Origin of the sequence: Ruminococcus sp. 210702-SL.1.03 (assembly GCF_020559915.1) — a bacterium.
Lineage (GTDB): Bacteria > Bacillota > Clostridia > Oscillospirales > Ruminococcaceae > YE71.
The window spans coordinates 57,672-115,342 of record NZ_JAJCLZ010000003.1 but is presented as its reverse complement, the minus strand read 5'-3'; the positions used below and the strand labels follow the sequence as shown (position 1 = coordinate 115,342).

49 protein-coding genes (2 of these 49 cut by a window edge) are annotated in these 57,671 nt (G+C 51.9%); 15 read left to right on the top strand and 34 right to left on the bottom strand.

All coding sequences use genetic code 11. The features are described 5' to 3' along the window. The 7 genes from LI114_RS03245 to LI114_RS03215 all read right to left on the bottom strand — a co-directional run. Positions 1-1,592 carry the 5' portion of a sialidase family protein gene (locus tag LI114_RS03245; RefSeq protein ID WP_227219293.1) on the bottom strand. The gene continues 694 nt to the left of window position 1, outside the view, so 1,592 of the gene's 2,286 nt are visible here — the first part of the coding sequence; the start codon lies at positions 1,590-1,592; its stop codon lies beyond the left edge, outside the window. Positions 1,593-1,616: 24 nt separating this feature from the next. Continuing rightward, positions 1,617-1,988, bottom strand: a complete 372-nt coding sequence (locus LI114_RS03240; RefSeq protein ID WP_227219291.1) for a PAS domain-containing protein — start codon at positions 1,986-1,988, stop codon at positions 1,617-1,619. 104 nt (positions 1,989-2,092) lie between these two features. Further along, entirely contained in the window at positions 2,093-4,285 is a 2,193-nt protein-coding gene (locus LI114_RS03235; RefSeq protein ID WP_227219289.1) for an alpha-galactosidase, read from the bottom strand. A gap of 118 nt (positions 4,286-4,403) precedes the next feature. Next, positions 4,404-4,841: a ribonuclease HI gene (gene rnhA / locus LI114_RS03230; protein ID WP_022127640.1), complete on the bottom strand. Its 438-nt coding sequence runs from the start codon at positions 4,839-4,841 to the stop codon at positions 4,404-4,406. Positions 4,842-4,847: 6 nt separating this feature from the next. After that, entirely contained in the window at positions 4,848-5,282 is a 435-nt protein-coding gene (gene nifU, locus LI114_RS03225; protein WP_022127641.1) for a Fe-S cluster assembly scaffold protein NifU, read from the bottom strand. Between the two features lie 59 nt (positions 5,283-5,341). After that, positions 5,342-6,553: a cysteine desulfurase NifS gene (gene nifS / locus LI114_RS03220; RefSeq protein WP_227219288.1), complete on the bottom strand. Its 1,212-nt coding sequence runs from the start codon at positions 6,551-6,553 to the stop codon at positions 5,342-5,344. A gap of 170 nt (positions 6,554-6,723) precedes the next feature. Continuing rightward, entirely contained in the window at positions 6,724-7,302 is a 579-nt protein-coding gene (locus tag LI114_RS03215) for a VanZ family protein (RefSeq protein ID WP_227219286.1), read from the bottom strand. A 613-nt stretch (positions 7,303-7,915) separates the two neighbouring features. Here LI114_RS03215 and potA point away from each other — a divergent pair. The 6 genes from potA to LI114_RS03185 all read left to right on the top strand — a co-directional run bounded on the left by potA (position 7,916) and on the right by LI114_RS03185 (position 16,293). Further along, complete coding sequence (potA, locus tag LI114_RS03210) at positions 7,916-8,968, top strand: spermidine/putrescine ABC transporter ATP-binding protein (protein WP_227219284.1); 1,053 nt, start codon at positions 7,916-7,918, stop codon at positions 8,966-8,968. A 7-nt stretch (positions 8,969-8,975) separates the two neighbouring features. Beyond that, positions 8,976-9,782, top strand: coding sequence for an ABC transporter permease (locus tag LI114_RS03205; RefSeq protein WP_022127645.1), 807 nt, complete (start codon positions 8,976-8,978; stop codon positions 9,780-9,782). A 13-nt stretch (positions 9,783-9,795) separates the two neighbouring features. Then, positions 9,796-10,584, top strand: a complete 789-nt coding sequence (locus LI114_RS03200; protein ID WP_227219282.1) for an ABC transporter permease — start codon at positions 9,796-9,798, stop codon at positions 10,582-10,584. 20 nt (positions 10,585-10,604) lie between these two features. Further along, entirely contained in the window at positions 10,605-11,897 is a 1,293-nt protein-coding gene (locus LI114_RS03195) for an ABC transporter substrate-binding protein (RefSeq protein ID WP_227219280.1), read from the top strand. Between the two features lie 158 nt (positions 11,898-12,055). Beyond that, on the top strand, positions 12,056-15,022 hold the full coding sequence (locus LI114_RS03190) for an acyl-CoA dehydratase activase-related protein (protein WP_022127648.1): 2,967 nt from the start codon (positions 12,056-12,058) through the stop codon (positions 15,020-15,022). A 5-nt stretch (positions 15,023-15,027) separates the two neighbouring features. After that, positions 15,028-16,293 carry a 2-hydroxyacyl-CoA dehydratase gene (locus tag LI114_RS03185; RefSeq protein ID WP_227219278.1) on the top strand — a complete coding sequence of 422 codons (1,266 nt, stop codon included), beginning with the start codon at positions 15,028-15,030 and terminating at the stop codon, positions 16,291-16,293. Between the two features lie 118 nt (positions 16,294-16,411). On the opposite strand, the gene LI114_RS03180 is transcribed toward LI114_RS03185, so the two are convergent. From LI114_RS03180 to metF, 21 genes are all read right to left on the bottom strand, one after another. Then, on the bottom strand, positions 16,412-16,690 hold the full coding sequence (locus tag LI114_RS03180; RefSeq protein WP_022127650.1) for a zinc-ribbon domain containing protein: 279 nt from the start codon (positions 16,688-16,690) through the stop codon (positions 16,412-16,414). 136 nt (positions 16,691-16,826) lie between these two features. Next, entirely contained in the window at positions 16,827-17,387 is a 561-nt protein-coding gene (locus LI114_RS03175; protein WP_022127651.1) for an RNA polymerase sigma factor, read from the bottom strand. 203 nt (positions 17,388-17,590) lie between these two features. After that, positions 17,591-18,148 carry a Fe-S-containing hydro-lyase gene (locus LI114_RS03170; RefSeq protein WP_227219276.1) on the bottom strand — a complete coding sequence of 186 codons (558 nt, stop codon included), beginning with the start codon at positions 18,146-18,148 and terminating at the stop codon, positions 17,591-17,593. A 6-nt stretch (positions 18,149-18,154) separates the two neighbouring features. Further along, the gene (locus LI114_RS03165) at positions 18,155-19,147 is read right to left on the bottom strand and encodes a hypothetical protein (RefSeq protein WP_227219274.1); all 993 of its coding nucleotides are present in this window, start codon (positions 19,145-19,147) and stop codon (positions 18,155-18,157) included. A gap of 288 nt (positions 19,148-19,435) precedes the next feature. Continuing rightward, complete coding sequence (gene ftsZ / locus LI114_RS03160) at positions 19,436-20,560, bottom strand: cell division protein FtsZ (protein WP_227219272.1); 1,125 nt, start codon at positions 20,558-20,560, stop codon at positions 19,436-19,438. 233 nt (positions 20,561-20,793) lie between these two features. Next, on the bottom strand, positions 20,794-21,900 hold the full coding sequence (locus tag LI114_RS03155; protein WP_227219270.1) for a cell division protein FtsQ/DivIB: 1,107 nt from the start codon (positions 21,898-21,900) through the stop codon (positions 20,794-20,796). A gap of 16 nt (positions 21,901-21,916) precedes the next feature. Next, positions 21,917-23,179 carry a UDP-N-acetylglucosamine 1-carboxyvinyltransferase gene (gene murA, locus LI114_RS03150; RefSeq protein ID WP_227219267.1) on the bottom strand — a complete coding sequence of 421 codons (1,263 nt, stop codon included), beginning with the start codon at positions 23,177-23,179 and terminating at the stop codon, positions 21,917-21,919. 65 nt (positions 23,180-23,244) lie between these two features. Then, complete coding sequence (locus LI114_RS03145; protein WP_227219265.1) at positions 23,245-24,105, bottom strand: hypothetical protein; 861 nt, start codon at positions 24,103-24,105, stop codon at positions 23,245-23,247. A gap of 34 nt (positions 24,106-24,139) precedes the next feature. After that, on the bottom strand, positions 24,140-25,285 hold the full coding sequence (murG, locus tag LI114_RS03140) for an undecaprenyldiphospho-muramoylpentapeptide beta-N-acetylglucosaminyltransferase (RefSeq protein ID WP_227219263.1): 1,146 nt from the start codon (positions 25,283-25,285) through the stop codon (positions 24,140-24,142). Positions 25,286-25,311: 26 nt separating this feature from the next. Continuing rightward, a complete protein-coding gene (locus LI114_RS03135) occupies positions 25,312-26,586 on the bottom strand; it encodes an FtsW/RodA/SpoVE family cell cycle protein (protein WP_227219261.1) in 1,275 nt (424 codons plus the stop codon). A 22-nt stretch (positions 26,587-26,608) separates the two neighbouring features. Next, entirely contained in the window at positions 26,609-27,625 is a 1,017-nt protein-coding gene (locus LI114_RS03130; protein ID WP_227219259.1) for a hypothetical protein, read from the bottom strand. Continuing rightward, entirely contained in the window at positions 27,612-28,976 is a 1,365-nt protein-coding gene (locus LI114_RS03125) for a UDP-N-acetylmuramoyl-tripeptide--D-alanyl-D-alanine ligase (protein ID WP_227219257.1), read from the bottom strand. The genes LI114_RS03130 and LI114_RS03125 overlap by 14 nt, the downstream gene beginning before the upstream one ends. Before the next feature lie 45 nt (positions 28,977-29,021). Next, positions 29,022-30,476 carry a UDP-N-acetylmuramoyl-L-alanyl-D-glutamate--2,6-diaminopimelate ligase gene (locus tag LI114_RS03120; RefSeq protein WP_022128307.1) on the bottom strand — a complete coding sequence of 485 codons (1,455 nt, stop codon included), beginning with the start codon at positions 30,474-30,476 and terminating at the stop codon, positions 29,022-29,024. A 21-nt stretch (positions 30,477-30,497) separates the two neighbouring features. Beyond that, positions 30,498-32,825: a penicillin-binding transpeptidase domain-containing protein gene (locus LI114_RS03115; RefSeq protein ID WP_227219255.1), complete on the bottom strand. Its 2,328-nt coding sequence runs from the start codon at positions 32,823-32,825 to the stop codon at positions 30,498-30,500. A gap of 163 nt (positions 32,826-32,988) precedes the next feature. Further along, positions 32,989-33,471: a cell division protein FtsL gene (locus LI114_RS03110; RefSeq protein WP_022128305.1), complete on the bottom strand. Its 483-nt coding sequence runs from the start codon at positions 33,469-33,471 to the stop codon at positions 32,989-32,991. A gap of 43 nt (positions 33,472-33,514) precedes the next feature. Beyond that, positions 33,515-34,447, bottom strand: a complete 933-nt coding sequence (gene rsmH, locus LI114_RS03105) for a 16S rRNA (cytosine(1402)-N(4))-methyltransferase RsmH (RefSeq protein WP_227219253.1) — start codon at positions 34,445-34,447, stop codon at positions 33,515-33,517. Then, positions 34,447-34,878: a division/cell wall cluster transcriptional repressor MraZ gene (gene mraZ / locus LI114_RS03100; protein WP_022128303.1), complete on the bottom strand. Its 432-nt coding sequence runs from the start codon at positions 34,876-34,878 to the stop codon at positions 34,447-34,449. Before mraZ ends, rsmH begins: the two co-directional genes overlap by 1 nt. Before the next feature lie 588 nt (positions 34,879-35,466). Continuing rightward, entirely contained in the window at positions 35,467-35,997 is a 531-nt protein-coding gene (locus LI114_RS03095; protein WP_022128302.1) for an inorganic diphosphatase, read from the bottom strand. 51 nt (positions 35,998-36,048) lie between these two features. Continuing rightward, complete coding sequence (locus LI114_RS03090) at positions 36,049-36,639, bottom strand: hypothetical protein (RefSeq protein ID WP_227219251.1); 591 nt, start codon at positions 36,637-36,639, stop codon at positions 36,049-36,051. A gap of 19 nt (positions 36,640-36,658) precedes the next feature. Then, positions 36,659-37,741 carry a CPBP family intramembrane glutamic endopeptidase gene (locus LI114_RS03085; protein ID WP_227219249.1) on the bottom strand — a complete coding sequence of 361 codons (1,083 nt, stop codon included), beginning with the start codon at positions 37,739-37,741 and terminating at the stop codon, positions 36,659-36,661. 23 nt (positions 37,742-37,764) lie between these two features. Then, positions 37,765-38,628: a methylenetetrahydrofolate reductase [NAD(P)H] gene (metF, locus tag LI114_RS03080; RefSeq protein WP_227219247.1), complete on the bottom strand. Its 864-nt coding sequence runs from the start codon at positions 38,626-38,628 to the stop codon at positions 37,765-37,767. Between the two features lie 262 nt (positions 38,629-38,890). Between metF and htpG the strand changes: the two genes are divergently transcribed. Then, positions 38,891-40,780 carry a molecular chaperone HtpG gene (gene htpG, locus LI114_RS03075; RefSeq protein ID WP_227219245.1) on the top strand — a complete coding sequence of 630 codons (1,890 nt, stop codon included), beginning with the start codon at positions 38,891-38,893 and terminating at the stop codon, positions 40,778-40,780. A gap of 79 nt (positions 40,781-40,859) precedes the next feature. Here the strand turns inward: htpG and LI114_RS03070 are convergent, their stop codons facing one another. After that, positions 40,860-42,149 (bottom strand): transglutaminase-like domain-containing protein, encoded by a 1,290-nt coding sequence (locus LI114_RS03070; RefSeq protein ID WP_227219243.1) that lies wholly within the window; start codon positions 42,147-42,149, stop codon positions 40,860-40,862. Positions 42,150-42,316: 167 nt separating this feature from the next. Further along, positions 42,317-44,155: an asparagine synthase (glutamine-hydrolyzing) gene (asnB, locus tag LI114_RS03065; RefSeq protein ID WP_227219241.1), complete on the bottom strand. Its 1,839-nt coding sequence runs from the start codon at positions 44,153-44,155 to the stop codon at positions 42,317-42,319. Between the two features lie 477 nt (positions 44,156-44,632). Here asnB and yicI point away from each other — a divergent pair, with 477 nt between their 5' ends. From yicI to LI114_RS03025, 8 genes are all read left to right on the top strand, one after another. Next, positions 44,633-46,975, top strand: a complete 2,343-nt coding sequence (gene yicI / locus LI114_RS03060) for an alpha-xylosidase (protein ID WP_227219239.1) — start codon at positions 44,633-44,635, stop codon at positions 46,973-46,975. Between the two features lie 145 nt (positions 46,976-47,120). Next, on the top strand, positions 47,121-47,540 hold the full coding sequence (locus LI114_RS03055; RefSeq protein ID WP_022128294.1) for a hypothetical protein: 420 nt from the start codon (positions 47,121-47,123) through the stop codon (positions 47,538-47,540). A 14-nt stretch (positions 47,541-47,554) separates the two neighbouring features. After that, the gene (locus tag LI114_RS03050; protein ID WP_227219236.1) at positions 47,555-48,517 is read left to right on the top strand and encodes a D-2-hydroxyacid dehydrogenase; all 963 of its coding nucleotides are present in this window, start codon (positions 47,555-47,557) and stop codon (positions 48,515-48,517) included. A gap of 39 nt (positions 48,518-48,556) precedes the next feature. Beyond that, positions 48,557-49,078, top strand: coding sequence for an NUDIX hydrolase (locus LI114_RS03045; RefSeq protein WP_227219234.1), 522 nt, complete (start codon positions 48,557-48,559; stop codon positions 49,076-49,078). A 33-nt stretch (positions 49,079-49,111) separates the two neighbouring features. Further along, on the top strand, positions 49,112-49,885 hold the full coding sequence (gene proB, locus LI114_RS03040) for a glutamate 5-kinase (RefSeq protein WP_022128291.1): 774 nt from the start codon (positions 49,112-49,114) through the stop codon (positions 49,883-49,885). 36 nt (positions 49,886-49,921) lie between these two features. After that, positions 49,922-51,175: a glutamate-5-semialdehyde dehydrogenase gene (locus LI114_RS03035; RefSeq protein WP_227219232.1), complete on the top strand. Its 1,254-nt coding sequence runs from the start codon at positions 49,922-49,924 to the stop codon at positions 51,173-51,175. 267 nt (positions 51,176-51,442) lie between these two features. Further along, positions 51,443-52,441, top strand: coding sequence for a glycoside hydrolase family 130 protein (locus tag LI114_RS03030; protein ID WP_022128289.1), 999 nt, complete (start codon positions 51,443-51,445; stop codon positions 52,439-52,441). Between the two features lie 171 nt (positions 52,442-52,612). Then, positions 52,613-52,870 carry a heavy-metal-associated domain-containing protein gene (locus LI114_RS03025; RefSeq protein WP_227219230.1) on the top strand — a complete coding sequence of 86 codons (258 nt, stop codon included), beginning with the start codon at positions 52,613-52,615 and terminating at the stop codon, positions 52,868-52,870. A gap of 70 nt (positions 52,871-52,940) precedes the next feature. Here LI114_RS03025 and LI114_RS03020 read toward each other — a convergent pair whose 3' ends face one another. The 4 genes from LI114_RS03020 to LI114_RS03005 form a co-directional block, all read right to left on the bottom strand. Then, the gene (locus LI114_RS03020; protein WP_227219228.1) at positions 52,941-53,870 is read right to left on the bottom strand and encodes an acyl-CoA thioester hydrolase/BAAT C-terminal domain-containing protein; all 930 of its coding nucleotides are present in this window, start codon (positions 53,868-53,870) and stop codon (positions 52,941-52,943) included. A 183-nt stretch (positions 53,871-54,053) separates the two neighbouring features. Then, a complete protein-coding gene (locus LI114_RS03015) occupies positions 54,054-55,169 on the bottom strand; it encodes a 5-methyltetrahydropteroyltriglutamate--homocysteine S-methyltransferase (protein WP_227219226.1) in 1,116 nt (371 codons plus the stop codon). A gap of 108 nt (positions 55,170-55,277) precedes the next feature. After that, on the bottom strand, positions 55,278-56,183 hold the full coding sequence (locus LI114_RS03010; protein ID WP_227219224.1) for a LysR family transcriptional regulator: 906 nt from the start codon (positions 56,181-56,183) through the stop codon (positions 55,278-55,280). Positions 56,184-56,329: 146 nt separating this feature from the next. Further along, a protein-coding gene (locus tag LI114_RS03005) for a zinc ribbon domain-containing protein (RefSeq protein WP_227219223.1) crosses the window boundary here: on the bottom strand, positions 56,330-57,671 show its final stretch. The gene runs 1,511 nt beyond the window's last position; only the last 1,342 of its 2,853 coding nucleotides appear in the window; its start codon lies beyond the right edge, outside the window — the gene reads right to left on this strand; the stop codon is at positions 56,330-56,332.

Below are 57,671 nucleotides of genomic sequence, written 5' to 3'. Positions count from 1 at the left end.
TCGGTGGAGTAATAAAGCGTAGCGTCGCCCTCCTCTGTCGCGCGGACGACTATGTTGTAGTCCAGCATAGCGCAGTCGATGGAGGTGGACTTAAAGTCGCCGAAATGCTCTTCAGGCGCTTTGTTTACGTCCATGTGCTTGAAGCCGTAAAGGTCGCCGAGGATAGAGTAAAGCTCGGGGGCGTTCTCATCGTTGGCGTTTGGCGCTACTATGTCGAAAATCGCCGTCTGCTCTATGCCCTCAGCCGCCACGGAAATGTTTATCGGCTCGCTCTGGCACTTTGTGAGGTTATCCGTCTTGAATACCGTTGCGCCAGTGCCGTACATTATCTCGTCGGGATTGAAGGGGTTTATCGAAACGCCCGTCATCCACCAGCCCGGCTTTAGCTGACCCTGCCAGTCGAGCCATTTGCACTCTGATATGTCGAGGTTGTAATTGGTTTTCTGCGTTTCGGGGTCCCATATGCCCGTCCAAGTCTTGCCGCCGTCGAAGCTGGTGTAGATGTTGTCCACTACCGCCCAGAGGTCGAGGGTGGTCACTACTATCATGTTCGGGTCGTTGGGGTTTACGCTTAGTCCGCTGTAACCGCAGGTGTATTTGAGGTCGGGGGTTATCTCTTCCCAAGTTTTATCCTTGATGGAGTATTTCTGCACCGAGCCGCGCATTACGTTATTCGGACCGGCCTTGTCGCCGAACGTGCAGTAGAGGTAGCCGTCGGAGGAAACTTCGCCCTGTACAGGCTTCATGCCCTCGTTCTTTTTCAGCTTTTCGTAATAGGGGTTCTCTACCTCGCTCCAGCTCTCGCCGCCGTCGTCTGAGCGGAAGATGACGTTGCCCGTAGGTCTTGCCGCGCCAGCGAATATCGTCTGGCAGGCTTTGCCCTTGCTGCCCGAGCTTTTATCGAAAGCCACCCATGTTATGCCGATAGAGTAGCCTTCCTCGATGTAGCCGCCCGTGGTCGGGAAACTCTCAACTTTATTCCAGCTCCTGCCATAATCGGTGGATCTGAAAAGTCCGTCCGAGCGCGAGCCGTAGTAGAGAATGCTGTTGTCGCAGGGGTCTACCTGAAGTCTTTCGCCACAGCCTCTGCCGACCTCGTTCGCGCCCATGCGGAAATCTACGTCTACCTTCAGCCAGTTCTCGCCGTAGTCGTCGGAAACCATTATAGCGCCCGCCGAATTTGTGTATGTGCCCGCCGCCATATAAACGCGGTTAGGCTCTACGGGGTCGGTGGCGATGCTCTCGGCGCCGTTCAAGTTCCAGTCGTCGCCGCCGATGAAGTCGGTCATGCACTTCCACTTGCCCGTTTCCTTGTCGATCTTGTAAGCGCCGCCCATATCGGTACGCGCGTAAACTACGCCCTCTTCGGTGGGGTTGTAGATAATGTTCGGGATAAATCCGCCCGCCATTATCGTGGCGTTGCCCCACTCCCAGCCCGTATCTACGTGCTGAGCGTTGTAATATTCGTCGGCGCTTATGGTCTTAGCGTCGGCAGCCGAGTCGGTCTTTTTATCCTTGCCCGCGCAGCCGCCAAGCACGCCCGCCGCGAACACCGCAGCGCATACCAGCGCCGCAAGCTTTTTCATCTTCATATGCTAAAATTCTCCTTGTCCAGCTCAGTCAATATCGTAAAGCGCCATGCTCTCGATATTTCTGTACTCGTGCTTTTCGTAATAGCCTATCAGCTCACCGCCGTCGTTTCTTAGGGCTATCATGTACACGTCCTTGTTTTCCTTTTCATTGCGAAAAGTGTATACCTTGTTGTTGGCGGGGTCCTTTTTGAACCACGCTATCACGCGCTCTATCTTACTGTTAGAGTCGGCGTTGTGACAGCCCATCAGCGACCTGCCTATCAGCGCCGCGCCGCCGCGTTTTTCGTACCTCTTTACAGCCGTGGGGTTCATGTAGACCACCGTGTGGCTTAGATCGCAGATAACTACGGGCGCTTCGTCGGCGTCGATAACGCTTTTGAAGTAATTATTATCCATTTCCGTTACCCTCCTGTTTTAATGATAACGTTTACATTTTTATCCTTAAAATTCGCCGCAGCCCGCCCTTTCTGACAGATGCAGCGAAATTTTAATTCAGTATATCACGCCTTGATGAAGTGCAGTATCTTCGACTGATAATCGCCCCAAAGCGAGGTGATGTTTATACCGCACTGCATAAGAGCCGCGCCCGAAAGCTTAACTTCGGGGTTGGATTCCTCGTAGTAGTAAGCGTTCGGCTCTAAGCCCTTGAGCTTTATCCTGCGCGAGCGCTCGTTCGGACGGGAGAGCACCTGTACGAACTCGAAGAGCGCCTCGCCCTTGTCCTTAGCTACGAACATCCAAGCGTCCCAAGTGTTGTCCTCGAACATATTGCCTATGCGGTAATGGTCGCCGGTGCGCACCAGCTTGTTGTACTTGTTGAACTCGGCGATCTGACCGGGGATAGCGTTTCTGTCCTCTTCGGGTATCTTAGTAACGTCAAGCTCGTAGCCGAAAGTACCTACCATAGCTACATGGCCGCGGGTGGTGAAAGGCGTAGTTCTGCCAACGGTGTGGTTCGGGCAGTCGGAAACGTGCGCGCCCATAGCCGAGCAGGGGTAGCACATAGATGTGCCGTACTGTATTTTCAGTCTTTCGATGGCGTCGGTATCGTCCGAGCACCAGATCTGCGGCGAGTAGTAAAGCATACCCGCGTCAAATCTTGCGCCGCCGCCAGAGCAGTTCTCAAGCAGCAGGTGCGGATAATCGGCAGTAAGTCTGTTCATAAGGTCGTAAACTCCGAGAACGTATCTGTGCCAAAGCTCTCTCTGTCGCTCCTTAGGCAGGCTGTTTGAGGCCACTTCTGTAAGCTGGCGGTTCATATCCCACTTTATGTACTCGATGTTCGCGCTGTCGAGTATCTTCTTCATCATGCCGTAAACGTAGTCGCGAACGTCCTCACGCGAATAGTCGAGAACATACTGCTCGCGGCAGAGTGTAAGCTCTCTTCCCTTTACCTGTATAGCCCAATCGGGGTGGGCCTTGTAAAGCTCAGAGTCGGGCGAGATCATCTCAGGCTCGAACCAAATGCCGAACTTCATGCCCAGCGCGTTTACCTTGTCAACGAGCGCTTTCAGACCGCCCTCGAGCTTCTTTTCGTAAACGAACCAGTCGCCCAGCGAGGAGTTATCGGCGTCGCGGTGACCGAACCAGCCGTCGTCCATTACGAGCATCTCTATGCCCAGTTTAGAAGCCTGCTCAGCTATCTGCACCAGCTTTTCAGCGGTGAAGTTGAAGTAGGTGGCTTCCCAGTTGTTTATCAGTATCGGGCGGCGCTTATCCTTGTATTCGCCGCGGATAAGGTTGTTTCTGTAAAGATCGTGGAAGGTGCGGCTCATCTTGCCCAGACCTTCGTCGGAGTATACCATGATGACCTCGGGGGCGGTGAATTTCTCGCCCGGCTCGAGCAGCCATTCAAAGTCGCAGGAATTTATACCCATCAGGTAGCGGGTCTTTCTGTGCTGAGTAACTTCCGCTTCGGAAACGAAGTTGCCCGAGTATACGAAATTAAAGCCGTATACCTCGCCGCTGTCCTCATCGGCATTGTGTCTGCAAAGAGCGGTGAAGGGGTTGTTCTGGTGCGAAGATTCGCCGCGCATAGAGTCGATTATCTGCTTGCCGACGTGCAGGCGGCAGCGTTCCATAGCGCGCTCGCGTGCCCAAGAGCCGTTTAGGGTTATCATATCCATCTTCTCGTCGTCGAACTCTACGCAGGCGGAGTAAACGCGGGTAAGCTTTACGTTATCGCCGCCAACGTTGCGGATAACTACCGAGCGCGCGATGGCGTTCAGACCCGCAAACGCGGTGTAGATAAGGTCTGCTTCAAGACCCGCAGGCTTATCCTCCATAGTTATCTCGAGCGTTTCAGCCTCTTCGGGGGTGTTTGCGAAAGTAGCAGGCAGACCCTCCAGCGCGGGCTTGCCCTTATAGATCTTGTGCGACTTATAGCGCAGGTCGCAGGTAGAAGCGCCGTTCTTATCCATTATCGAGAAAGCGTGCTCGCGGTAATCGCCCAGCCCGAAGCAGGGGTACTCAAAGGGCAGAGTATCCATATAGCAAGCCTTATCGCGGTCGTTTGTTTCAGGCGTAAAAGGGTTCTCGTCCAGACGAAGCAGATAAGAAAGGTCTTCGTCGGGCAGGTCCTTGCCGTAATAAACGTGAGCCAGATAGCCGCCGGGAGCGACTTTGAGCATATAGCAGCTCTCGCCCGCAGTAAGCTTGAAGCTCATATTTTTTTCATCAAAAAAAACTGACATAGAGTATAATACCTCCGCTTAAAAATATCAGATACATTATAACACAAAGCGGCAAAAAAATCAATACAAATTTGTAAAAAAAGCCGTGCAGAAACTGAACATTCCCGCACGGCTGTCATTACTTGTATTTCATCGACTGTTCTACCGCCAGTCGGTCGCAGCGCTCGTTCTCGGGGTGGCCTGCGTGGCCTTTTACCCACACGAAACGCACATCGTGCTTTTCGAGCAGCGCCAGCAGCTTTTCCCAAAGATCAGCGTTCAGCGCAGGCTTTTTGTCAGACTTCACCCAGCCGTTCGCCTGCCACTTTTTTGCCCAGCCCTTAGTCACCGCGTCGATAACGTATTTGGAATCGCTGGTGAGGGTGACCTTACAAGGCTCTTTGAGCGCCGAAAGCGCGGCTATCACCGCCGAAAGCTCCATGCGGTTGTTGGTGGTATCCGCCGCCCCGCCCGAAAGCTCTTTTTCAGCGCTGCCGTAGCGCAGCACAGCGCCCCAGCCGCCTGGCCCGGGATTTCCCGAGCAAGCGCCGTCGGTGAATATCTCTACCTGCTTCATGCGCCCTTAAACTCCGCAGTTCTCGCAGTCTTCGCAGTCGGCAAATTTACCGAGTATAGGTTCGGGGTCGATGCCGTTCTTGCGGTAATAATCGGCAAGTGCAGCCTTGGTAGCCTGCTCAGCCAGCACCGAGCAGTGCAGCTTTGCAGGGGGAAGTCCGTCGAGGGCCTCTATAACCGCCTTGTTGGTAAGCTTTACCGCGTCCTCTACGGGCTTGCCCTTTATCAGCTCGGTAGCCATAGAGGAGGTAGCAACGGCAGCGCCGCAGCCAAAGGTTTTGAACTTAGCGTCGGTGATTATGCCGTTGTCTATTTTAAGGTACATCTTCATGATGTCGCCGCACTTAGCATTGCCTACTTCGCCAATGCCGTCGGCATTTTCGATCTCGCCAACGTTTCTCGGGTTGGCAAAGTGATCCATAACTTTTTCGCTGTAAATCATATTTCACGATCTCCTTACTTACGGATTTTTTATGGTTGCTTTATCCTGCGACAGCGCCGTTATGCCTTAGGCGTGCCGTCGGGGTTAAGATTTTCGTTCTTGCAAACTCTTTCCCAAAGGGGCGACATAGAGCGCAGACGGGCAACTATGCCGGGCAGCACCGAAAGGATATAGTCAACATCCTCTTCAGTAGCGTCCTCGCCGAGCGAAAGGCGCAGGCTGCCGTGAGCTATCTCGTGCGGCAGACCTATCGCGAGCAGAACGTGCGATGGGTCGAGCGAGCCGGAGGTGCAGGCAGAGCCGGAAGAAGCGCATATGCCGTTAAGGTCGAGCATGAGCAGCAGGCTCTCGCCCTCTATTCCGCGGATAGAAACGTTCACGTTTCCTGCAAGGCGCTGCTTAGCGTCGCCGTTCAGACGGGTCTGCGGTATCTTGAGTATGCCCTCTATCAGCTTGTCGCGCAGAGCGGAGATCCTAACGGTCTTTTCAGGAATATCGGCGCAGGCAGTTGTGATAGCCTCAGCCAGACCTACTATTCCGGGAACGTTCTCCGTGCCCGCTCTCTTGCCGCGCTCCTGTGCGCCGCCCGCGATGAGGTTAGGCAGAGCTATGCCGTTTCTCATATAAAGTGCGCCGATGCCCTTTGGTGCGTGGATCTTGTGACCCGAAAGTGAGAGCATATCTATATCCATAGCTTTTACGTCGATCTCTACATGACCTACCGCCTGTACTGCGTCGGTGTGGAACATTACCTTCTTTTCCTTGCACACAGCGCCGATCTCGGGGATAGGCATTATAGTACCGATCTCGTTGTTCGCGAACATTATAGTTACCAGGCAGGTATCCTCGCGGATAGCGTCAGCCACCTGCTGCGCGGTAACTCTGCCGTATTCGTCTACGGGCAGATATGTTACCTCAAAGCCGTGCTTTTCCAGGTACTCGCAGGTATGCAGCACAGCGTGGTGCTCTATCGCGGTGGTTATGATGTGCTTCTTGCCCTTTTTAGCGCCCAGCTCAGCCGCGCCCTTTATAGCCCAGTTGTCCGACTCAGAGCCGCCGGCCGTAAAGTATATCTCATTTACCTTAGCGCCCAGAGCGGCGGCTACTTTTTCTCTTGCAGCCAGCACAGCCTTAGCAGCGTCCATACCGAGCTGGTAAATGCTCGAAGCGTTGCCGTAGCCCTCTGTAAAGTAAGGCAGCATTACGTCAAGTACATTCTTGGTAACGCGGGTGGTAGCAGCGTTATCAGCATACACAAAACGTTTTTCCATAATTTATATCATTCCTTTCAGTTTTCTCTATGGCAACAGCGCTTTTTTCAAGCGCATCACCTTGTTACAGGTGAACAGATATTCATCTGTTTCTTCTGCACTCTTTATTATATACCATTTTTCTATAAAATGCAAGAGCAAATCTGAATATTTAATAAATTATTCCTATCTTATTGCTGTGTTTTATAACAATTGGTTTTTTCTGCTGTTCTTTTTTTCCTGCGGCGCTTGTATATAGCCGAGATCGCGGCATAGATGTACGCCCCTGCCATACAGCCCGCGTAGTTTAGTATAAGGTCGTCCGCCTGTAGCTCGCCCAGCCGCGCCGCGAGCTGAGTAACCTCTATGAAGACCGTCAGCCCGCCGCCTATCGCGCAGGTCTTTGCTACGGCGTATCGCCTGAAGAAAAACGGCAGCGCAAGCCCCAGCGGCAGCAGCATAAGGAAATTCAGCAAGCCCTCCGCCGCCGCGAAAGCACTGTGCTCCACGAATATCTGTCGAATAAAATCCACCCGCAGCGTATAGCGGTAGTATGGGTACTGCTCACGCATGAAAAGCGTTGTCACCAAGACGTTGTAGACGTATGTGTAAACGCCCACCGCCAGCGCCGAGCGCCGCAGGCTCAGCCGCCGCAGCGAGCAGACCATTATCAGCAGCACCGCCGTGAGGGCGAATATCAGGAATATCTCGCCGGTCCAACGCGGGGCACGGTCGCGTACCACCTGCCAAAACACTTCGCTGTTTATCATTTTCTGCTTTCCTTTCTTGTTTTTTACTATATCCCTATAAACATAAGTATATCATATTTTCGTCGATTTTTCAAGCGCAGAGCGAAAAATAGTTCAGATCTTTATATTTTATAATTTTCTATCATGCCGCCGATCATCAACGTTTTCCGCGCTTTTTCGGCTAATGGTTTAATATTTCGCTTATTTAAGTTATTTTTAATTTTATCGGTGAAATATCGCTAAACCGAAGCACACTCCAATTGTGCAAAACGCCAAAATGTATGAATAAAAAATATAAATTCTGTAATTTGCTTGACGAATCTTGTTTTTTGATATATAATATACATGATGTTAAGATAATCATACAGCAATGTTTGATACTAACATCCGTTTTGTTGTCTCCTTTCTTTTGTTCTACACATAGTTTTATTTTATTTCATTTTTCGCCTCACACCGTGTGAGGCTCTTTTTTTGCTCAAAAATGCCGTCGAAAAAGCCTTTTTTTAAAATTAGTGTGCATAATACATAATAATATATTACAAGGGCAAGTTCTATTGACTTTTTTGGATAGTTAATATATAATTGAAATGTCGGCGTTTTTTTGCCGAATTTTGTTGAAAGGTATGTATGCCTAATGGAGAATATTATCAGCTTAAAAAATATCGTGGTCGATTTTGAGGACGGCGAGCGGATACTCAAAAATATCAGCCTTGATATAAAGGACAAGGAATTCGTGACGCTGCTCGGCCCTTCGGGCTGCGGCAAGACCACTACCCTGCGCATAATCGCAGGATTTTTAGACCCCACCGAAGGCGACGTTTTGTTTGAGGGCAAGAGGATAAACGGCGTGCCGCCGCACAAGCGCAACGTAAACACCGTTTTCCAGAGGTACGCCCTCTTCCCGCACCTGAACGTTTACGAAAACATCGCTTTCGGTCTGCGAGTGAAAAAGCTGCCGCAGAAAGAGATAGTAAAGCGCGTGGGCGAAATGCTCGAGCTGGTGAACCTCAAGGGCTTTGAAAAGCGCTCTATAAACCGTCTTTCGGGCGGTCAGCAGCAGCGCGTGGCGATAGCGCGTGCGCTGGTAAATCACCCGAAGGTACTGCTGCTGGACGAGCCTCTCGGCGCGCTGGACTTAAAGCTGCGCAAGGGTATGCAGACCGAGCTTCGCCGTATACAGCAGGCGCTGGAGCTTACCTTCGTTTACGTTACCCACGATCAGGAAGAAGCGCTGACGATGAGCGACACGGTTGTTGTAATGAACAACGGCCATATTCAGCAAATAGGCTCGCCGACTGATATTTACAACGAGCCGATAAACGCTTTCGTAGCCGACTTCATCGGCGAGAGCAACATTATAAACGGCTGTATGCCGCGCGACTGCGAGGTAGAGTTTACCGGCAGGCGCTTTGAGTGCGTGGACAAGGGCTTTTCGCCGAACGAAACGGTAGACGTAGTTATCCGCCCCGAGGACGTGAAGATTATCCCCGCCGAGGGCGCGAAGCTAACGGGCATAGTAGAATCGGTAGTATTCAAGGGCGTGCACTACGAGATGATAGTAGACGGCGTAGACCACAAATGGATGATACACTCTACAAAAGCGGAGCAGGTAGGCACTATGGTCGGCATGACCTTCGACCCATTCGATATACACATAATGAAAAAAACTGCGGCGGAGGAAGATTGATAATATCATGAAGAAAAAAATACTCGCCGCGCCATACTTAGTATGGATGGCGGTTTTCATAGTAGTACCGCTTATAATGGTAGCCTACTTCGCACTTACCGACAACGCGGGCAAGTTTACTATAAAAAACATCTCAGACGTAGGACAGTACGCAAATATATTCGTGCGCTCGATATGGCTCTCGGTGATCGCGACGGCGATATGCTTAGTGGTGGCCTACCCTGTGTCTTTCCTGCTCTCGCGCATGGAAAAACACAAGCAGGGCACTATGCTGATGATAGTAATGCTGCCTATGTGGATGAACTTTCTGCTGAGAACATACGCATGGATGACCCTGCTGGGCAACAACGGCATAATCAACCACCTGCTGGGGCTTATCGGCTTAGGGCCTTACAAGCTCATAAACACCTCCGGCGCGGTGGTGCTGGGCATGGTGTACAACTACCTGCCTTTCATGATACTGCCGCTCTACTCGGTAATGGAGAAGATAGACAAAAGCGTGCTGGAAGCAGCCTCAGACCTCGGCTGCAGCTCTATGAACGTGCTTTTTAAAGTAATAGTTCCTCTGAGCCTGCCGGGAATAACCTCGGGCATAACTATGGTATTCGTACCCGCTATATCTACTTTCATAATCTCGCGTATGCTGGGCGGCGGCTCTAACCTGCTCATTGGCGACCTTATAGAGATGCAGTTTCTCGGAAACTCCTACAACCCCAACCTCGGCGCGGCTATCTCACTGGTGCTCATGGTCATAATACTTATGATAATGACGATAATGAACCAGTTCAGCCCTGACGATCAGGTGCTTATGTAAAGGCAGGCGGGATATGATGAAAAAACTTGGAAAAATTTACTTGGGCGCAGTGCTTATGTTCCTCTACGTTCCCATATTCGTGCTGATAGTTTTCTCTTTTAATGAAACTAAGAGCCGCTCGGTATTCAGCGGGTTCACGCTAGACTGGTACCGCAAGCTGATACACAACGACATTATAATCTCCTCGCTGATAAACACTATAATAATAGCCGTAATAGCGAGCATAGTTTCCACGATACTCGGCACACTCGCCGCCATCGGCATAAACAATATGCGCCGTGTGCCGAAAGCTATGGTGATGAACATCACAAATATGCCGATAATCAACCCAGAGATAGTTACGGGCGTATCGCTTATGCTGCTCTTCGTATTCTTCGCGGCGCGCATGAATTTAGAGTTCGGCTTTCAGACGCTGGTAATAGCGCACATCACATTCGACGTGCCCTACGTTATACTAAACATCATGCCGAAATTCCGCCAGATGGACCCCCACCTTTACGAAGCGGCGCAAGACCTCGGCTGCGGGCCTGCGAAAGCGTTCTTTAAAGTAGTGCTGCCCGAGATAATGCCGGGCGTAGTTAGCGGCTTTCTCATGGCTTTCACCTACTCGCTGGACGATTTCGTAATCAGCTACTTCACCAGCGGCTCTACCTCGCAGACGCTGCCCATAACCATCTACTCTATGACGCGGCGCAAGGTATCGCCCGAGATAAACGCGCTTTCGGCGATAATCTTCGCGGTAGTTGTGATAATCCTGCTCATCAAGAATTTCGTTGAGAATAAGCAGGCTAAAAAAGCGTGAGCGGGGGGAGTGACTTTTTTATGATACTTAAACGCATATCAAGATACGCGGCGCTGATAATGGCTGCCGCGCTGGCGGCGAGCGCATTTTCGGGCTGCGGCGGCAGCGCGGATACCTCTGCCGATACTGAGGAAGAAGAGAAAACTGCCGAAGCGCAGACGCTCACCGTTTCCGACCCCGAATATTACACAAAATTTAAAGACGCGGGCATTTCCATAAACGTTTACAACTGGGGAGAATACATCTCTACGGGCGCTGAGGCGGGCACGCTGGACGTAAACTCAGAGTTTACAAAGCTAACGGGCATAAAGGTTAATTACACCAACTACGCCACCAACGAAGAGCTTTACGCCAAGCTGAAAGGCGGCGGAGCTTCTTACGACGTGATAATCCCCTCAGACTACATGATAAGCAAGATGATAAAGGAAAACATGGTGCAGCCGCTTGATTTCGAGAATATCCCGAATTTCAAGTACATCATGGATAATTTCCGCAACATGGCTTACGACCCCGAAAACAGCTACTCTGTACCGTATACATGGGGAACGGTCGGCATAATCTACGACAAGACTATGATAGACCTGCCCAAGGACGAGATAGACTGGGATCTGCTTTGGAACAAAGACTACTCAGACCAAATACTGATGTTCGACAACCCGCGCGACGCTTTCGCGATAGCCGAGATAATGCAGGGCTACTCGATAAACACTGAGGACAGCGACGAGCTTGCCGACGCGGCGAGAAAGCTTACCGAGCAGAAAAACGTAGTGCAGGGCTATGTTATGGACGAGATATTCGACAAAATGGGCGCGGGCGACGCGCTGATAGCCCCCTACTACGCGGGCGACGCGCTGACCATACTCGACGAGAACGAGGACTTAGGCTTCGTGATACCGAAGAGCGGCACTAACCTTTTCATCGACGCTATGTGCATACCCGCGGGCGCGAAGCAGAAGGAAGCCGCCGAGATGTATATAAACTTCATGTGCGAACCGGACGTCGCCTACGCGAACATCGACTACATCTGCTACTCCACCCCGCACCAAGCGGCTTACGATATGCTGGACGAGGACGTGAAGAATAACCCCGTATCCTACCCCGACCAAGATTTTATCAGCGAGCACACCACCGTGTTCGTAAATCTTTCCGACAAAGCGAACAAGCAGATGCAAGACCTCTGGACAGAGATGAAATCGGCGCAGGCTGAAAACGAAAACACATGGCTCGTGCCTATATTCCTGATACTCTGCCTGGGCGTGACGATATTCGTGCTGATAAGACGGCAGATCAAAAAGAAAAAAGACATTTTCTGACAAGATGTTGTATAAATGTTTTTGCACACAATTCAAAATATGCGGCACTTTTTTCACAAAAAAGTGCTTTTCTTTTTGAGTGAAATATGCTATAATTATTGAGTATAAGTATGTGAATAAATGTTTTAAATACAGCGAAAGGATCGGTAGAAAAACAGATGAGCATTATATATGACCTCGGTATCGACGTAGGCTCTACTACGGTAAAGACCGTGATACTAAAAGAGGGCGAGATAATATATTCAAAATACGAACGCCACTTCTCTAAAGTGCGCGAAACAGTTGCCGAGCAGCTGCGTATAATAAACGAAAAGTACAAGGGCGAGCGCTTCCGCACAGCCATCACAGGCTCGGCAGGTCTGGGCATAGCGCAGGCAAGCGGAATAGAGTTCGTGCAGGAGGTATACTCCGCTTTCGTCGCCGTAAACAAGAGCTACCCGCTTACAGACGTAGTGGTAGAGCTGGGCGGCGAGGACGCTAAGATAATCTTCCTCACCGGCGGCGTGGAACAGCGCATGAACGGCTCTTGCGCGGGCGGTACGGGCGCTTTCATCGACCAGATGGCGCAGCTTTTAGGCGTTACCGCCGACGAACTGGATAGGCTCTCGCTGAAAAGCACACGCCTTTACCCGATAGCTTCGCGCTGCGGCGTTTTCGCGAAGAGCGATATTCAGCCGCTGCTCAATCAGGGCGCTAAGAAAGAGGACATAGCCGCTTCGATTTTCCAAGCGGTAGTAGACCAGACCGTTTCGGGACTGGCGCAGGGCAGAAAGATAGCAGGCAACGTGCTCTTCCTCGGCGGTCCTCTCTCGTTCTTAAAGGGTCTGAGAAAGGCGTTTACCGAAACACTGCACCTCGACGCTGAGCACGCGGTGTTCCCCGACCTCGCACCCTGCTTCATGGCTTACGGCTGCGCGCTTCAGGCGCACGACATTTCAGAAGCCATGACCATCGACGAAACGCTGGATAAGATAATAAACGCAAAGACCGCAGACAATATAGTTACGGGCACTCCCCTCTTTAAAGACCGCGCTGAGTACGAGGAATTTGTGGCGCGCCACAAGCAGTCAGACCTAAAGTACGCCGATATAAAGACCTACTCGGGCGACGCGTACCTCGGTATCGACGCAGGCTCTACCACCACGAAGCTGGTCCTCATCACGCCGGACGGCAGGCTGCTTTATCAGCACTACTGCTCCAGCAAGGGTCAGCCGCTCGACATTATAGCCTCGAAACTGGAGGACATCTACCGCATAGCGAACCCCGGACTGAACATAAAAGCTTCGGCGGTAACGGGCTACGGCGAAGACCTCATAAAGGCGGGCTTGGGCGTAGACTTCGGCATAGTAGAAACAGTAGCGCACTACAAGGCGGCGGCTTTCTTCTGCCCCGACGTTGACTTCATCATCGACATCGGCGGTCAGGACATAAAGTGCTTCAAGATAAAGAACAACGCGATAGACAGCATCATGCTGAACGAGGCATGCTCCTCGGGCTGCGGCTCTTTCATACAGACATTCGCGCAGGCTATGGGCTATGAGATAGCCGACTTCGCGAACCTCGGACTTTTCGCAAAAGCCCCCGTAGAGCTAGGCTCGCGCTGCACGGTATTCATGAACTCTTCCGTAAAACAGGCGCAGAAGGACGGCGCTTCGGTAGAAGACATATCGGCGGGACTTTCCTCCTCGATAATCAAGAACGCGGTGTACAAAGTTATCCGCGCTAAATCCATCGACGAGCTGGGCAAGAACATAGTAGTACAGGGCGGTACGTTCTTAAACGACGCCGTATTGCGCTCGTTTGAGATGGAGCTTGGCAGAAACGTTATCCGCCCCGCGATAGCAGGACTGATGGGCGCTTTCGGCTGCGCGATCTTCGCTATGGAAAAGACCAAAGCCGAGCCGCAGCGCACTTCTTCTATACTTACCCTCGACCAGCTTCGCGATTTTGCGTACAACTCTATGTCGGCGCAGTGCGGCGGCTGTACAGCCCACTGTAACCTCACTATAATCCGTTTCAGCGACGGCCACCGCTTCGTTTCGGGCAACCGCTGCGAAAAGGGCGCGGGCATAAAGCTTGCCAACAAAACGGAGAATATGTACGAATACAAGCTCGAGCAGCTGGAAGCCTACGGCGAGAAAAAGCCGCACGGCAAGCCCATCGCGCGGGTAGGCATACCTATGGCGCTGAGCTATTACGATATGCTGCCTTTCTTCCACACCATGCTCACCGAGCTGGGCTTTGAGGTAGTTCTCTCAGACGAATCCTCGCGCGATACATACTACCGCGGTCAGCAGACCATACCCTCTGACACCGTATGCTACCCCGCTAAGCTCGCGCACGGACATATACTCAACCTGCTCGATAAGGGCGTAGACTTTATCTTCTACCCCTGCATGAGCTACAATATCGACGAGGGTCAGGCGGATAACCACTACAACTGCCCCGTAGTAGCCTACTACCCCGAGCTGCTGAAAGCGAATATCCCCGACTTAAACAGCAGCAATTTCATAACCCCCTACCTCGATATAAACTTCAAGAAAAATACAGCCAAGAACGTAGCCGCGGCGCTGCGCTCATACGGCATAAAAGAAAAGCAGGTGCTCGGCGTGCTGAACAAGGCTTACTCCGAGCAGCTGCGCTACAAGCGCGCCAACGAGCAGAAAGCCCTAGAGATAATCGCCGACGCGCGCAGCAAGGGTCAAAAAATAATCGTGCTCGCGGGCAGACCTTACCACATCGACCGCGAGATAAACCATGGAATACACAAGCTGATAGCCTCGCTGGGCTTCGCGGTAGTCACCGAGGACAGCGTGGCAAATCTGGTAGACTGCCCGCCTCTCGACGTACTCAACCAGTGGACATACCACGCAAGACTTTACCGCGCGGCAGAGTACGTTTGCGAAAACGACGATATGCAGCTAGTACAGCTCGTATCATTCGGCTGCGGCATCGACGCCGTTACCACCGACGAAGTTCGCGCTATACTCGAGGAGCACGGAAAGCTTTACACTCAGCTAAAGATCGACGAGATAACCAATCTGGGCGCGGCTAAGATACGCCTGCGCTCGCTCGCGGCGGCGCTTGAAGAAAAAGACGCCGCGAAAAACGGAAAGGAAGTGTAAGCATAATGAGCAAACAGCCAAAACAGCAGAAGCAGTATTCCGACCGCGTAAAGCACACTACCTTTACCGAGGATATGAAGAAAGACTACACGATACTCATACCCGATATGCTGCCGATACACTTTAACCTTATAATCAAGGCATACGAGCACTTCGGCTACAAAATGGAGCTGCTGACAAATACCAGCCGCAACGTAGTAGACGAGGGACTGAAAAACACCCACAACGACACCTGCTACCCCGCGCTGCTCGTCATCGGCCAGTACATGGACGCGCTGAAAAGCGGCAAGTACGACGTAAACAAGGTCGCCCTGCTCATCTCCCAGACGGGCGGCGGCTGCCGTGCTTCAAACTACATCTACCTCATCCGCAAGGCTATATCGACGCAGTTCCCGCAGGTTCCCGTGCTCTCGCTGAATTTCAGCGGACTGGAGCCGAACCCCGCGTTCCCCATGACCATACCGATAATCACAAGGCTGATCTACTGCGTGCTTTACGGCGATATGCTGATGCTGCTGTACAATCAGTGCAAGCCTTACGAGATCAACAAAAACAGCACCGACCAGCTTCTCGCGCGCTGGCAGCACCGCATAGGCAAGCTTATGGGCACGAAAACGCAGTTTATGAACACAAAGTCCATCTACCGCGCTATGCTGAAAGATTTCGCCGCACTGCCGCGCACTAAGGAGAAAAAGCCGCGCGTGGGCATTGTCGGCGAGATATACGTTAAATATTCGCCGCTCGCGAACAACGACCTCAATAACTTCCTTATGTCTGAGGGCTGCGAGCCGAACGTGCCGGGTCTGCTGGATTTCGTGCTGTACTGCGCTTCCGACCTCATAAACGACGCGCGCCTTTACGATAAGCAGACGCCCCGCACCGCCGCATACAAGATCGGCTACGATGTGCTTTACAAATTCCAGCGCGAGCAGATCAAGATGATCGAAGAGCAGGGCGAATTTTTCCCGCCGCACGATTTCGAGCACCTGCGCGCCTGCGCCGACAAGTACATGAATCAGGGCGTGAAGATGGGCGAAGGCTGGCTGATAACCGCCGAAATGGCAGCGCTCGCCGAGACCGGCACGGAGAATATAATCTGCACCCAGCCCTTTGGCTGCCTGCCAAACCACATTGTGGCAAAGGGCATGAGCCGCGTTATCAAAGAAGCTTACCCCAACGCAAACATAGTCGCCATCGACTACGACCCCGGCGCTACAAAGGTAAATCAGGAGAACCGCATAAAGCTTATGCTCGCCAACGCAAAAAAGTAAAACCGAATCACTGCAAAAATAAAAGACAGACCCGCAAAAAGGTCTGTCTTTTTTTAGCAAATTCATCTCAAATAAAATATAGTTTATACCAAGCGGCACAAAGCGTGTTTTAGTCGGATCAATTTTCTCTCATTTTTGCAAAGCACTCACTGCAATATACAGGTCTGTCCTCTCTGGGCTTGAAAGGAACTTTAGCTTCGCCGCCGCAGGAAGCGCATACAGCGGTAAACATCTGCTTTTCTCCCCTTGCTCCGCCCTGCTTACGAGCGTCGCGGCAAGCCTTGCATCTCTGCGGCTCGTTCACAAAACCTTTTTCAGCGTAAAATTCCTGCTCGCCTGCTGTGAATACGAACTCGTTTCCGCAGTCCTTGCATACTAATGTCTTGTCTTCGTACATGATAAACCTAACCTTTCCGGCAATTAGGGCGTACCCCTAGCCCAACGTAAATAAATAGCTTTGCGCCACGCCGGAATTGCACCGGCTCTACGGCTGTCGCCGCGCTTACTAAGCAAAAGCGCATATTTCGTGACATTTACGGCTGCCTGCCAAATTCTTTTCTGAGCTTGCGGCGCGCCCTCTGCATTGCGTTATCGACTGCTTTTTCCGTTATCTCGAGCGACTGCGCTATCTCGGCGTAGCTCATACCCGTCATATACGCGGTCAGCACGCCCCTCTCGCGCTCGGTAAGCTGCCGCTCCATAGCCTCATACAGCTCACGAAAAAGCTCCATAGCGCCATCGTCCGCAGCAGGCTCGGTCTTGTCCTCAAGCTCTTCAGAGCCATCGTAATCGCCGCCCAGCGGTTTGTTTCGGCGCACGGCTGAAAGCATACGGTTTCGCGCGCAGGTCATAACATACGCCCGCAGACTGCCGCGCTTTTCGTCAAAACTGCCAACGGCTGAGAGCATAGCCAGCAGACCCTCTTGCAGCAGGTCGTCAGAGATCTGCTGGTCTATCGCGACCGCAGCCGCGCGTATCGGCGCAAAAAACCTCTTTGTCAGTTCGCCCGCCGCCTCAGTGCTCTGCTTCGCGAGCGCGGCAAGCTCTTCATCGCTGTACTCGCCGAACTGTGTTTTCTGCTGCTCTGAACTCAAACCAACGCCTCCGTAACCAACGCATTATAAAATGCCATAATAATAGAATAACACAAGTGAAAAAAAAAGTCAAGCAAATTTCAATATTTATTTAAAAAGTCAGTATTTTTGTAACATTTTACAGATTGCCGCGCGAAATTTGTACAAAAAGGCAATACAAAAAGAGGAATACAGGCTGCCTGCCCATATTCCTCAGTATTTGCTTATATTTCGGCGTATTCCGCTCTGCCTGTCTTAAAGACATTTCCGCCGCTGCAATCAATAGTGACTACCAGCGGGAAATCTTCGACGTAAAGGCGCTTTACCGACTCGCAGCCCAGGTCTTCAAAAGCTATGACCTCGCAGGACTTTATCCTGCTTGCCGCCAGCGCGCCGCAGCCGCCTACAGCGCAGAGGTACACCGCGCCGTTTCTCACGATAGCCTCGCAAACCTCTTCTGAGCGCTCGCCCTTGCCGATCATCGCAACAAGACCGAGGTCGAGAAAGCGGGGTGCAAATCTATCCATTCTGCCGCTGGTGGTCGGCCCGCACGAGCCTATCGGCTTGCCCTCCGGCGAGGGGGTAGGGCCGGCGTAGTATATCACCGCGTCTTTCATGTCATAAGGTACCGGTTCGCCGCTGTCCAGCAGAGCCGTTATACGCTTATGAGCCGCGTCGCGCGATGTGTACACTGTACCCGTCAGCAGTATCTTATCGCCCGCGTGCAGCTTGGGAGCGTACTCCCTCAGCTGTTCGGTGCGCAGTTTTATGATCTCGCTCATATGTAATTATTCGCCATCTACCAGATCAAGACCCTCGTCTACGAGATCTCTTGCGGCGGAAGCCATTCTCATGCTCTCAGTGCTGAGCTCGTTAAGCTGCGAGAGAAGTTTGGAAACAGTGCCGTTGAGGCTCTCGAACTCGGTCTTTACGCCGTTTCTGAGGTCTTCAGACTTAGCACGGATGTTAGCGGTCTCGTTCTTAGCGTCCTCGATCATCTTAGCAGCCTTAGCCTCAGCCTCGGTGGTAACCTTGTAAGCCTTAGCGCTTGCGTCAGATGTCATCTTCTCAGCCTCAGCCTTAGCGGTAGATGTTACCTCGTCAGCTTCCTTTCTGGCGGAAGAAGTGATAGCGTCTACCTCAGCCTTAGCGGCAGCGGTCATAGATTCAGCGCTAGCAGCAGCGGTCTGGAGAGTCTGAGTAGCCTCGTTCTGAGCCTTGGATACAGCAGCCTCAGCCTGTGCGTTAGCGTCGTCGATTATCTGGTTAGCCTGTACTTCGGCCTCGTCGGTCATCTGCTTAGCAGCCTTCTTAGCCTCGGTAACTACCTTATTAGCGGTGTTCTGAGCCTCGATGAATACGCTTCCGAGGTCGAATGCGGGTGCTGCTCCGCCTGCGCTTGCAGCTTCCTTCTCAGCCTTTTCAAGCTTTTCTTTGAGGTCTTCTATCTGCTCGTTCTGCTCAGCTATGGTAGCGTCCTTTTCGGTGATCTGCTGCTCATAGTCGGCTATACGCATAGTCATAGAATCGGTGGAAGCCATCAGCTCTGCTACCTTATTCTTAGCCTCTTCTACCTTTTTCTCGAGCTCTTCCTTGCCCTCAAAATTGCTTGAACCGCCGTTTTCGCTAGCCAGCTCGAGGCGCTCGTTAGTTTCTTCCAGATCTTTGACCTTGTTCTCGAGGTTGTAGATCTTCGAGTTAAGATCATCTACATAAGCAAGTACGTCCTGCTTGTCAAATCCGCCCATACGGACGGTCCTTAAATAACCATTGTTAGCCATTTTGTATTCCTCCTAAGAAAGTAGTAGATTACATACTTTAATTATACTATACTTTGCTATTTTTTTCAACCATAAAACTTAAATTTACGAAACTTCATCGCTTTACACAAATCCATGCAAATATTTTTGTTTAAATCAACTATGGTTGTAACTATTGTAAAGATGTTAAATATATTTCAAACGTTTTTGTGAAAATGTACAAAATCAAATAACAAAATATTCATAAAATAGAAGCGTTCCGAAATATTTTCGAAACGCTTCTCATCACAATAATTTCTTTGATAAATATTACTTATTCTTGAAGATATTGAAAATATCGTCGTAGTAAGTAGGATTATCAGCAGCCTTCACGCCTGCTCTGCTCATAGCCTCAGCGTTCGCCTTCTTGTCGTCAGCAGCGTTCTCAGCGGGTGCGGCAGCCTTAGCGGCATTCTGTGCAGCAGCCTTTTTGGAAGCAGCGCCGTCAAAATCAGCAGCGATAACGGTAACGTAAACCTCGTCCTTCATCTCGCTGTCATAGCCGTTACCGAAGATAATCTCAGCGTCCTCGTCAACAGCCTCAGTGATGGCGTTGGTCAGCTCGTCGATCTCGTCTACTACGATGTCCTCGCTCATAGTGATGTTTACGAGCAGTCTCTTAGCGCCGGCAATAGCAGTCTCAAGCAGGTCGCTCTTGATAACCTGAGCTACTACCTCGGCTACCTTATCCTTGCCCTGTGCGTGGCCGATAGCCATGTGAGCGTAGCCTGCGTTCTTTATAATAGTAGTAATGTCGGCAAAGTCAACATTTATATCGTCGTGTCTTGTGATTATCTCGGCAATGGAGATAACATCGGTCTTGAGCACCTCATCAGCAAGCGCATACGACTGGCGCATGGTGAGCTTCTGACCGCTTGCAAGCAGGTTCTGGTTAGGGATAACGATGAGCGCGTCAACGTTTTCGAGCAGCTGAGCAATACCCTTTTCGGCCTTTTCCATCTTCTTAGCGCCTTCAAATTTGAAAGGCTTGGTAACTACAGCGATGGTAAGCTTATCCATATCGTGAGCTATCTGTGCAACTACTGGGGCTGCGCCTGTGCCGGTACCGCCGCCCATGCCTGCGGTGATGAATACCATGTCTGCGTCCTTGATAGCTTCGGTTATCTCGTCCTGGCTCTCCTTAGCGCTCGCTTCGCCAACTTCGGGCTTTGCGCCTGCGCCCAAACCGTGAGTAAGCTTCGAACCTATCTGTATCTTCTCGGGAGCTTTGGAATTTTTCAGAGCCTGTATATCGGTGTTGATCGCTATGTAATCAACGTTTCCAACTATACCTGTATCGGCAATGCAGTTTAGCGCGTTTCCGCCGCCGCCGCCAACGCCGATCACTTTGATCTTTGCACCCTCGATAGGTGCTTCAACATATTCGTATGCCATGTTCAACATCCTCCTGCCAACTGCATTTTTACTTTGTATTGTGCGCCGAAAAGCTTTATCTCCGCGCTTTATGTGGACGCAACTGTCCAAAAATGAGCACAATAATAGTTATACTTTTATATTATCACAAATTCTGATAAATGTAAAGCGCAAAAGTACAATGTCGCAAAATTTTTACGTTTCTCACAATTCACCGCCGATTTTCTAACTGCCAATTGTGCATTTTTCCATTGTCAATATCCGTAATTTACGCCCGTATCGTCGCTGTAACCGCCGTCGTCGTAATCGTAGGAATATCCGTCGCCGTTGTCGTAGCCCCAGTTCTGATCGGTGTAGTCCTGATTGCCCTGATCGTAGCCGGTATCGTAGTTCTGATCGTACTGGTCGCCGTAACCCCAGCCATTGTCGGTAGTGGTATCGGTGCTGCTGTCCGCCGAGCTTGCAGTACCGTCGGCGTAAGCTTCTGCTGCCGAGCTGTCTGCGCTGCTTGAGCTGTCCGCCTTGCTCGAGGTCTTGCTGGGAACGTCTGCCTGCTTAGGTATAGCCGAGATACCGCTGTCGATACCGTTGTAGCGCAGCGTGCCCTCGTAGCTTTCGGGCAGTCCCTTATCCAGCACCGTCTTTATGTAGGTCAGCTTTATGTCAAGGTCTACCGAGCTGCCGAGCTGTATCTCTATCCTGTTGTCGTAATTCAGCTTTATATCCGTGCGGTCGGTGATGTCGATCTTTTTGATATTTTTCATGCCGAGGCTGTTCATGCGGTCGAAAAGGTCGCCGAGTATCTCGGTCTTTTGCGCGTCGGTTGACTCGGCTTTGTCGCCCGCCGTTTCGCTTTTCAGCTCGTAGCCCACTACCTCGGGCAGCTTCGTATTCACGCGCTCGGGGTTTGCCGAAAGCACCCTGCCCGACTGCGATACCGTGCACCAGCCGCTCTTAGTCTTTATATCCGCCGCTTCCTTCGCCTGCGTTATCGTCACGCTGAGCGAGTCGGGGTAGTGCTTTTCTACCGTAACGTCGTCAACATACACTAAGCTTTTTTTCAGCCTGTTTGCTATGAAGTCGGTATTTAGCCTTATGAGGTTCTGCCCATCTGCCATTCCGCCGACGAACTGTATCTGCTCGGCGGTGTAGAGGTCGGTGCCGCTGACCTGTATGTTCTGCGCGTTAAGCCCGAAAAATACGTTCACACTCAGCAGTGCGGCAAGCGCCGCCGCTATCGAAACACCCAGCGTAAGGTACAGGTTCAGCACGCCCGTTCTTTTTCTGTGGTGCGCCGCGGGCGACATATACGCCGTCGGCGGCGGATAATTTTTCCTTTCGTTATCTCTGCTATCCTGCATATCTTTACTTTCCTTTTCATTCCCTTTCAGCCTTCGCGCCCAGTGCGCAAAGCGCCTTTTCTATTGATTCGTAGCCGCGGTCTATCAGCTCTACGTTCGCTATCTCGCTCACGCCCTCCGCAGCCGCTGCCGCCACGCATAGTGCCGCGCCGCCGCGCAGGTCGGGTGCTGAAACGCTCGCTCCGTAAAGCCGCTCCACCCCGCTGACCACCGCCACGCGTCCCTCTGTCTTGATGTCCGCGCCCATGCGCGTCAGCTCGTCAACGTGGCGAAATCTGTTTTCAAAAATTTCTTCTACAAATATCCCCGTGCCGCGCGCTTTCGCCATGCATGCCATCACGATAGCCTGCGCGTCAGTCGGGAAACCGGGGTAGGGCTGCGTTCTCACAGTGCGCACAGCTTTCAGCCGTCCGTTTGCCGCTAAGCACACGCCGTCGCCGCAGGCGCATATCCTGCACCCCGCCTGCCGCAGCAGATTTACCACCGCTTCTATGTCGCCCATACGCGCGCCGTGCAGGCTGACTTCGCCGCCGGTAGCCGCCGCCGCGCACATATACGTCACAGCCGCTATCCTGTCTGGCATCACCTCAAATTCACAGCCGTGCAGGTTCTCGCGCGGTACTCCCTCTACCACTATCCGCTGGCTGCCTGCGCCGCGTATCTTAGCGCCGCATAGGTTGAGGAAGTCGGCAAGGTCGCATATCTCAGGCTCGCGCGCGGCGTTTGAGATCACCGTTTCGCCCTTTGCGCACACGGCGGCAAGCATGATGTTCTCAGTCGCCCCCACCGATGGGAACGAAAGGTCTATCTGTGTGCCGCGAAGCCCGTTCGCACTGCGGCATATCAGCGCGCCGTGCTCCTCAGTTATCTTCGCACCGAGCTGCCTCAGCGCGGAAAGATGCAGGTCGATAGGCCGCGGGCCAAGCTCGCAGCCGCCGGGGAAACTCAGCGTGCACTCCCCCGCCCTGCCCAGCAGCGCGCCCAGAAAGATTATCGAAGAGCGCATCTGACGCATCAGCGAGTCGGAAACGGCGGTGCTTTCCAGCCCGCGCGTATCTATGTACACCTCGCCCGCCGCGCTGCGCCTGCATTTACATCCCAAGCTGCTCAGTATCCGCATAGCGGAGTAAACGTCTGAGAGCGAGGGACATCTTTTCAGCCGCACTTCGCCGTTCACCAGCACGCAGGCGCTCAGCAGGGGCAGAACGCTGTTTTTTGCGCCCTGTATCTCCAGCTCGCCGCTCAGCCTGCCCCCGCCCTCTATTTTCAGCTTTTGCATATCTCACACCTCGCAATGTCAATATGCTTTATAATATGCAAAAGACTGTCTTTCGGTGTATAGCGTCAGGCGTCGGGGTCGAAGGTTATAACGTCTGAAACGCTGAACCACGCGGGTATGGTAGGTATGCTTATGTGCTTGCCTATCTTTTTCTTAGTGCCGCTAGTTCTCAGATGCAGCGAAGTTATGGCGTCGTCGAACTGCTTGTCGTCCAAGCCGTCCTTATTTATAAGCACCTCTATCTTTACATCTTTGGTGCTGAAAGGCGGTATAACGTTAGAATCGCCGACGTATGTGGAATAAACTATGTGCGAGCTGAAATCGCCGCCGTTCGCTATAACGTAATCCTCGGCGGTCATCTCAAAAGGCGTGAAGTTTTTCGCCTTAAAAGCTATCGTGCAAATGCGGTAGCTGCTGCTCTTGTCGCTCGAAAGCGCCTCGATATTGTAAACGTAGCGGTTCGTCATAATGTCGGAGCGGTACTGTGTAGCGCCTGTTTTCGCGAAAATATCCTCGCTGCGGCAGCCGCTTTCGCCGTCAACTGCGTTAAATATCGGCGGGGCGAAGAACATTACCAGTACTATCGCCGCGACAATACATATAGCCGCCGTGATGAGCTTTTTGCGCGCAACGTATTTTCCACGAACCTTTACACCCTTGTTCAGCGTACTCTCAGCCTGCGGGTTATTGCGCCGCGCGGTAAATTCTTCCGAGAGCTTCTCGCCGTTTTCTTCCTCCGGCTCTTCCTTTGATTTCAGCTCAAAATCTTTAACGTGCTGCGCCCTGTCAAAATCAGCGCGCACCTTTCCCGAATAATCCTCCGCCCTAGTGTAGCGGTCGAAGGTATTGAGAACTTTTGTCTGGTTTTCGTCAAGATTATTAAGGTCGGGGGTCTTTATAGAATCCATAGATGGTTTTCTTGCCATATCTTAAACTTCCCTTTCAAATACGATACTGACTTTACTTGCTCGCCGCCTTTTCGATAAGCGGTGCTAGCGCCGAATATATCCTGTCATCGGTATCTTTAATGTATATGCGCGCTGCGTTTTCTGAGAGCGCAGCGAGCTTTTCGCGGTCGGCGAGCAGCTCTTTCACAATGCTTATCAGCTTTTCAGATGTAAAATCTTTCTGCTCTATAACTATCGCCGCGCCCGCCTTTTGCAGCACCATGCCGTTGTAATACTGGTGGTTGCCCGCAACTATCGGCGAAGGCACGAGTATCGAGCCGCGTCCCATAGCCTCAAGCTCGGTAAGCGCGTTCGCGCCGCAGCGCGAGATAACTAGGTCTGCCGCCGCCATGCAGGTAGGCATATTGTTGATGTATTCTTTTACCATAAGGTGCGGGTTGCCCTCCAGCGTCACGCCCTTATCGGCTAGGCATTTTTCAAACTGGGTAGACTTGCCGTTGCCGCCGTAAGAATGTATATGGTTTACGGTAACGCCCTCAGATTTGTACCATGCTATGAGGTCGAGCACGGCGGAATTTATCGCGCCCGCGCCCAAACTTCCGCCCGTAGAGAGTATGCAAACGGTGTCGTTATCAAAGCCCAGCTCGCGGCGCGCCTGCTCTTTTGTGATAGTCGAAAATCCGGAACGCACGGGCAGACCCGTAACGGTGTACTCTATCTTAGGGTCAAGATACTGCTTTGCTTCCTCTACCGTGAGCATGACCTTATCGGCGTACTTCGAGAGCAGCTTGTTGGTAACGCCGGGGTAGGCGTTTTGCTCGTGGATAGCGGTGAGTATGCCCATCTTAGCCGCCGTTCTCACCACCGGCCCCGCAACGTAGCCGCCCGTGCCGATAACCAGATCGGGCTTGAAATCGCCGATTATCTCGCGGCTGCGCGAGGTGGTCTTGGTAAGGCATTTCAGCGCGTGCAGATTGCGCTTGATATTTTTCTTATTGAGCTTTCGCTGAAAGCCCTCTACCTGTATCGGGTAAAATTTGTAGCCCGCCTGCGGCACAAGCTTTGCCTCAAGCTTTTCGGGGTTGCCCGCAAAGGCAAACTCCGCTTCGGGGTGGTGTTTTTTTATTATCTCTGCGATGGCGAGCGCGGGGTTTACATGACCCGCCGTGCCGCCGCCTGCAAGCAGAACTCTTAGCATTATCAAAGATCTCCCTTATGTAAAATTTATACAGACTGAGTAGGTTCGGCAGTTTTGGACGTATCCGCCGCAGAAACAGCCTTTACCGCGCGCTTTTCACCCGACCTGTATTTCAGATTTTGGCGCGAGATGCTGAGCAGTATGCCCATCTCAAAAAGCTGGAAAACCAGCGCCGTACCGCCCGCGCTGAAAAACGGCAGCGATATGCCCGTGTTCGGGAAAGCGTTTGAGGCCACCATTATATTTAGCAGCGCCTGCGAACCTATCTGTATAGTTATGCCCGTAGCCAGCAGCATACCGAAGCGGTCGCGGGCGTTTGCAGCTATCTGAAAGCCTTTTATAACGAAGAGCACGAAAAGCAGCACAACGATAACGCCGCCGATAAAGCCCAGCTCTTCGCAGATTATCGAGAAGATGAAGTCGTTCTGCGATTCAGGCAGGTAGAGGTATTTCTGGCGCGATTCGCCAAAGCCCAGCCCGAACCAACCGCCCGAGCCTATAGCCAGCAGCGATTCGTAGGTCTGGTGAGTCTTGTCTGATGGGTCGGAAAGCGGATTGCGCCAGCTTTCAAGACGGTCGGAAATGTAGCTGAAATTGCCGCCGCCCTTTATCACGAGTACGAGCACCATCAGCACGCCCGCGCCAGCGCATATCGCCATAAACCGCCAGAAAAATTTCGAGGGCATACCGCTGACGAACATCATTGATATACCGATTATGCCGATGAGCATTACCGCCGAGATGTGGCGCTGCATAGCAAGCACGCCGCAGACCAGTCCGAATATCACGATGAACGGTATGAAGCAGTGCTTCCAGCTGGTTTTCAGCTTTTGGGCATTTACGGATAATATGTAAGCAAATATGATGATAAACGCGATCTTCAGCAGCTCAGAGGGCTGGAATTGTATGCCCAAAAGGGTTATCCATCGCCGAGCGCCCGCCGTTTCTTGTCCGAAAAGCGCCGTATAGATACATAATCCTAACGAGCCTAGAAAAATAAGGTACGCAACCTTAGTATTGTAAAAGAAATTGTAATCGACGAAAGAGGTGATGAACATCGCGATAATGCCCAGCCCTGCGCACATAAGCTGTCTTTTCAGGAAGTAATAACCATCATTGTGCTCATTGAGCGCGGCGGCGTAGCTGGCGGAAAACATCATTATAAGTCCGAAAACCAGCAATATTACCACTATGAGGAAAAACGTTTTGTCAATCTCAGCCAGCACTATTCTGAACTCGGTCTTTTTTCTCTTTTGAACCTTAGCGCTTTTTTCACGCTTGTTTTTGGACAAAGATGCCAACTGTTCTCACTCCTTTTGTCAACTATTTCAAAATTATTCTCTCAGAATATGCCGCAAACGCCAGCGTTCCTGCGCCCGCGGCGGCGGTCATTGCCGAAAACAGCACTATGACCTTGTAAGTACTCCACTTTTTTGCCATAAGATGGCTGTGCAGCGAAGAGCCTTTAAGCAGAAATTTCCTGCTCTTTCGGTAGACCAAATACTGTACCGCCGAGCAAAGCGCGTCTGTCACGGCGGGCAGGGCGAGCAGAAGCATCGCAAATTCAAGCTCGCTGCAAAATGTCAGCATCGCCGCCGCAACAGCGCCGCAGAAATACCCGCCCGAATCGCCGCTTCTCAGCTTCGCGGGGGCAAGCCCCCATATCAGCGATGAAGCCGCCGCGCCCGCCGCGAGGTAGCCGAAAGCTTGCGCGGTATCGTCGGAGATAACGCCGCCCGCCGCCGCAAAAAGCAGCCCCGCGAGGAATATTTGCGCGGCGCAAAGCCCCTCGGCGCAGGTCGAGCCGTCTGTACCGAATCGGTTAAAATATTTATATGAATATATCAGCGCAGTCATTGCCGCCGCCATTACTGGGCAGAAAAGCGCGCCAAAATCTATCGTTCCAAGATGAAACGGCAACAGCACCGCAGTTTCAATTATTTGCATCCTTCGGCAGATCAGCAGGCAGACAAAGCTCGCGGCGTAGCACCAGCCCAGCTTAGCCGCCGCGCTCGCGCCGTAATTTTTGCCGAAAACGTCTGTCAGCAAGTCATCCACCGCGCCCGCAAGGGTCGCCAGCGCGATGAATCCGCAGGCTAGGTAAAGCCGCCTGCCGCCACCGCAAACAGCCGCCGCGGCAGATATGCCGAATGTCAGCACTATAAGCGCCGCCGCCCCGCCGAACGCAGGCTCAGAGCCGTCTGCCGAAAAACGGTCGCCGACATATGGGTCGTACCTGCCCGTTTTCAGCCGCCGCAGTAGGGGTATGCCCACCCTGCCGAGCGCCCAGCCCAGCACCATCTGCATGGCGAGAATGACCGAGATCTTACTCCAGAGCATTCACAACTTCTTCCAGCTTCATACCTCTGCTGGCTTTGAAAAGCACCGTATCGCCCTCGTGCAGCTCGGCTTTCAGCGCGGCTGTCATATCAGCTTTGCTCTCGAACCAGCGGCAGTTTTCCTCGGGCATACCCTTTTTCAAAGCGCCGTCAACGTAAAATTTCGCCTCAGTGCCGCAGCAGTAAAGCAGGTCTGCCGACGAAGCCGCAACGTATTCGCCCGCCAGCTTGTGCAGAGTGCGCGAATGTTTGCCCAGCTCCAGCATATCTGAAAGCACGGCAACGCGTCTGCCGCCCTCGCCGCAGGAAGACTGCGAAAGGGTCGAAAGCGCCGCCTTTATCGAGTCGGGCGCGGCGTTGTAGCAGTCGACTATAAACGTCATGCCGCGCGCCTGACGTATATTTTGACGTATGCCCTGCGGCTTGAATTCGCCGATGGCTTCGGCTATCAGCTCGGGGGCTATGTCTAGCACTCTGCCGACGCAAAAAGCCGCCAGCGCGTTTTTCACGTTGTGCTCGCCGGGGCAGTTCACCCGCGCAGGTATGCTGCCGTCCTTGTAATGTATGGTAAAAGACGAGCCGTTCTCGTCAGCCTTTATGTCGGCGGCGTATACATCGGCGGTCTTTTTCTTTATCGAGTAGAAAATTATCTCTCTGCCGTGGTGCGCTTCGATGTGCGAGAGCAGCTTGTCGTCCATCGAGAGTATCAGCGGTGCCATGTACTGCGCGCCGTCGAGTATCTCCATCTTGGCTTTAAGTATGCCCTGCTGAGAGCCGAGGTTCTCTATGTGCGAATGGCCGATATTGGTTATCACGGCAACGGTAGGCTCGCAGCACATCGAGAGCCGCGAGATCTCGCCGAAATGCGACATACCCATCTCGATGACCGCCGCCTGCGTTTCGCTGCTAAGGTTGAAAAGCGTCAGCGGCAGGCCTATCTCGTTATTGTGGTTGCCCTCGGTCTTTAAGGTGTTGTACTTTTTGGAGACCACCAGCGCTATCATATCTTTTGTGGTGGTCTTGCCGACGCTGCCCGTTATGCCGACCAGCGGTATATCGAACTTGCGCCTGTAATACGCCGCCAGCGTGAGCAGCGCGCGCTCGGTAGAATCTACCACTATGCACTTTGCGCCCTCTATCGCCCTCTCGGCTATCACCGCCTCAGCGCCCAGCTCGCAGGCTTTCGCGCCGTAGTCGTGGCCGTCGAAATTCGCGCCTTTCAGCGCTACGAATACCGAGTTCGGCTTTATCGTTCTCGTATCGGTAGATACTGAGGTTATCTCAATGTCGGCGGGGTAGCCGAAGCTGCCCTCTACTGCCTGAACTATTTCAGCTAATGTCATTTTTTCCATTACTTACCGACCTCTTTTCCTTTGTTTATCTATGCTTTGCAGGTGTCACTTGCCCTCGGCTGCCAGCTCCGCAAGCGCTTCGGCTACTACCTCGCGCTCGTCGAAATGTATCTTTACGCCGCCCGCAAGTATCTGGTAATCTTCATGACCCTTGCCCGCCAGCACTATTATATCGTCCTTTTCCGCGTGCTTTACTGCCCAGTGTATAGCCTCGCGCCTATCGGTCATGCGGATATACGGGGTGGTCTTGCCCTCGAGCCCTTTCAGCACGTCCTCGATTATCGCGTCGGGGTCTTCGTTGCGGGGGTTATCGCTGGTAACTATCAGAAAATCAGCGTTGTCCGCCGCCGCAGCCGCCATCTTCGGACGCTTGCCCGCGTCGCGGTTTCCGCCGCAGCCGAAAAGGCACTTTACCTTGCCCTTTGCGCCGTTGCGGATAGCTTTCAGCACATTTTCAAGTGCGTCAGGCGTGTGCGCGTAGTCGCAGATAACGGTGAAATCTCTGCCCGTAGGCACTACCTCAGCCCTGCCGCGAACGCCTTTCATAGTGTTCAGCTCGCGGATAACGGCTTTCGGCTCAAAGCCCAGCGTTTCACAGCAGGCGATGACCGCCAGCGAATTTGAAACGTTGAAAAGACCAGGCATCGCGAAATTCACGTTGTGCTTCGATTTACCGTCGCAGTAAACGTACTTTACTCCGCCCGCGCCGAGGGTTATATCCTCAGCGTAAAAATCAGCAGGCTCTGCCGCAGAAAACGTCTTTGCGGGACAAGTTATCTCGCGCAGATAGCGTCTGCCGTACTCATCGTCGATGTTGATCACAGCGGTATCGCATATGCCGAAAAGCAGCTTTTTCGCCTGATAATAATTTTCCATGCTGCCGTGCACGTCAAGATGGTCCTGCGTGAGGTTGGTGAAAACGCCGACTTTGTAGTGGCAGGGACCTGTTCTCTTCTGCGCCAGACCCTGCGAGGAAACCTCCATCACCGCGTATTCGCAGCCCGCGTCAGCCATTTTGCGCAGCAGCTCAAAAAGGTCATACGGCTCGGGAGTGGTGCGCGCGGTAGGCAGTATCTCTTCGCCTATCTCGTTCTGACAAGTGCCGATGAGTCCCGACTTTTTGCCGAAAGCCATCAGCGTTTTTTTCAGAACGGTGGTTATAGTGGTCTTGCCGTTCGTGCCCGTAACGCCTATCATAGTCAGCTCGCGCTCGGGGTTGCCGAACCATGCCGCGCAGAGGTGCGGGTAAAATTCGCGGGTGTTTTCAACTATTATCTGCTGAGCCAGCCCTAAGTCGCGCTCGCAGAATACCACCGCCGCGCCGCGCTTTACCATATCAGCCGCCGCGCTGTGTCCGTCGAAGCTGCCGCCCTTTATGCAGACGAAAGCAAATCCCTCCTTGGGGGTGCTGCGGGTGTCTGAGGTAACGCCCGTTATCTCAGTATCTCCCAGACCTCCGCACTCGATATCCAAGTCTTTTACAAGCTCTTTAAGTTTCATTTTATCGCGTCCTTAATATGATTATTGTGATTCTACCGTGTACTGCGCAAAGCTTACCGAGATAGCCGTGCCGACGGCTACCGTTCTGCCCGCCGTTTCGTTTGCTATGGCGTAGGCGTTCGCGTCGTTCGCCGCAGAGCCTTCCGCCGTCATGTTCAGGCCGTAGCTTTGCAGCAGCTGTTTTGCATATTCTTTTGAAAGACCCTCTACGTTCGGTACAGATACCGTTTCTTCGGGAGTGGTGTTATCGGTGTAAAACACTATCGTGCCGCCGCGCTCTATCGAAACGCCCGTTGGGCTTTGGCGCAGTACAGTGTCGCCGTCGCCTACTACGTTTACTTCAAGTCCGAGCGCGCTCATGGTCTGCTTCGCTTCGGAAACCGTGTGGTACTCTACGTTCGGCACGGAAACTTCCAGCTCGGCAAGCTCTTCATCAGTGTATTCGGGGAAAAAGCCTAGGTAGGGCAGAACTTCTGAAAGCACCTGAGTGCAAACGGGGGCTGCCACCTGGCTGCCGTAGAATTTCTCGCCCTGCGGGTCATCTACCATTACGAGCATGATGACCTCTGGATCGTCGGCGGGCGCGAAAGCGCAGTAGGACGAAACGTAGGTATTACCGGTAGCGTCAACATCTATCTTCTGCGAAGTACCCGACTTACCGCCTATGCGGTAGCCCTGTATGTACGAGTTAGAGCCGGTGTTGGTAGATACTACGTTTTCCAGTATCTCGCGCATAGCGGCGCTGGTGTCCTCTGAGATCACCTGGCGCTTTATAACGGGCTGGTAGTCCTTTACAACGTTGCCGTTGCAGTCGTAGATCTTGTTCACCACCTGCGGGGTAACGAGGTAGCCGCCGTTTATCGCCGCCGAATATGCGGTTATCATCTGTATAGGCGTTACCTTGTTGGTCTGTCCGAAAGATTCAGAAGCGAGGGCTACCTGACCCATGTTCTCGAGCGGCATATAAATAGCGTTCGATTCGCCGGGGAGGTCTATGCCCGTCTTTTCGGTAAAACCGTAAGCCTGCAAATATTTGAAGAAGCCCTCCATGCCCAGCCGCTGACCTATCTGTACGAAAGCGGGGTTGCAGGAGTTTGCCATAGCTTGCTGAAGGTTCTGCGCGCCGTGGTCGGTAGTAGACCAGCAGTTAAAGTCGCGGTCTTCGACGTGTATGGAAGTGCCGCAGCTGAAAACGTCCGTCAGCGTTATGGCCTTTTCTTCAAGCGCCGCCGAGCCTGTTATTACCTTGAATACCGAGCCGGGGAAGTACAGTTCCGAGATAGCCTTGTTCTTCCACTCGGTGCTCCATGCGTCTAGGCGTAGGTCTTTGTACTTCTGCGAGTTTTCGTCGAGCATAGCGAGCTTTCTCGCGGTAGCGTCGTCGCTTATCTCAGCAGGTTCATTGGGGTCGTAGCTGTAATTTGTCGCCATTGCGTAAACTTCACCCGTTTTCGGGTTCATGATTATGCCGCAGGCGCGCTCGGCAGGCTTGTTTTCGGAAACGCAGTCCGCCAAAGCTTTTTCCAGATAATACTGGATATTCATGTCGATGTTCAGATAAAGCGAGTCACCGTCCTGCGCGTCGTAGCTCTGCTTGTACTTATAAGGTATCTCGGTACCGTACTTATCGGCAGCAGTGACTATTCTGCCGTCAACGCCCGAGAGGTACTCGTTGTAGTAAGATTCCAATCCGTAAATGCCCTCGCCATCGTAATTGGTATGGCCTATCACGTTAGCGGCAAGGCTGTTCTGCGGGTAAAAACGCTTAGTAGTGGGGTCGCAGCGTATGCCGTCGAGCGAATTTTCGGTTAGGAACTTCTCTATCTTATCCGCGTCGGTCTTTTCTACCTCTTTTTTCATGATAACGTAGCGGCTGTTTTTATCGCTGAAATATCCCTCTATCTTGCTTTCGTCGAGGTCGAGGGTCTTAGCCATAAATTTCACGAGCGAGTCGTAAGTTTCCTGCGATGATTTACAGGCGTCGAGCTTTTCCTGATAGCCCGCGCGCTTTTTCTCGTCTGATTCATCGGCTATCGCCGCCTTGTACTCCAGTATCTTGTCGTCCTTAGCGTCGAGGTATTCCCAAAGCATAGCGCAGTCGGTATACACGGTGTATACGGTAGCGCTCTGCGCGAGCACCTGCCCGTTAGTATCGTAGATAGTGCCGCGCGAGGCGGAAACTGTGGTGCTGGTTATCTGCTGAGAATTGGCAAGCGTCTGCCACTTTTTGCTCTCTTTTACTGAAACCTTGAATATGCAGGCTACTGTGTATATTACTACTATCAGCATTATTACCGTCATCCACACCAGCAGGCGGCGGCGCATTCTTTCGCTGGGTCTGTCTGTCATGATATTTAAAGCCCTTTCCTTTCTTCTGCTATCTGGCTGTATGGTGTTTCCAAAAATTTATGTTTCAGCGTTGCTTTCTTCCAAAATATTTCTTATTTTTTATAGAACAAGAAAGCTAAGCACACAATAACTGATGTTCTTAACTTTCTTAATAAATATTCTGTTACAGTCCGAGATATTCCAGCGCCCCTTTGAACCAATCTTTTATCTTTACAAAGATATTCGAGTCCTCTGGCGTTACCACCTCGGCGGTGGTCTTTTCATCTATCTCGACATATTCTATCTGCGATTTATCCAGCTTTTGCAGACCGAGCTGATTTTCGGCGAAATCCTCTACCTTAGTAAGACCCGTCTTTTGCGCCAGCTCTGACTCTAAGCTGATGTTCTCGTTTTGCAGCGTTGTAAGCTGCGACTGAAGCTCTGTATTGTCGGTGTAAAGCTTTGAAAGCTCTACCCTGCCGTATGTCATGATCGAGAACAGAGCCAGAACTATGATCGCCGCTATCACTATCTTCATATTCGCGGCAAATTTCCTGCGCTTGTTCGCCGACCTTTTGCGGCGTATCTTCTCAGCGTACTTTTCCTCGTGCTCATCGAGCATATCGTAATTCTCGTACTCATACGCCAAATTCATATTTACTGCCATGTTCTTCGACCTCCTTACTTTTAAAATGTATCTGTTCTTGTGGTTACTTTATCTTCTCCACAACTCTCAGCTTCGCGCTGCGGCTGCGGTTGTTGTGCTCAAGCTCTTCCTCCGCGGCGGTAACGGGCTTGCGGGTCACTGCCTTAGCCCTCGGCGTCTTTCCGCACACGCACTGCGGAAACTCGGGCGGGCAGGTGCAGCCTTTGCAAAACTCCGCAAATCTGCGCTTCACCATTCTGTCCTCCAGCGAGTGGAAAGTGATTATCGCAAGTCTGCCGCCGGGCGCGAGCAGCTCGAAAGCTTCGTCAAGCGCGCGGTCCAGCTGACCCATTTCGTCATTGACGGCTATGCGCACCGCCTGAAAAGTCTTTTTGCAGGGATTTTTCTCTCTGCGCACCCTCTGCGGAACCGAGCTTTTTACAAGCTCTGCAAGCTCGCCGGTAGTTTCTATCGGCTTTATCTCACGCGCTGCAACTATCGCCTTTGCGATGGCGGGCGCGAACTTTTCTTCTCCGTAATCGTAAAGTATCCGCCGCAGATCTTCGTAAGACCATGTGTTCACAAGATCCTTCGCGGACATACCCTCGCTGCTCATGCGCATATCCAGCGGAGCGTCGGCGTGGTAGGAAAATCCCCTGCGCGCGGTATCGAGCTGGTAAGACGATACGCCTAGGTCGAGCAGAACGCCCTGCACCTTTTCTACGCCCACATTTTTCAGTGCGGCGCGCATATCGGCGAAGTCGGCGTGTATCACCTGCGCGGGCAGACCCGCCAGCCTTTCGCCAGCCACCTTTACAGCCTCGGGGTCGCGGTCTAGCGCGTAAAGCCTGCCATTTTCGGGGTCGAGCCTTTTTGCTATCTCGCGCGAATGTCCCGCGCCGCCCGCCGTACCGTCAACGTATATACCGTCGGGCTTTATATCGAGAAGCTCTATCGTTTCATTCAGCAGAACTGAGATATGCTTAAATTCTTCCATCAGAAATCAGCTCCCTCCAGTGCCTGCATGAGCATCTCATCGGTTATGCTGAGATTAAATTCCTCCCAGCGCTTCTGATCCCATATCTCGCAGTGGTCGGAAACGCCCACCACGGTAATGTCTTTTTCCAGCGCGGCTATCGAGCGCAGTATAGCGGGTATGAGTATCCTGCCCTGCTTGTCCGCCTCGAGTTCTACGGCGTTTGCCATAAAGCTGCGCTGCAGCCTTAGCCCCTGCGCCATCGGCAGAGCCTTTAGCTTTTCGGCTTTTTGGGCGAAATCTTCCACCGAGTAAACGAACAGGCAGCCGTCTACGCCCTTGGTAACTATCAGCCGCTCGCCCATTATCTCGCGCAGCTTGGAGGGAAAAGCCATTCTGCCCTTCTGATCCATCGACTGGTTATACGTTCCCGTAAGCATACTTGTCTGCAATCTGTTCGCCCCCTTTCGCAAAATTCACCACTGCGGGCGGATATGTACGAATTTTGTGGGACGTTTCACCACTTTTACGCACATTTCACCCCTGCAACTTAATTATACACCATATAAGATAAAATTGCAACAGTAAAATATGCCAAAAACGCGTGAAAAATGCGTCGGCAATTAGATGAAAACGTTTCAAAAGCGGCTTTCAGGGGATAAAAGTTACAGCTTTTCAGGAAAAGATTACAATTTTGTAACCTAAGTACTTTTCTAAGCGCCGTGTGCTAAATATATGCGTTATTTTTCATTTTTTCTATTATACCACAATATATAGTATTCGTCAACCACCAAGACCAAGCAGATATTGTCCAAAAAAGCGCAAAAACTGTTCAAAAAAACGTACCGAAGCGTTTCAAAAAGGCTGTTTTTAGTGACAAAACGGTAACAAAATCTTGCTTTCTGTAATATTTGCTGCCACGAAAATGCTTTTCTGAACTTTTTATAAACTTTTTGTTTCCTGCTCCGCTTTATGAAACAAAAAACAGAGGGGCGTTTCATCTGCGTGAAAAACGTCCCCTCTGCGGAAGTTTCAATTATTTACTTGCAAAATTTTTCGATGTAGTTTCCGATGCACGCCTCGATGATATTCTTGGCTTCTTCCTTGCCCTTCACATCGTCGATCACGGTGTCTTTGTGCTCCAGCTGCTTGTATACCGAGAAGAAGTGGCTCATCTCTTCAAAAATGTGCTTCGGCAGCTCTGAGATGTCGGTATAGGTATTGTAGCTGGGGTCGGCGGTGGGTATGCAGATTATTTTCTCGTCCGCCGCGCCGTTATCCATCATGCTGATAACGCCTATCGGGTAGCACCTTACCAGCGACATCGGCTCGAGAGTTTCCGAGCAAAGCACCAATACGTCGAGCGGGTCGCCGTCGTCGGCATGGGTGCGGGGGATAAATCCGTAGTTTGCGGGGTAATGGGTAGAAGTGTAAAGTATCCTATCCATTCTCAGCATACCCGTAGCCTTATCGAGTTCGTACTTGACTTTCGAGCCTTTAGGTATCTCTATCACTGCGGTAAACTTCTCGCTGGAGATCTCCTTAGGCGAAATATCGTGAAGAATGTTCATAGATTTTTCCTCCTGTCTTTTTTTCATCCGCAATGCGGAAAATTATACTTATCAAACTACTCCTGCGCTGTACATTCCTGCGTCTTTCAGCAGTTCGGGCAGGTCGAAAAGGCTTACGCCGTCCTGCTCCGCGCGCACGCACACGCCGCCGTTTTCCTCCGATAATATATCCCACGGAGTAAGCAGCTCGGCGGTCTTTTCAGCGCCCGCTTTTTTCAGCAGCTCTTCCGTCTTTGCTTTCAGCTTCGCGTTTGAGCAATATATGCTCATGACCTTGTAGCTCTGCACATACAGCTCGTCGCCGCTCTCGTTCCCGCCGAAGCCGAATCTGCAAACGCCGTCGTTTATCAGTAGCGTACCGTAAGTTTTCATTATCGCAGCGATGACCGGCTTGGTGCAGTTGTCGAGGTAGTAGAGCTTGTACTTACCGCCCAGCGCCTTTTCCTCATCAGCCGTGCAGGGCAGTTCGATGAAGAAAAATATCGGCTCAGCCATAGCGCTGACGAATGAGTTTATAAAGCCCGAAAGCTTGTCCGCGCTCAGCAGCGCCGAAATGCAGCCCTCGTTCCCGCGGCTGATCTCGTAAGCGCTTTTAAGTCCGCTGATGTCGGGTATATCTATGCCCAGCGGCATTGTAAACATAGGTCATTCTCCTTAAAAACTATTGATTATAAGCCAAAAAACTGCGCACATACTGCCATATCATCAGTCCGAAATATATCAGCATGAATACGTTCGTAGCCACGGTGATGCAGCGCGCGCCGCCCGTCATAGCGCATTTCGGCTCGCTTTGGCGTATGCCCTTTATCAGCCCGCGCAGGTAGACGAATATTGCGTATACTCCCGCGAACATTATCACGATATTCAGCGCGCAGTATAGCTGATAAGCGTGGTCGAAGCCTACTGCGTTTCCTATATCGGTGATGCTGGCGAAGCAGTTGTTCAAAACGTGTATGATTATCGTGGGCACTATGCTGTCGAAATATACAGCCGTAGCCGCGTATATCAGCCCGCCCGCGAACGCCGATACCGCCTGCGGTATGTTGCCGTGCATTATGCCAAAAAGCAGCGCCGAGAAAAATACCGCCATACCCTTGCCGTACGGCGAGAGCAATTTCAGCACCAGCCCGCGGTAGATTATCTCCTCAGCTATCGGCGCGAAAACGCAGACGTACACAAGCTGTATCACCACGGCGTATGTCGAGGGCTTGTTGATGGTAAAATCAGCCTCCGGCACGGTAACGCCCTGCGCGCTCATCATAGCCACGAATATCGCGACTATGTACGAAATGAACATATTCAGCGTAAGGCACATCGGCGTGGTCTTTAAGCCCTGCTTTACGCAGCCCTTTTTCGGCTTCAGCATGCTCATAACGTTTATGCGCATAGGCAGCGCGGCGGTAAGCAGCAGCATTATCACCGAAGCCGCAACCACAGCGAGGTTCATCGTCATGCTGAAAGAGCTGGAGTAGCCGAGCGAGGAGCTGTCGGCGTAAAAATACTTGCGCACCTCGTTTAGGCTCAGCGTAAATCCGCCATGCTTTATCGAATATGCGGCGAAATAGAACACCCGCACAAAGATGTAATTGTAAACATTATACAGCAGCAGCAAAATGCCCAGAAATGAGGCGTTTTTAAAAAGCGCGCGCTTTTCATTCGCCTGCGCCGTTTTCAGCTGGTTATTGTAGCCGAAGCCGCCGTTCGGAGCGCCGCTGAAATCAAACCATTGTCCGTTATTGTCCATATTGCTCCTTATTTATAAATGTATCAAAGCATATTCTTTACGGCTTCAAATATCTTCTTAGCCGTATCCGGCTTGTTCATAGAGTAGAGGTGTATGCCGTCCACGTCGTTTGTTATTAGGTCGGCTATCTGGTCTATCGCGTAATGCACGCAGGCGTCGGCGAAAGCCTCGGGGTTATTTTCGTACTTATTGAGTATGCGCGCCAGCTTTTTCGGCACGCTTGCGCCGCACATAGACACCATGCGCAGTATGCCCGCCTTGCTGGTAACAGGCATTATGCCCGCTTCGATGGGGCTTTTTATGCCAGCTATCTGCGTCTTTTCGCGGAAGGCGTAAAAGTCCTCGTTATCGAAGAAAAGCTGCGACATAAAATGTTCAGCGCCGCACTCCTCTTTTTCCTTCATACGCAGTATATCCGCTACGGGCGACTCCGCCTCGGGGTGGGTTTCGGGGTAGCAGGCGGCGGAGATATGCAGCTCGGGCGCTTTTTCTTTCAGATATTTGATAAGGTCTGCCGCGTAGTGAAAATCTTCCTTCGGCGGATACCTATCGTTCTTATCGCCGCGCAGAGCGAGAACGTTCTCTATGCCCGCCGCACGAAAAAGCTCTATCGCCTTATCAATATCGGCGCGGGTATTGTTCACGCAGGTAAAATGCGCTATCGGCAGTATGCCATACTTTTCCTTTATTATGCGGCAGATGTCGATGGTAGAAGTATCAGCGGGGTTGCCGCCTGCGCCGTATGTACAGCTTATAAAATCAGGCTTTATATCAGAGAGTCCGTCGAGGGTGGAATATATCGACTTGATAGTCCCCGGCTTTTTCGGCGGGAATATCTCCATAGAAAAAACAGTTCTTCCATTTTCAAAAAGCTTTTTCATTTCCATAATTCAACACTTTCCTTTCGTGCGAAATATCGCATATAGTTACACAATATTATTATAACATACATTTGGCGAAAATACAAAGGACATTTTCTTTATAATGTTTAAGTATATGTAAACAAATTGTAAGCATTTTGTTATAACGCTTGCATTTTTCACTGCTTGGTGTATAATTATATTTAGAATTAGCACTCGACTATTTAGAGTGCTAGCAGAATGACATCAAGACTGATAAAAACACGAAAAGTACGGAGGTAAACATATTATGGAAACTAAGCAGTTCAAAGCAGAGTCGAAGCGCCTGCTCGATATGATGATCAACTCGATCTACACACACAAAGAAATATTTCTGCGCGAGATAATCTCAAACGCCAGCGACGCTATCGACAAGCTGTATTTCAAAACGCTCACCGATACCAGTATAGGCTTAAAGAAAGAGGATTTCGCTATACAGATAATCCCTGATAAGGAAGCGCGCACCCTCACCGTTTCGGATAACGGCATAGGCATGACTGAGGAAGACCTTGAAAACTGCCTCGGCACTATCGCGAACAGCGGCTCTTTCGCTTTCAAGAAAGACAACGACCTCGGCGAGGACGTTGACATTATAGGTCAATTCGGCGTAGGCTTTTACTCAACTTTCATGGTAGCGAAAGAAGTCACCGTAATTACAAAGGCTTTCGGCAGCGACAAGGCTTACAAGTGGCACTCTAACGGCGTGGACGGCTACACTATAGAGGAAGCCGAAAAGGAAAACGCAGGTACCGACGTGATACTTACTCTGAAAGATGACACCGACGACGAGAAGTACAGCCGCTACCTCGACCAGTATCAGATACAGACTCTTGTCAAGAAATATTCCGACTACATCCGCTTCCCGATAAAGATGGACGTAGAGCACACTCATTACGGCGAGGACGAGAACGCCGAGCCCGAAAAGCACATAGTGAACGAAACGCTCAACTCTATGACGCCTATCTGGAAAAAGAACAAGAGCGAGCTTACCGACGAGGATTACAACAATTTCTACACCGAGAAATTCATGGACTATATGCCGCCGATCGCGCACATACACTCCAAAAACGAGGGCGCGGCTACTTACAACGCCCTGCTGTATATCCCCTCGCACGCGCCTTTCGACTACTACTCTAAGGACTACGAAAAGGGCTTGCAGCTCTACTCCAGCGGCGTAATGATAATGGAGAAATGCTCCGACCTGCTGCCCGACTATTTCAGCTTCGTAAAGGGTCTGGTAGACTCGGAAGACCTCTCGCTGAACATTTCGCGTGAGATGCTGCAGCACGACCGCCAGCTAAAGGTCATCGCCCGCAACATCGAGCGCTCGATAAAGAACGAGCTTACCAAGCTTATGAAGAACGACCGCGAGAAGTACGAGAAGTTCTACGAAGCTTTCGGCTTACAGTTCAAGTTCGGAATTTACCAGAGCTACGGCGCTTCTAAGGACACGCTGGAAGACCTGCTGATGTTCCCCTCTTCTTTCGAGGACGGCAAGATGACCACCCTTGCGGAGTACGTTGACAGAATGAAAGAGGGTCAGGACTGCATCTACTACGCCTGCGGCGAATCAAAGGCGCGTATAGAGATGCTGCCTGTATTCGAGAAGGTAAAGGATAAAGGCTACGAGGTTCTCTACTTCACGCAGGACGTCGATGAATTTGCCATCAAAGTAATGATGCAGTACAAGGATAAAAAGTTCAAGTCGATAGCCGACGGCGACCTCGACCTCGAGAGCGAGGAGGAAAAGGAAGAGAGCAAAAAGACCGCGGAAGAGAGCAAGGAAATGTTTGACTTCATGAAAGAGGCTCTCGGCGGCAAAGTAAAGGAAGTTCGCCTTTCTACCAAGCTAAAGAGCTACCCCGTATGCCTTTCTTCCGAGGGTCAGGTATCCATCGAGATGGAAAAGGTGCTCAACTCTATGCCGCAGAACGAAAACAACAAGGTAACGGCTGAGAAGTGTCTGGAGCTGAACGCAAGCCACCCCGTATTCGGCAAGCTGAAAGAGCTTTACGCAAGCGATAAGGACAAGCTCACCGAGTACACAAAGCTGCTCTACTCGCAGGCTCGCCTGATAGAGGGTCTTGACGTAGAAGACCCCGTAGAGTTCGCAAAACTCATCTGCAACCTCATGGTATAAACCTAACAAGCCACTAAAAATACAAAAGCGCACGGCAGGAGATCTCACCGCCGTGCGCTTTATTTTTGGCTGTTTTGAATTATTTGGTAACTGCCTTATCGTTCTTGATGTATCCGCCCGCCTGCGAATACGGTGTGCACAAGTACCACCATTCACCGTCGCTTTCGTAGTTGCCCGCTTCTATAACGTAATTTTTCTTGTTTATGGTTATCTCACCCCAGAAATGCTGCCATTTGTTATCGGTAGAACGTCCGCGGTAGCCCTGCACGAGGTGTGCGTCGTAGCCTAAGTACACCAGCATCTCTACCATTGCGCCGTTGTACTGTATGCACTGACCGAGTTTCTCGTTAAAAACAGCGTCGGCGTAGCCCTTTGCCGCTATCTTGTAATACTTATCGCCCGAGGCGTACTCTACGTTTTTGTTTATCCAGTTGAGGGTGTAAGCTGCTTTCTGCGCGGGCGACCAGCCGCTTTCAAAATGCTCTTTCGCGAACTTTTTCAGCGCAGCTTTATCCGCCGCAGTCATGTAAACTGCCGACTTCGTGGTCTTTTTGCCCTGAGTATTGTAAAGCTGATACGAAGTGCCCGAGGATTTTGTGGGATCGCCCAAACGGGACATATCGTAGCCCATGTACTCGCTTATGGTATTTATATCGTAGTAGGTGATGTCGTTGTCGGCGGCGGTGCGGCGTCTGCCGTTCTTAGCGTCGGTGGAGAAAGCCCTTACCATCATCTTGTAGCCGGTAAGTCCGCCGTATTCCCACGAAGAGGGATAAACTATCGCCGAGGTGCGCGTGCCGCCCTCATAGCGCTGCAGCATTACCCACTTGCCCGAATACCGCGAGTAGATGTACACCTCGTAGCCAGCGCAGTCTACCTTGCCCCATTTCAGTTTCAGCCCGCCGTTAGCCGTAAGCGCTGCGCTTTTCAGCTTTGGCGCGGCTGAGGGCGAGGTGGTGGTCTGCTTGGCTAGGCTCATCTTGCCCCAGGTGGTAACGCCCTTGTTTTTAAAGAAAGCGCGCACCTTGTAAGTATACTGCGTGTTCGCCGCGAGTCCGCTGTTTTTGTACTTCACGTCATCGTCGCCGTAAAGGGTCTTTATCTTTTCATACTTGCCCGTCTTATTATTCTGCCGGTAAACGCGGTAGCCCGCCGCGCCCTTTATTCTGCCCCACTTTATGGTAACAGAACTTGCCTTGCTGGAGTATGAGCTGTTTATCACCGCGCGAACGTCCTTCGCATTGGCGGAAAGCACGATAGCCGTCTGCGAATAGTCCGCCGTATCGGCAGATGTGTAAAGCCCCGCGGAGGGCAGCAGCATTGCCGCCGCGAGCGCGCCGCTTATTATTCTCTTGTAAATTCCCTGCATTTTTATCTGTCCTTTCAGATCTTTTCAAAATATCCGTCTTTTACTTCTCGGCGATTTGTCACCGTTCTGTAATCATTCTACCATAGATATGCACATATGTCAAGTCACGATCCCGATATTTTTAGTGTAAAATCAACCAAATCTAACTAGGTGATTTTAGTTACAGTTCACACAAGGGCGATGTTGTTTATTTTCAGCCAGTGGTTTATCTGTATGATATACGCCATTATCTGCGGGTCGTTCATTAGCTGACCGTACCACTGAACATGGTCGCCGTGCTGCATAAGGCGCTCTATCTCGCCGCGGTCGAGAATATCCAGTACAGGGCAGCGGGTCTGCGAAAGCTCTTCGCGCAGGCGCTCGCGCACGGCGGCGGTGTACGAGGGGTTGTGCGTTTTCGGGTATGGCGATTTCTTGCGCCAAAGCACCTCTTCGGGCAGCCAGCTGCTCATAGCTTCGCGCAGCAGACCCTTTTCTCTGCCGAGGTAATCCTTGTACTCCCACGGCACGCGGTAGAGGTACTCCACTATGCGGTGGTCGCAGAAAGGCACGCGCACCTCAAGCCCCCAGTACATCGACATTCTGTCTTTGCGCACCAGAAGCGTCTGCATGAACCACTCCATATTCAGCCTCATCATCTCGCGCATACGCTTTTCCAGCGGCGGCAGACCCTCGCTCTCCGCCCTGCCGATGGTGTCGAGGTACTTCGCGTAAACGTACTCCTGCGCCGCATTTTCGTTCGGTACAAATTCCCGCCGCGTGAGCCCCGCGCGGTAGACGGTAGACTGCGACCACGGGAAGCCGTCGGTCATGCGTATGTCTTTATCGCGATACCACGGGTAGCCGCCAAAAATCTCATCGGCGCACTCGCCCGAAAGCGCAACGGTAGAAAATTCGCGCACCTTTTTGCAGAAAAGCAGCAGCGAGCTGTCTACATCCGCCATGCCGGGCAGGTCGCGCGCCTCGGTGGAAGTATACAGCGCTTCCACCAGCTCGGGAGTGTCGATAATAACGCGGTGGTGCTCGGTGCCGAGATATTTCGCCATTATCTGTATATACTCGTCGTCGCTGTTCGGCTGAAATTTGCCCGCCTTGAAATACTTAGCGTTGTCGCGGTACTCTACCGAGAAAGTGTGCAGCCGCCTGCCCTGCTCGGCAAATCTGCGCGCCGTTACGGAAGATATTAAGCTGGAATCCAGCCCGCCCGAAAGAAACGTGCAAAGCGGCACGTCGGATACCGTCTGCCGCGTTATCGCATCGGTGACCAGGCTGCGGACGTGCTCTTTTACCTCGTCAAAGCTCTCGTTCGTGCCGCCCTCACAGCCGTAATCCCAGTAGATGTGCTTGCGCAGACCGCGCTCGTCGTACACCGCGCACTCGGCGGGCTTCAGCTCAAAAACGCCCTTGAAAACGCCGCTTCCGCAAGGTATAGCAGGGCCGAGCAGCATTATCTCGCGCACGCCCTCGGCGTCAAGCTCGGCAGGCACGCCGCAGCTCAGCAGACCCTTTATCTCGGAAGCGAAGTACAGCGCGCCATTATATAATGTATAGTAAAAAGGCTTCACGCCGATACGGTCGCGGGCTATGAAAAGGCTGCGGGCGGCTTCGTCCCACACGGCGAATGCGAAAATGCCGTTCATGCGCGAAAGGCAGTCAGCGCCCCACTCGGCGTAGGCGCGCAGCACCGCTTCGGTATCGGTATTAGTAGAGAATTTATGCCCGCGCGCTTCCAACAGGGCGCGCAGCTCGGCGGTATTGTAAAGCTCGCCATTGTAGACCAGCGCGAGCCTTCTGCCGCCCTCGGCGTAAAGCATAGGCTGAGCACCGTTTTCGGGGTCGATAACGGCAAGACGGGTATGTACCAGCAGCGCTTCGCTTTTCGGCGAGATGTAATAGCCGTCGTCATCAGGCCCGCGGCGTTTCAGCACGGCTGCCATCTTGCGCGCGGCGGCTGCGGGTTCGGTATCTAGTCCGCCGAAGCGGATAATTCCTGAAATTGCACACATAAAATTATCACCTCACACCCATTATATGCGGCAAGCGGGCGAAATGTGAGCGATCTGAGCGACGTAAGCGCGGCTGTGCGATATGCTTAAAAATCGGCACGGCAATTAGTGAAAACCGCACAAATCGTTCGGCGCGGGCGTGCGGATAGCCGCAACCCCCTTGCAAAGCGGCGGAGTGTGTAGTATAATTATCTCATAAAGTATAGGCGGGCGCAGGCGGCGATAACGATGTGTCAATAGAATAATGTTATTTCATATTTTTATATGCCAAATTCGTGCGTTCATAAAAAGTTTACTTTATTTTTCGCCAATATATTAAAATCAACCTACAAATCACTATTTTACTATTGCAATTAAGACGATTTTAATATAAAATATATACAGCGGCAGAAATGCTGCTTAGATAAAAAAACAATACCGTTCGTTAAAATTTTTATATCGAGCGGCAAATACAAAAATACGGAGGTATTAAAGCTTATGAAATTTGCAGACGGATTCTGGCTCAATCAGAGAGGCTACGAAGTTAATTACGCTAATCAGGCTTTTGAGATCGAGCCTTGCGAAAACGGTTTTCTCGTTGTAGCTACTCCTTTCGTAGTTTACAACCGCGCTATGATGCTCGGCAGCGCGAACCTTGAGATCGCCTACACTTCTACTCAGGAAAACTGTGTAAAAGTTAGCATCGCCCACCACAAGGGCTGCGCAGACCACGGCCCGCACTTCCCGCTCAATGAAGGCAGCTACAAGCCTGAAGTTACCATCACCGATAAGGAAGCGGTGCTCGTAACGGGCGACACCAAGCTCGTAGTTTCTAAGGAAACTTGGAGCTTCCAGTTCTATTACAAGGATAAAAGGCTCACCGGCGGCGCTTGGAGATCTACCGGCGTTATTTTCGAGAGCGCTTTCAGACAGCAGGCTAGGCTCGCGGTACAGTCTGACGACACATTCTGGAGCTACCCTGCCGACCCCAGCAGAACATATATCAGAGAGCAGTTTGACACCACGGTAGGCGAGTACTTCTACGGCTTCGGCGAGAAGTTCACTCCTTTCGTTAAAAACGGCGCGAACGTAGAGATCTGGAACGCCGACGGCGGCACTTGCTCCGACCAGTCTTACAAGTCTATACCTTTCTTCGTATCCTCCCGCGGATACGGCGTGTTCGTAAACAGCACCGATAAGGTATCTTACGAAGTTTGCTCCGACACCGTTTCTAAGGTATCTATGACCGTTCCCGGTGAGAGCATGGAATATTTCGTATTCGGCGGCGAGAACATCGGCGACGCGCTGGCAGGCTACACCACCCTTACCGGAAAGCCCGCTCTGCCCCCCGCATTCTCCTTCGGTCTGTGGCTGACCACCTCGTTCACCACCACCTACGATGAGGAAACTATCACCTCCTTCATCGACGGCATGGCTGAGCGCGACATTCCGCTTCAGGTATTCCATTTCGACTGCTTCTGGATGAAGGGCTTTGAGTGGTGCAACTTCGAGTGGGACAAGACCCAGTTCCCCGATCCCCCCGCAATGCTCGAAAGACTGCATAAGGATAAGAACCTGCACACCTGCGTATGGATAAACCCATACATCGGTCAGCGTTCAAAGCTCTTTGACGAGGGCGTAGCAGGCGGCTACTTCATCATGAAAGAAAACGGCGATGTTTTCCAGTGCGACGAGTGGCAGCCCGGCATGGCGATAGTTGACTTTACCAACCCCGCAGCCTGCGAGTGGTACGCTTCCAAGCTCCGCGCGCTCTGCGAAATGGGCGTAGATACTTTCAAGACCGACTTTGGCGAAAGAATACCTACCCGCGGCATCAAGTATTTCGACGGCAGCGACCCCATAAAGATGCACAACTTCTACACCTACCTCTACAACCAGTGCGTATTCAACGTGCTTAAAGAGTACTACGGCGAAAACAAGGCTTGCCTGTTCGCACGTTCGGCTACCGCAGGCGGTCAGCAGTTCCCTGTACACTGGGGCGGCGACTGCTCGGGCAACTACAACTCTATGGCAGAAGTTGTAAGAGGCTGCCTCTCGCTCTGCATCTCCGGCTTCGGCTACACCTCGCACGATATGGCTGGATTTGAAGCTACCGCTACTCCCGACATCTACAAGAGATGGGCGGCTTTCGGTATGTTCTCCTCCCACAGCCGTCTGCACGGCAACCAGAGCTACCGCGTGCCGTGGCTCTTTGACGAAGAGTCCTGCGACGTACTGCGCTTCTTCGCTAAGCTGAAAGGCAAGCTGATGCCTTACATCTGGGCGCAGGCTATAAAGACCCACACCGTAGGCGTTCCTGTAATGAGAGCTATGGTCATCGACTTTGCCGACGACCCGAGCTGCCTTACCCTCGACCGCCAGTATATGTTCGGCGACAACATACTCGTAGCGCCTATCCTCAACGAAGACGGCATAGCTCAGTACTACGTTCCCGAGGGCAAGTGGACAGACATAATCACCGGCAAGGTATACGAGGGCGGCAAGTGGTACACCCACAAATGCAGCTACTTCGAGATACCCGCGCTCGCTAAGCCCAACAGCATCATCGCATACGGCGACTTCGGCAGCGACGTAGAGTACGATTACCTCAACAACGCGGTATTCACCATCTACGAGCTGGAGGACGGCAAGACCGCTACCGCGCCTATCTACGATACCGAAGCGAACAAGGGATTCGAGCTTACCGCTACCCGCAGCGGCAATATAATCGAGTGCAGCTACACCGATACCGATAAGGCGTTTACCGTTAAGATCGCCAACACCGACAAGGAAGTAAAAGTTAATCCTTCCTGCGGCGGCAAGGTAATAATCGAGCTTTGACAGCCGAGATAACTTAATAGCTGATATGCACGTCCGCAGGGCACAAAAAGCTCTGCGGGCGTTTTTTATCCGTTAAAATTTTCTTGACAAACACTGCACTATGCTATATAATTAAAGTATATGATTTGAAAGAAGGTCTTTTATTTTGACTCAGATATTCGCAACAGTTACCGAGGGGCTGCAAAACGTTTACACGCCGCTGCCGCTCAAGATACATTTCATTCTCTGCATAATCGCTACGGTGGTCTACCTCATGCAGTTTTACCGCCGCGGTTCTTGGCACTACCTCATGCTCATGATAGCTTTTGACCTAACGTTCATCACGCAGACCTCGCTCTGCCGGTCGCCATCTGCGGTGGGGATACTTGCGATAGCCGAAGCGGCGGTGCTCGCGGCGGCGATAGTGCTGTATGTAAGCTTCACCCGCGCGCAAAAAGCTATGAAAGCTGCCGAAAACGCCGAGCTTGATGAAGCCGAAGAGCGCCGCAAGGCAGCCGAAAAAGCGCAGACCGCAGAGGATAAAAAGATAGTAGACAACGCTTTTTCCGACGCAGACGACGAATGAAAGGCGGAGCGCAGATGAAAAATATCAGGCTTGTGATACTCGATTCGGAGACCGTTACCCGCGGCGACGTTTCGCTCGACGGCATCACCGCGCTCGCGGACAGCTCGGTATTCGGATACACGCCGAACGAAAAGGTAGCCGAAGCTATCGGCGACGCGGACGCTGTGATATGCAACAAATGCCTTATCACGCAGGAGGTTTTTGACAAATGCCCGAATTTGAAATACATCGGACTTTTTGCTACGGGCTACAATAACGTTGACCTCGCGGCGGCAAGCAGGCGCGGAGCGGTGGTCTGCAATGTGCCCGCCTACTCGACAAACGCCGTGGCACAGCACACTTTTGCGCTTATACTCGACTACTACAACAAGGTCGCGGAGTATAAAAAAACAGTTGCCGATGGCGACTGGGTGAACTACAAGCTGTTTTCATATTTTTATATACCTACCACCGAAATAGCGGGGCTTACCCTCGGCATAATCGGCTACGGCGACATCGGCAGAAAGACTGCCGAGATAGCGCGCGCCTTTGGCATGAACGTCGTGACATACACCCGCTCGCCGCAAAAGGTGACGGACGGCACGCGCGTTTGCACGCTAGAGGAGCTGCTGAGCATATCCGATACCGTATCGCTGCACTGCCCGCTGACCCCCGAGAACGGCAAAATGATAAACACCGAAACGCTCGCGCTCATGAAGCCTAACGCTTTGCTGGTAAATACGGCGCGCGGCGGGCTTATCGATGAGCAGGCGCTTGCTGAAGCGCTCAACGACGGCAGACTTGGCGGCGCGCGTCTTGACACGCTGACCTACGAGCCTATGCGCGAGGACTGCCCTCTGCGCGGAGCGAAAAACTGCGCGATAACGCCGCACATCGCTTGGGCACCGATAGAAACGCGCGTAAGGCTGCTGGAAAAGGTAGCGGAAAATCTGAAAGCTTGGATAAACGGCGAGCCGATAAACGTTGTGAACAAGTGAAAAGCTTAGTTTAATATATTTATAAAGATGGGATAAAAAATGGAATTATGGGACTTGTATGACCGCGAGAAGCACCCACTCGGCAGAACTATCGAGCGCGGAAAAACGCTCGGCGCGGAGGAGTACCACCTGGCGGTGAACGTGCTCTCCGTCAACGCCGAGGGCAGGCTGCTGATAACAAAGCGCCACCCCGCGAAATCGCACGGCGGGCTTTGGGAGATCTCAGGCGGCTCGGTACTGGCGGGCGAAACGGCGCGGCAGGGCGCTGTGCGCGAACTTTTTGAGGAAACGGGGCTGCGCGCGAAAGAGAGCGAGCTGACCTACTGCGGCACGCTGCTGCGCGACCCTTGGCACGGGATAATGGAATATTATGTATACAACGGCAACTTCTCGGCGGCGGATATACGCTTGCAGGAGAGCGAAACGGTAGATTTTCGGCTGGTAACGCCCGCCGAGCTGAAAGAGATGTACAAGCGCGGCGAATTTATCGACTTCATTTACGACCGCGTGCGGGTATTTAATTCAGACATGATCGACCCAAGCCTGAAAGAAAAGGAATAGCTGACGAAAAGAGGAATTTTTGTGGAAAATAGAATGGGAAAGCGCGTAGTGATAAAGCTGGGCACGTCAACGCTCACGCACAGAACGGGCAGGCTGAACATACGCCGCGTGGAAAAACTGGTGAAGATAATCGCCGACATACAAAACGCGGGAAATCAGGTGATATTGGTATCCAGCGGCTCGATAGGGCTGGGCATGGCAAAACTGGGTCTGCTGGAGCGCCCCAGCGACACGCCGACAAAGCAGGCGTGCGCGGCGGTGGGTCAGTGCGAGCTGATGTACCTTTACGACAAGCAGTTTTCCGAATATTCGATAACGGTGGCGCAGCTGCTGCTGACGAAATATGTACTGCTGGAGGACAGGCGCAAGAACGTTGAGAACGCCCTCGAGCAGACGATAAAGATGGGCGTTATACCGATAGTAAACGAAAACGATACTGTGGCGATAGACGAGCTGGAGCTTGAAGTCGGTGAGAACGATTCGCTGGCGGCGACGGTGGCTACCATCGCGAAAGCCGACCTGCTGATAATAATGTCAGACATCGACGGACTTTACGATAAAGACCCCCACACTCACCCGGACGCGAAGCTGATACCGCAGGTGGACGAGATAAACGAGGAGATACGCCTGCTGGCGGGCGGCGCGGGCTCAAAGCTGGGCACGGGCGGAATGATAACGAAGATAAACGCGGCGGAGATCGCGACGAAAAACGGCATAGACATGGTGATAGTGAACGGCCGCGAGCCTGAAAATCTCTACAAGATATTCGACGGCGTACCGACGGGAACGAAATTCACCGCCAACTGACGTATAATTATAAAAGGTATAGAAGGGACTGATACGATGAACTACATCGAAAGAATGGGCGAAAAGGCGCGCGCCTGCAAGAGCGAGCTTGCGAACGCCTCATCATCGCAGAAAAACGAAGCGCTGCTGCAAATAGCGCACGCCCTGCGCAGGGGCGCTGCCGACATAAAGCGCGCGAACGAGATCGACCTTAAAAACGCCGCTGCGCGCGGCATGAGCGAATCAATGCAAGACCGCCTGCGCCTTGACGACAAGCGTATAGAGGGCATGGCTGCCGCCTGCGAAAAGCTCTGCGCGCTCGCCGACCCGATAGGCGAAGTGATGGGCGGAGAGGTGCGCCCGAACGGCATGAGGATAACCAAGGTGCGCGTGCCGATGGGCGTTATCGGCATAATCTACGAAGCGCGCCCGAACGTTACCGCCGACGCCGCAGCCCTCTGCCTTAAAAGCGGCAACGCCGTGATACTCCGCGGCGGAAAAGAGGCTATAAACTCAAACATCGAGCTTATCAAGATAATGCGCAGAGCCGTAGCCCTCGCAGGCTTCCCCGAGGACATTATCCAGCTCGTAGAAGACACCGACCGCGGCATAGCGCTCGAGATGATGCAGGCCAACGGCTGCATCGACGTGCTTATCCCTCGCGGCGGCGCTAAGCTGATACAGTCGGTAGTGAAGAACGCGACCGTGCCCGTGATTGAAACAGGTACGGGCAACTGCCACGTTTACGTTGACGCGACCGCCGATCTCGACATGGCAGTGGACATCGTAGACAACGGCAAGACCCAGCGCCCCTCGGTATGCAACGCGGTAGAGAGCTGCCTGGTTCACCGCGACGTAGCCGAGGACTTTCTGCCGATGCTGAAAGCGCGCCTTGACAAGCACAACGTAGAGATTCGCGGCTGCGCGCTGACCCGCATGATACTCGGCGAGGAGAACGTAAAGCCCGCCACGCAGGAAGATTTCGCTACCGAATTTCTTGACTACATAATCTCTATCCGCGTGGTAGACAGCCTTGGCGAAGCGATAGAGCACATCGCGAAATACTCCACAGGCCACAGCGAGTGCATAGTTACCGAGAGCCTTTTCTCGGCTGAGGAGTTCCAGAAAAGGGTGGATTCGGCAGCGGTGTACGTCAATTGCTCTACCCGCTTTACCGACGGCGACGAATTCGGTCTGGGCGCTGAGATAGGAATATCTACCCAGAAGCTCCACGCCAGAGGCCCTATGGGTCTGCGCGAGCTGACTACCATGAAATGGCTGATAAACGGAAACGGTCAGATAAGAAAATAAATGTTTCATATATTCATACTTGCTAATTAGTAAGCATTGCCCCGCCGCACCGATTTGTAAACTTTTTATTAAATCGGTCAAGAATACGTTTACATTCAGAAATAAAACGTTTTCAAAAAAATAAGGGGCTTGAAATTTTTGTGATTTTGTGGTTTAATATTATAGGCGGTAAAAACGCCCGAAAAATTATGAAAATTACCGCGGCGGTGCGCTTTTTAGCGGCGCGGCGCGCGGACAAAAAATCTTTATGAAAGGCGGAATTTATCAATGAGCGTAGAAATCATCAACGGTCAGTCAATTCCTAATATGCCCTGGCAGGACAAGCCCGAGGGCTGCAACGATGTAGTATGGAGATACAATGCTAACCCCATTATCCCCAGAAATCTTCTCCCCACTTCCAACTCTATCTTCAACAGCGCTGTTGTTCCTTTCGAGGGCAAGTTCGCAGGCGTTTTCCGTGTAGACGATAAGGTCAGAAACATGGAGCTGCACGCAGGCTTCTCTGAGGACGGTATCAACTGGAAGATAAATCCTGAAAGAATCGAGTTCGTACAGGCTGACAAGTCTACCGAAGAGGTAAATCAGTGGGGCTACGGCTACGACCCCCGCGTTACCTGGATCGAGGACAGATATTGGGTGACCTGGTGCAACGCTTACGGCTGGAAGCCCACCATCGGCGTTGGCTACACCTTTGACTTCAAGACCTTCTATCAGTGCGAAAACGCATTCCTGCCTTTCAACAGAAACGGCGTTATGTTCCCCAGAAAGGTAAACGACAAGTATCTGATGTTCTCGCGTCCTTCCGACAGCGGCCATACTCCTTTCGGCGATATGTACATCTCTCAGTCGCCTGATATGAAGTACTGGGGCGAGCACAGACACGTTATGGGCCCCCTCAAGGCTTGGGAGTCCAAGAAGATAGGCGCAGGCCCGATCCCGATAGAGACCTCTGAGGGCTGGCTCTGCTTCTACCACGGCGTTCTCGAAAGCTGCAACGGCTTTGTTTACAGCTTCTCCGCCTGCATCCTCGACATCGACGAACCTTGGAAGGTAAAGTACAGATGTGCTGAATACCTCATCAGCCCGCAGGAGATCTACGAGTGCGTTGGCGACGTTCAGAACGTTACCTTCCCCTGCGCTACTCTCTGCGACAAGGATACCGGCAGGATCGCTATCTACTACGGCTGCGCTGACACCTGCGTTTCTATGGCGTTCACCACCGTTGACGACGTTATCAAGTATGTTAAGGAGCACTCCTCCATCTGATAACTGCATAAACTGCAAGTATTGCGGGAGCTTTTTTCGGCTCCCGCTTTTTTGTCTTAAATTGTTATCTTATATTTTTTTACAACGCTGCCCCTTGCCAAATGCCCAGCAGTGTGGTATAATATAAATGAGGTTAGTATGCGCTAACGTGCATTTAAGGAGGGATTTTCCATGACAAAAATAACTGTAAAGATCGACGGCATGATGTGCGGAATGTGCGAATCACACATGAACGACACCATGCGCCAGAATTTCAACGTAAAGAAAGTAACGTCCTCGCACGCCAATGGCGAAACGGTGATGATCGCCGAAGAGGACATCAGCGACGAAAAGCTGAAAGACGCGGTAGAGAAAACAGGCTACACCTTCGTATCCGCCGCGCGCGAGCCTTACGAGAAAAAGGGCTTCTCGCTTTTCAAGAGAAAATGATTGAATGACAAAAAAGCTCCGTTCACGGGTATATCCGCAGCGGAGCTTTTGCTATTTATGAACGTTAGATTTAGTCTTTTACCCACTGTCTGAGGGCGGCGGAGAGCTTTCTGTCGATGTCCTTGCGGGTCTGCTCGCACTCGTCGGGGAAATCCTTAGCCGCCTTGAAAATAAAGCGCATCACGAATTTCAGACCGAAAGGCAGCGCCAGCCGCAGCATCGACTCGGGCAGTACGAAATGCGTACCGTGCTCATACGCCAGCGCTTCATACTCGCACTCGTGCGGGCGCTCCTGCAAACGCTTGTCCATGCGGCGAACGTACTTGCCAGCCTCCCAGAACGAGTCGTCGTCCGCGCCGACGAGGATAAGCTTGCCCTTGATATTCTCGACCTTTATCATCTGCTCCTCGGTCAGCGGGTGCGCCTTTTCTGAGTCGATAAAAAGGCAGGTGCTGCGCTCTATATCGCCCGAGCCTTTAGTTTCTCCCTCTATTTTCTGCCAGTAAACGGGGTGCTCGTAAATAAAAGGCATATACGGCAGCGGCTTGCCCTGCCAAGAAAGCGTCGAAGCGTTCGGTATCGGCCACTCTCCGCAGCCGTCCTTTTTGCCCTGCTCGAAGCCCTGCCAAACGAAATCGCTCGCGGTGATGCCGAAAGTCAGCGTGAGGTCGGGCAGCAGCGAAGCGGCGGCGATGGAATCCATGCCCGCGGTGCTCATGCCCATTATGCCTACCTTGCGCGAGCCGTGGCTTTTGAGCCAGTCAATGGCTGTCTGTATGCGCTCCAGCGGAAAATTGACGTGGCTGTAATTCTTTTTGCCGGGCGACATACACATAACGTTCACGCCCCTGCTGTGCAGCCATTTTGCACCGCATTTCGCCATGTAATCATTAGGGTCGTCGCCGAAAAGACCTATCATAGTGCAGTCAGAGCCATTCGGATCTTCATAATATGTACCGTAAAAACCATCTTTTTCGATCTCAAAAAACTTCTTTTTCATCTTTCTCAAACCTCCGTATCAAAGCATAAAATTTCCCGACTGTCAAGCAGTTTGCATATGCTTACTCATATTATATCACTTCAATGCGCAAAAGTCAAGCAGCAAACGAAAAAGAGCAGAGATCTCTTCCCTGCCCTTTTTCAAAACGTGTAATTCACCAAATTTGAAAGATGTTTTAGCCTGTTATCTCCAAACTTCTTCCGCTATCTCCTTTACGAGCGCTAGCTTTGCCCACTGCTCTTGCTCGGTCAGCTTGTTGCCGATCTCGCAGGAAGCGAAGCCGCACTGCGGGCTGAGGCAGAGCCTTTCGAGGGGGATAAACTTCGCCGCTTCGTGTATGCGCGCGATCACCGCCTGCTTGTCCTCAAGCTCGGGCGTTTTCGAGGTGATGAGTCCGAGTACCACCTTTTTGTCGGGCGAAACCTTTGCAAGGGGTTCAAAGCCGCCGCTTCTCTCATCGTCATACTCCAACAGCAGAGCGTCAACGTTCTCGTGCGCGAAAACGTAATCGGCTACCGAGTCATACGGCCCGCTGGTAAAATATGTAGAGTGATAATTGCCCCTGCAAATGTGCGAAGTTATCACCATATCGGCGGGCTTGTTCGCCAACGCGAGGTTATTTACCTCCAAAAGCTGCTTTTTCACGTCCTCGATGTCGATGCCGAGCGACTCGTATCTCTGCTTCGCGGCGTCGCCCACTACCGCGCCCCAAGTGCAGTCGTCGAGCTGTAGATCGCGGCAGCCTGCATCGTAAAACTGCTTTATAACCGCCTGATAAGCAGCGCCGATGTCCTGAATAAGCTCCTCGTTGGTGCTGTAAAACTTCCTCGTCTGCTCGATATTCTGCGGAACTATCATCTGCTGGAAAGTCTGCGCGGGTGCGGGAATCGTGTATTTCGCAACGGTCTGCTCGTCCTCAAACCGCTTTAAGAACTTGAAGTACTCAACGAACGGGTGCGGGGCGGCCTTGATCTTGCCGACCAGATATGTGTCGTCAAGCGCCGCCAGCTCGCCGCTGAACTGCACGCCCGAGCCTGTATTCTCGTGAGCAACGCCCTCAAATCCCCACATAAAGTCGAGGTGCCAAAATTCTCTTCTGTACTCGCCGTCGGTGATGATGTGAAAGCCTGCCTTTTTCTGCTTTTCCACCAACGCGGTTATCGCCTTGTCCTCGATCGCCGTAAGCTCTTCCCTGCTGACTTTGCCCGCCTTAAAGTCCTTTCTCGCCTGTTTCAGCTCTTCGGGACGAAGAAAACTGCCGACGTGATCGTAGCGGTATGGTGACTTGATATTGCTCATTTTTACTACCTCTTTCCATAAAATAATGCCTATCGGTTTGCTGTGATAATATTATAGCATGGATAATTCAGATAGTAAAATACTTTTAACTGCGCATTGTCCATAGTTTCAATCTATCGACAGATGTACTTTAAGCTGCTCAAGGTAGCATTTTCCGTAGCGGCTGAGCACGGCGTTTTTCTTGGTTACTATGCCTATGCGCATCTCGCAGTCGGAGTCGAGCGGGCGGGCGATTATATTTTCGCCGTTCAGCCCAGAGTCGATTATGCCCGAGCATACGGTGAAGCCGTTCAAGCCGATGAGCAGGTTGAAGAGGGTGGCTCTGTCGCGCACCATGATGTTTTTAGGCAGCTCCAGCGCGCTGAGAAATTCCTCTGAGAAGTAGAACGAGTTATGCTTGCCCTGCTCGAAAACGAGGTAGGGGTAAGGCTCGAGGTCGGCGGTGGTTATCGTGTTCTTAGCGGCGAGGGGGTGTTCGCAGGAGATAAAGACGTGCGGGCGTGCGCAGTAAAGCTGCTGAAATGTGAGGTCATTCTTGCGTATCAGCTTTGAGAGGACTGATCCATTGTGCTCGCTGAGGTATAGTATGCCGATCTCGCTTCTGCCAACGGAAACGTCGTCGATTATCTCGTAAGTCTGCGTTTCGCGGAGGGTGAAGCTGTAAGTATCGGCGTTATATTTTCTGATAACGTCAACAAAAGCGTTCACGGCAAACGAATAATGCTGGCAGGAAACGCTAAATCTCGGCTTTTGCGAATGTTCGCCGCGAAAATGCTCGGTCATAACGTCCGCCTGTTCAAGCAGCTGACGCGCGTAAGAGAGCAGCACCTCGCCATCGCGTGTAAGCTCAACGCCCTTATTCGAGCGAATAAAAGCGGTAACGCCCATCTCATTTTCCAGACTATGGATAGCCGAAGTAAGGCTGGGCTGCGCGATGAATAGCTTTTCCGCCGCTTCAGTGATATTGCCGCATTCCGCAACGGCAGTAAAGTATTTTAATTGTTGTAGGGTCATTTTTTGAGTCGTCCTTTTTTGAGGTTTTTTGGGAGTATGATTATTATAACATATTCGCGGGGTTTGGGCAAGAGGCGGCCAAAAAAACGCCGCAGTCCCTCCGAGTCCATGACCCATCAGCCCTGCGGCGTAAAAATATCCATTTGTCAGAATTGATTGCTCATGGCTAGCGCTTTGATTTCATCAGCGCCGCCTCCGTCATAGCTGTATCCCGCTGTCGGCGAGGATAATCCATAAGCGTCCCTCTCGCTCATCGACGTTTCAGCCACCTTTTCAGTGCTGACTTTTCCCGAAGATACGCTTACTTTGTTGATAAACTCGATGTTCTCGTAATTGTCATTGACGTCGGTCGAGAGATAATCCGTCACGAAACAGCCGTAGTAGGAGGAATAAAGCAGCTGCGCACGTCCTCCGCAGTTGAATGTTCCGAGGTCGGCGAGATTTCCTGAGCTGTCCGCCTTGAAAACTCTTGCCTCAGATGTAGAAGCCCCGCCCTCGTCTATCCACACAAGCTCATAATTGCCGTCAAGATCAAGGTCTACCACATAGTAATACGGCGAAGGCCCGCTCTTTTCCGCATAAAGCTTTGCGAGCTTGTCGGCGTATACTGCGAACGGGTCTGATGAATTTTGCTTCTGCTCCTGCGAATTGTCCGAAGGCTTTTCAGACGAGCTGTCGGCTTTCGGCTCTTCCGCTTTTTCGGAAATGCTGTTCACCATATCGCTCAGCGGTGCAGATATACTGCTGTCCTCTTTGTAACTGAAAGCATTGTACGACTCGGTGAGCGCCTGCTCGCGCTCCGCCTGCGTCATGCTCTTGTAGTCGGTCAGAAGTATAGTTTTCACATTTGCTTTCAGCGGCGTTTTTCCACTGAAATAGCTGTTGAAGCTGCTTTTGAATTTGCCTGCTTCAACGTTGCTTCCGCTTACCTTAAAGCTGTTGTAAACTTCGCTTCCGTTGTCTGAACTTTTAGTGAAGTAGAACTTTTCTTCTGATTTCGTCCAGTTGCCTGAATTGCCGAATGTAAAAGTGTATAATCCGTATGCGCCGTCGCCGCTTGACTGGCCTGAGCTTGTGTATTCATAAAGCTCTCCGTCCGCAAAACTGAGGTTTCCCGAAGAGTCTTTATAAGCCTGCAATGTGAACGCCTTATGACCATAGTCGCGGCGCGCAGTCCACAATGTAGTCAGCCCGTCCTCTACCGACCCGCTCTTGTTGTACACCGCAAAGAAATGCTGTTCAGGCTCGTTTACGCGCATTCCGTAGCCGCCGACGATGAGTTCGGGCGTACCGTCGCCGTCAAGGTCTTGAAACCACATTTCGTTTTGCTCAAATCCATATTTATCGCGGTAGCTTTCGTACATTTCAAAAGTATCTATCCATGTATCTCCCGCGCCGGGTTCTTTGTCGGCTGTCCAGCTGACTATTTCCTTAACAAGCTCAGGCGTTTTGGCTTCTTCCTTTTCCACAACGGTAACAAGCCGCTGA

Bases quoted from the DNA above. Each gene is read 5' to 3' on its own strand.
- LI114_RS03045 (WP_227219234.1), top strand. From the start codon at position 48,557: ATGGAATTATGGGACTTGTATGACCGCGAGAAGCACCCACTCGGCAGA.
- LI114_RS03050 (WP_227219236.1), top strand. From the start codon at position 47,555: ATGAAAAATATCAGGCTTGTGATACTCGATTCGGAGACCGTTACCCGC.
- LI114_RS03070 (WP_227219243.1), bottom strand. From the start codon at position 42,149: ATGCAGGGAATTTACAAGAGAATAATAAGCGGCGCGCTCGCGGCGGCA.
- LI114_RS03130 (WP_227219259.1), bottom strand. From the start codon at position 27,625: ATGCTCTGGAGTAAGATCTCGGTCATTCTCGCCATGCAGATGGTGCTG.
- LI114_RS03205 (WP_022127645.1), top strand. From the start codon at position 8,976: ATGAAGAAAAAAATACTCGCCGCGCCATACTTAGTATGGATGGCGGTT.
- LI114_RS03240 (WP_227219291.1), bottom strand. From the start codon at position 1,988: ATGGATAATAATTACTTCAAAAGCGTTATCGACGCCGACGAAGCGCCC.
- rnhA (WP_022127640.1), bottom strand. From the start codon at position 4,841: ATGAAGCAGGTAGAGATATTCACCGACGGCGCTTGCTCGGGAAATCCC.
- LI114_RS03145 (WP_227219265.1), bottom strand. From the start codon at position 24,105: ATGGCAAGAAAACCATCTATGGATTCTATAAAGACCCCCGACCTTAAT.
- LI114_RS03085 (WP_227219249.1), bottom strand. From the start codon at position 37,741: ATGGACAATAACGGACAATGGTTTGATTTCAGCGGCGCTCCGAACGGC.
- LI114_RS03165 (WP_227219274.1), bottom strand. From the start codon at position 19,147: ATGGCTAACAATGGTTATTTAAGGACCGTCCGTATGGGCGGATTTGAC.
- LI114_RS03170 (WP_227219276.1), bottom strand. From the start codon at position 18,148: ATGAGCGAGATCATAAAACTGCGCACCGAACAGCTGAGGGAGTACGCT.
- LI114_RS03035 (WP_227219232.1), top strand. From the start codon at position 49,922: ATGAACTACATCGAAAGAATGGGCGAAAAGGCGCGCGCCTGCAAGAGC.
- LI114_RS03200 (WP_227219282.1), top strand. From the start codon at position 9,796: ATGATGAAAAAACTTGGAAAAATTTACTTGGGCGCAGTGCTTATGTTC.
- potA (WP_227219284.1), top strand. From the start codon at position 7,916: ATGGAGAATATTATCAGCTTAAAAAATATCGTGGTCGATTTTGAGGAC.
- LI114_RS03180 (WP_022127650.1), bottom strand. From the start codon at position 16,690: ATGTACGAAGACAAGACATTAGTATGCAAGGACTGCGGAAACGAGTTC.
- LI114_RS03090 (WP_227219251.1), bottom strand. From the start codon at position 36,639: ATGTTTACAATGCCGCTGGGCATAGATATACCCGACATCAGCGGACTT.
- LI114_RS03115 (WP_227219255.1), bottom strand. From the start codon at position 32,825: ATGACAGACAGACCCAGCGAAAGAATGCGCCGCCGCCTGCTGGTGTGG.
- LI114_RS03015 (WP_227219226.1), bottom strand. From the start codon at position 55,169: ATGAGCAATATCAAGTCACCATACCGCTACGATCACGTCGGCAGTTTT.
- LI114_RS03110 (WP_022128305.1), bottom strand. From the start codon at position 33,471: ATGGCAGTAAATATGAATTTGGCGTATGAGTACGAGAATTACGATATG.
- metF (WP_227219247.1), bottom strand. From the start codon at position 38,628: ATGGAAATGAAAAAGCTTTTTGAAAATGGAAGAACTGTTTTTTCTATG.
- LI114_RS03125 (WP_227219257.1), bottom strand. From the start codon at position 28,976: ATGGAAAAAATGACATTAGCTGAAATAGTTCAGGCAGTAGAGGGCAGC.
- proB (WP_022128291.1), top strand. From the start codon at position 49,112: ATGGGAAAGCGCGTAGTGATAAAGCTGGGCACGTCAACGCTCACGCAC.
- nifU (WP_022127641.1), bottom strand. From the start codon at position 5,282: ATGATTTACAGCGAAAAAGTTATGGATCACTTTGCCAACCCGAGAAAC.
- LI114_RS03185 (WP_227219278.1), top strand. From the start codon at position 15,028: ATGAGCAAACAGCCAAAACAGCAGAAGCAGTATTCCGACCGCGTAAAG.
- htpG (WP_227219245.1), top strand. From the start codon at position 38,891: ATGGAAACTAAGCAGTTCAAAGCAGAGTCGAAGCGCCTGCTCGATATG.
- murG (WP_227219263.1), bottom strand. From the start codon at position 25,285: ATGCTAAGAGTTCTGCTTGCAGGCGGCGGCACGGCGGGTCATGTAAAC.
- ftsZ (WP_227219272.1), bottom strand. From the start codon at position 20,560: ATGGCATACGAATATGTTGAAGCACCTATCGAGGGTGCAAAGATCAAA.
- LI114_RS03020 (WP_227219228.1), bottom strand. From the start codon at position 53,870: ATGAAAAAGAAGTTTTTTGAGATCGAAAAAGATGGTTTTTACGGTACA.
- LI114_RS03010 (WP_227219224.1), bottom strand. From the start codon at position 56,183: ATGACCCTACAACAATTAAAATACTTTACTGCCGTTGCGGAATGCGGC.
- LI114_RS03235 (WP_227219289.1), bottom strand. From the start codon at position 4,285: ATGTCAGTTTTTTTTGATGAAAAAAATATGAGCTTCAAGCTTACTGCG.
- rsmH (WP_227219253.1), bottom strand. From the start codon at position 34,447: ATGGAAGAATTTAAGCATATCTCAGTTCTGCTGAATGAAACGATAGAG.
- asnB (WP_227219241.1), bottom strand. From the start codon at position 44,155: ATGTGTGCAATTTCAGGAATTATCCGCTTCGGCGGACTAGATACCGAA.
- LI114_RS03155 (WP_227219270.1), bottom strand. From the start codon at position 21,900: ATGCAGGATAGCAGAGATAACGAAAGGAAAAATTATCCGCCGCCGACG.
- LI114_RS03095 (WP_022128302.1), bottom strand. From the start codon at position 35,997: ATGAACATTCTTCACGATATTTCGCCTAAGGAGATCTCCAGCGAGAAG.
- yicI (WP_227219239.1), top strand. From the start codon at position 44,633: ATGAAATTTGCAGACGGATTCTGGCTCAATCAGAGAGGCTACGAAGTT.
- LI114_RS03120 (WP_022128307.1), bottom strand. From the start codon at position 30,476: ATGAAACTTAAAGAGCTTGTAAAAGACTTGGATATCGAGTGCGGAGGT.
- LI114_RS03215 (WP_227219286.1), bottom strand. From the start codon at position 7,302: ATGATAAACAGCGAAGTGTTTTGGCAGGTGGTACGCGACCGTGCCCCG.
- LI114_RS03025 (WP_227219230.1), top strand. From the start codon at position 52,613: ATGACAAAAATAACTGTAAAGATCGACGGCATGATGTGCGGAATGTGC.
- LI114_RS03190 (WP_022127648.1), top strand. From the start codon at position 12,056: ATGAGCATTATATATGACCTCGGTATCGACGTAGGCTCTACTACGGTA.
- LI114_RS03030 (WP_022128289.1), top strand. From the start codon at position 51,443: ATGAGCGTAGAAATCATCAACGGTCAGTCAATTCCTAATATGCCCTGG.
- LI114_RS03195 (WP_227219280.1), top strand. From the start codon at position 10,605: ATGATACTTAAACGCATATCAAGATACGCGGCGCTGATAATGGCTGCC.
- murA (WP_227219267.1), bottom strand. From the start codon at position 23,179: ATGCAAAAGCTGAAAATAGAGGGCGGGGGCAGGCTGAGCGGCGAGCTG.
- nifS (WP_227219288.1), bottom strand. From the start codon at position 6,553: ATGGAAAAACGTTTTGTGTATGCTGATAACGCTGCTACCACCCGCGTT.